Raw genomic sequence first — 57,671 nt, 5'->3', positions numbered from 1 at the left:
CCGTTTATCGCATTGCCACCAATGCTTATATTGCAGCAGGCCGCGATGGTTACAGCATATTCTCCGAACGCGCACAAAGTGCTACGGTAAACAGTGGATTTGTAGACAACGAAGTAATGATTGAATACATCCAATACCTCACCACAGAAGGCAAAGCCTTAGTGGAGCTTGCTACCGGCTTAACTTATATTCCAGTGGCAGGTGACTCTATCGATGATCCTTTGCTAAAGACTCAAGACAACCTAAACCTTTAATCCCAAAAAAGTACACAAATAGGCGAATATTCTTCGCCTATTTCTAAGTCCCTTCCACTAACGTTCTTGTTACGTTTTTCCCACGAACGCTGCAGCCAGATTAACGATGGCTTTTTTGTTTAAGTGGAATCACACAACACCGCTGACCTCGCCACTTTTCAGGCTTTAGTTTTCAGCTTAATTAGCTCGACAAGTGCTGCTGTTTCCTCTTAGTGCTAACCAGTTATCCTCAACTTGCTTGCTGGTGTATACACGCCCAACAACGGCACCGTGTAACGCGCTAAATCGACCCGTTTGCCCACTATTCGGAGAAATATTGTTAGCAATACACTGCTTAGGGTTTTGTGGATCAGGTCCCCAAGTCACGGTGTAGTAGTCACAACCAGATTGCCCCAACCAACCTGCGGGATCTGAGCCACGAGCATTATACGGTTTACACCCTGCGCCTTCTCTAGGATCTGGCGGAGCACATGAATCTGGCGAAGTATGAACCCCAACAGAATCAATTCGGTCAACAAACTCAATAAGTGGATCGTAATTAATAATGTCTGACAGTGCTGGCATTACACACATTGCCGCCACCATGCCGCGTTGCACACCTAATGTTATGCCCATATATGAATAACCAGGTAACGAAGCAGAACCATCGATATATCCATAGGGGTCACGCTGAGCTTTGCTACCAAAACGTGAAGAACAGGTTCCCGCCGCACCGTTATAGCATTGGCCGTCAAATACATTTTGCCAATACTCTCTAGCACCACGCGATTTTTGGTCTCCCCACACAGGAACCTCGCCAATAGTGTTTACTTGGTCTAGTTCATGAGGACCTAAGTTAGCTGAGTCAGATATCTTGCGCGATGTGCCGCTAAGCACCGTTGCTTTGCTTGAATCAATCAACAAGGAAGAGGCAAACACAGCAGGTAAAAAGTGCCCTAAATGCTGACCCGCACCAGAGCCATAATAGCGTGTCGGCTCGCCTTCACCATGCATAGCCGCGTAATAATCTAAGCCGTAAGTCAGCATAGCAGCCAAGGCACTGCGCTTTTCGCTAAAGAGATTGTCGTCTGAAAACATCGTCATCAGCGCGCTGTTATAAGTTTGAGCAACCCCCGCAGAATAGTCATCAACAAGAATATGGGCGCGAAAAGCTCGGCCACCTTCGGAGTAGAAACGCTGATTCTCATCCAACAAACCAAATATACCGATGTGATGACTCCAGCGCCTACGCACGGACTCAAAATCAGCACTTGTTGCGCCAACTAATTCTGAGCGGGCTGGTAAACGAGAAAAATCAAAGGCACTCATCGATGTAATGGCTTTATCTGTTCCACTAATCGGTGGACGTAAAGAGTCTTTACCAAAATCTGCAGGCGGAGCATCGAGTATCGTTAGCACTTGATAAGCATCAGCACACTCTCCTTCTATGGCACCCGTTCCACAAGGTGAAGACTCGCTTTCGTTACGTTGAATAACAGCAACAATAGAAGTAATACGGTTATAAGAAACAGGTAATGATAGAGCAATGTTTTCGCTGGCAGAATAATTACCGTAATCACGAGAGCCGTTTAATAAGCCAAGAGATTCCAATACAGGATCAGCATCAGCACTAATATTGCCACTTCCTGCCATACTGGTAATCGTAACGCTCGATTCGCCATTAGCCGGGGCTACCCAGTAATCACCATTAACAAATCTCCCCATTTTTACAGCAGCACCATTTGACGATAGCCCCCAGTTAAATTCCGCCGTTTTATTACCATCATTCAGGTTAACAGGTGCCACACTGACCGAAAGCTGCTTATCCTCGCAATAATCATAAACCGCAAGATTACACGCGTAACCTTGGCCCACGTTTATATTTGAATCCGTGACGGTAACCGAACGAATAACAGTTGCAGCCTTTAGGCCTTGAGAATCCTGAAGATCATAGCGAACAATATAAGTGCCAATCTCATCGGTATTGAGGGCTGTACTATCGATAACAATATCTGAGGAAATATCACCATCTTCTTGATCAAGCCCGGTAGCACCTAGTTCTTGGTAAGCCGTATTTTGGCTAAGTGAAATTGCACTTAAGCCCACTAACGAGATGACTGGTGTTTGATTAGCTTGTTCCGCAACAACATTGATTGTTCGAATAACTTCGCTAGCAGCTAAGCCCATAGAATCAAAAAGGTTATAGCGAACTTGGTAAACACCCACTGTACTTAAGTTAAGGTTGTCGGCATTAATCATAACCTCGTTAGAAATGTCGCCGTCTTCTCTGTCTGCTCCTATAGCGCCTTGCTCAATATAATTATCACCAAGCAATAACGTCATATTGGCTGGCCCAGTTAAAGCAATCGTTGGACGACTATTTTGCGGGGTAGCGTTAATCACATTAACTGTTCTAAGTACTTCTGCTGCGGGTAAGTCTGAGGAGTCTTTAAGGTTATAATAGACCTTATAGCTGCCTACTTTACCCTCGATAACTTGACGACTGTCGATCACTATATCTGCCGAAATATCGCCGTCTTCAGGGTCTAAGCCAAAAGCGCCTTGCTCTGAGTAAGATTCCGCGAGTGAAATGGATGTAGACGATGGTCCGATAAGCGTAATACTGGGAGCTTGGTTTGCATTTTTTTCTCTTGCCTGCTGCCCGTCACTACCTCCACAACCAGTAATGGTTATACACATCACAAGCACCGGAGTTAATATCCCTTTAACTATTTGCATATCACTATTTCCATATTCTTTTAAATGTTACGGCAAAACGTATAAACTATTAAAGCGTTGCCAATAAGCGACAGATCACAAAAGCCACGACTAAAGAAATCGAGTTATAAAATATAGAATTAAGTTTTAAAAATAAAGCCAAAAACAAAAGAATTAAAATCAAATAACAACAATATAATTAATCACCCTTTAAAAATAACAGTAATTAACGAAATGATAACTCGACACTAAGTGAATAAAATCATGAGTAATTAATCAGCGTTAAACAAGTAACTATGATGGTCAAGCTTTCCAGTAGAACAACCTCCATCCATATTTATCTCTCTTGACCACATAGGCTGAGTGAGCATCTCCTTGTCATTGACTAGCGCTTCTACCCTGCTCTGTGCTGGTCTCCTCAAACCTTCAAACACAAACTAGAGCATGCGCATACGGCAAAATTTGCCCCCTTCTAACTGCTTAAGCTAGCGGCGAAGTACTTAACGCCACCATCAGCTATCAACGTCATTTAGATTAAGCGGAATGTTCTGGCTAAATGTGTCACTAAGTAATTAAATTCACTTTCAGCTAGGTAATAAAAATAGTTATTCCCTAGCGCGCCAAATATACCAACTAAAAAATCATTCTTGCTGCAAATAGATGTTTTCAAGATCTACCATTAATAACCATACAATATAATAACTAGTTTGTTATTTACGATCACACTTTTAAATATTAAATGTACGATATTTTATACAAGGCAATGATAAACATTATTATTACTTGGCCTTTGTTTACGAGATGCTATGGTGCTGCCCGCATAAAATCTAATAACAGCAAACCACTTTTACTTTGAGTAGGCATTTGGAGGGGCGTGGCTAACGTCTTAGCAAGCAATTACCGCTCACTATTAACAGCTATTCAGGGACATAATGAAATGACCTTTAGAAAAACGTTGCTGGCGTTAATAAGCATTGGAGTATTGTCTCCAGTTTGTTCAGCGGAAGGACTTCAACAATTTGAGCTAAACGATGGCAGTTCACTCGCAGCGGACTTAGGGGTATCGGCAAAAATAGAAGCCGAAGACTACACCGCAATGTCTGGGATAAAAACCGAACCTTCAAGTGAAGGCGGATTAAATGTAGGTTGGGTGGAAGTTGGCGACTGGCTTGAGTACAACGTTAACGTCGTTAAAGCCGGTACTTATAATGTGCAATACCGCGTGGCGAATAAAAAAGCCGGAGGGAAGTTTGATGTAGCGTTGAATGGAACCAAGGTACATAGCGTAACGGTTCCACAAACAGGTGGCTGGCAAAAATATGTCACAGTAACAAAATCAATCTACCTCTCGGCTGGAAACCATACATTAAAGTTGTCAGCAACAGGGGCCGCTTGGAATCTTAACTACAGCGAATTCAAATTAGTTAATGCTGCTGAGGACATTGGCGAGATCAATCCCATTCCAGGCAAAGTAGAGGCCGAAGAATACAGCCAGATGTCTGGTGTTAAAACTGAGTCTTCAAGCGAAGGGGGATTGAATGTTGGCTGGATAGATGCTGGAGACTGGCTGGAGTACAACGTTAAGGTAGCCCAAACAGGCACTTATGACGTCGGGTACCGAGTAGCCAGTATCGCTAATAGTGGTAAGTTCGATGTCTCTGTAAATGGCGTCAACATGCACTCGGTAAGTGTTCCACAAACCGGTGACTGGCAACGCTATGTTACGGTGAATAAACCAATGCTCCTTTCTGCGGGGAGCAACAAAATAAGGCTTACAGCCACTGGCTCGGCGTGGAACATTAACCATAGTGAATTTACACTAAACAATGCCGATTCCACCCCTGAATCATCACTGCCGTGGAGTGATCCTGGTTTTAGTATTTCCCAAGAAACTAAAAATTGGTCATCTGGCGTGATAGACATCTCCGGTGTTGCATCAGCAGATATCTCGATGAGTATTGAAGGTAGTGATGCTGCTAAGATGGAAGCGTCAGATTATCTTAATGTATTCTACAAAGTAGATGGTGGCGAACAAATCCCTCTCTCTAAGAATACTGACGGATTTACCAAAAAGCAGATCACTGCAAAAGGAATTATAGGCTCAAGCATAGAAATAATCGTTGTTGGTGCCACCAGTTATCAAGATGAAACCTATTATGTTTCTGAGGTGGAGGTAACGAATGGTGACGAGGATACGGGCCCTGGTAATCCTGACCAAGGCAATCCCGATGAAGGTAACCCTGACCAAGGTAATCCCGACCAAGGCAATCCCGATGAAGGTAACCCTGATGAAGGTAATCCTGACCAAGGTAATCCCGATGAAGGTAACCCTGATGAAGGTAATCCCGACCAAGGCGCACCTGATTTAGAAGCCCCAGAAGTCAATCAGCCTAACATGGTATTTGATGGCAGCATGCCAATCTTTTTTGATTTTTCCGATGCTAGCGACCTCGCATTACTGTCGGTAAAAACGGGATCTTCTTCGCTGGTCAATAAAAACGTTGCTCAAGGAAAATTTACCCTTCAACCAGAATGGTCTAACTCAGAAAACACCATCACTTTAAGTGCTCTTTCCAATCAAGAGGATTTAAGATCTGCAAGCCTGTCTGTAGATATACAGCTAGCAACAAGCTATATCAACAACGGACAAATGACCGTTACTATGGCCTTAACCGATAATCAAAACAGAACACGCCGAGTGAACAAAACTCTCAGCGCTTCTCTCTTTACTGCAGATAAACTAAATCGTTTCGAAGTAGATGCTCAGCGAGACATTCTTAATGACGAAGAGTTTGATTTAAGCCAAGTATCTTCAGTTCAAATCCATTTAAACGCCAATGGTAAGCCACCATCCATTAACGGCGATATTGTATTCGACAACTTTGTTGTGAACACCAGTGATACTTCGCACGCCTGTGAAAAAGGTGTAAATATTGACCCAGGCGTTAGCATTCAATCGGTGATCAATGCCAACCCAGCCGGAACAACCTATTGTTTAGCCGCAGGTCGATTTACTCAACAGTCAATCAAACCTAAAACAGGAGATACCTTAATTGGCGCAGGTGCGCATTCTGGAGGAACCGTGTTAGATGGTGAGCATATAACTGAAAAAGCCATCACTATTGGCAGAGGAAATGAAGTATCAAATGTCACCGTTAAGAACTTAAGGGTTAAAAATTATCGCCCTGGTGCTTACAACGGTGCCATCAATTTATCTACCCATGGCTGGTTAGAAATATTTGGTTCACCAACCAATACCCATCTAACTAACGTTCACGTGCACCACAATTTTGGCGACGGTATTTACGCTGGATCTGGCACCTACTTAAACGATGTTAAATCTACAGATAACGCTGCACTAGGTTTAGGTGGCTCAGGTAAAACCATTCATATGATTGGCGGAGAACTGTCACGTAACAATACTAACCTCTCTGCGGTAAATGAGAGCTACAAGTTAAACTGGCACAGCGGTGGGGCAAAAATTGTTACTGCAGACGATGTGATCATTCGTGGCGTTAACGTTGTAGACAATCTAGGGCTTGGGTTGTGGTGCGACATTACCTGTACCAACGCCCTTATTGAAGATAACTACGTTGCTAACAATGTAGGCATCGGCATTTTCTATGAAATTAGCTACGACGCAGTTATTCGCAACAATACCGTTATCGGGAATGGATTTGGTGATACCCGAGGCTGGATATGGGGAGGCGGCATTAGTGTAGGCACCGCTCGAGACATTGTGATTGAAGGAAACTGCTTACAAGGAAACAATCGCGGTATTGCGTTAATCGATCAATCAAACGAACGCGATCCAGAACGCATACATAGTGTAAACGCGGCCTACCGTGATAGCAGAGCCTATAAAACGGTTGATGTAATAGTAAGAAATAACCAGTTAATCTCTAACGGCTTAAGCGGTAGTGCCCAGTCAAATGGTGAAGACGGGGCTGTATTTACCACTACATGGACTAATAATACCTATAGCGCTGATTCTCGCTTTCAGTGGCAAAACTTAAGCAACGGTAGCCTTAATGCGTGGCAAAATAAGGGGAATGATCTAGGCTCGGCTGAAATCACCAAGTCATCCTGTCAATAACACAAGCTAACTCAGCAATTTAGCGAGTCCTTAAACAGCAACAATGAGCCTCTTCTGCTCATTGTTGCTGACTTTGTTGATTCGCAAAGCTCTTTTCGCCAATAAGCGTTACCACTAGCGCTGCACAGCAAGGCCATTACTTCGACTACATAAAATCGAAATCTGCTGAATTCGACACTGTAGTAAATATCACCTAAGTACCGAATATCGCCTAGTGACTTAAATCGCACCACTCTCTATTCGCAAAAAATCAATTTTTGCTTGAGAGCCTTGTAAAATTATCGCCTATCTTAATCACCTGTTGCTCGCATGAACCGTAAACGCATTGCGCTTATCATTACTTTTTTTGCCAGTGTGCTCGCCTTAGATGTTGAGCTTATGGCTGAAGAAATACTCTATAAAGAGGCGGAGCCAACTCAAAGCAACACACATCACTTTCATTTGAGGGGAACACACCTTGAGTAAACGACAAACCACCAATGACAGAGCGACCATTGTAAATACCCTGACTAAATTTCGTCCGGGTACCATGGTAGACATACAGCTATCTGCAGGCGACAGTCAACGAATAAAAGCTAAACTGGTGGGTTACCAAGAGGGTGGCTATTTTGCCTTTTCTATCCCCCAGCAAGTGTATGCAGAAAATATGCAGCGTGTTTTTGAAGGTAAAAGCTGTGTGGTAAGAATGATGGCTGAAGGCGACGTAGGGGTATGTGTAGCGTTCAAAACCCAGGTAATTACTTTAAATAAAAAGCCTCAGATTTTGCTGTTTGTTCAATATCCACAGCAAATCGAGTTTTTTAGCTTACGCAGCAATAGCCGCATTAGCACTCACCTACCGGTACTTGTGAGCGAGCAACAAGACACCAATACCTTGCCCGAAGATATTACACAGCAGCTTGAAGGCGTGGTCTTAGATTTATCTGAAGGAGGCTGTCGAATTGAGGTGGCCGCACCTGCAAACCAACATCGCTTAAGTATGGTGTTTGTACAACTCATTTTGCGCTTTCCACTAACCCCAGAAAAGCCAATTGTGTTAAATGGTCAAATCAAGAGCCAACAGCATAGCGCCTCTAATACCTTGCGAGTGGGTATTCAGTTTGAAACAAATAAGCATTTAACCGCAATGTTCAACAAACTAAATCTATTTACTCACCCAGGTTTTGCTGCCTAGCCTTTTGCTGCGCAGAATAGCGCCACATGCTGTTTTACTGGGGGAGTCGTTTGTATCCACCAAACACAAACAGCTGCTGAGCCTCAGCTTTTTTTAGCATGTAACAATTTGTCTATTTGATAAATCACTTCCAGTTCTTCGGCGCTGCGCGAAAGCAATACATCCCACATTTTCAACATAGACGCTTTTGCTGGCGGTTTGCCACCCGCCAAGCGCTCGGCGGCAGTTAGGGGTAAAAGCTGTATCACACTGATATCCATCGCTTTTGCTATTGCACACATATCTAAAAACGTTAGCTGGCCAGTGCTTTCTCTGTCTAGCTTGGTATATACAGAGCTCGTGGGTAAACCGGCCTTATCGGCCAAGGTTTTTTTCGACCATGACAAATTGGCCATTAAAAACTCGATTCGCTCAATCAACATACCTCTTATTTCAGCGTCTTTTAAACCAAAAAACTCGTAGCCTTCACTGTCTAAATTTGGCATTCCATAATCCGTAATATTGCCTTGTCACTCTTCCAATATATAGAAAAAGGCTTTGTTAAGCTAAGCCTAAGTTAACAAATCAGACCGAACTAACTGAGGCAAACACAATGAAATATCTACCTTCATATACACTAAAAGCAAGCGCAGCAATATTGCTCATGTCGGCTGCTAACCTTGCTTTAGCGGCTAACAAACCGGGCGACGATTTACCTTACTTTAATGCTCAGCGAACAACTGCACAGCCTACTGTTGAGGTGGCAGACTTCACCGGGAAATCGAACCAACAACTGGCGGTTTACTTAGCGACACAACCGCGAGAGCAAGCGCCTCAACATATCGTAAATAGCTTTAAAGTTGCGGTAGAAAACAACCGAAAAATAGCCCCTGAGTACACCGCAATGATGGAGCAACAAGCCGTTATCCGAGGCGTACCAGTAGAACAACTATTTGCTGAAGCCAGCATGACCGATTGGGCGGTGAACCAAAAAATCATTAAATCGATGCAACAACAGCAAGCGGTCAAAGACATGAATGGCTGCACCACAGTAGCGTTTAACAATGGTATCGTTGGCCAAACTAACGATTTAGCTATAGCGGCGTTAAGCGCGAATACCACCATAGTAAAAACGGATGACGTGATGTTTTTACCTACCGATGGTGCTCACTTTCAAGGCATGGGCAAACATGTAGGCATTGTGATTAATTTCTTAGGGGTAACCGCAGGCGAAGATGGTTTAGGTCGCAGTAACTTAGTCTCTACCGATGCAATATTTGCCGCTGCTACTGGCGCTAAATCTATTCAAGATTTTATTACAACCATTGAAGGGTACACTAGCATTACGCCGCTTAATTTCACTCTAGCTGATGACCAAGGTAACCACGCCGCTATTCGTATCCATGCCGACGGTATGGAACTGCTTAGCGGTAATGAACGTGGTATCGGCCATGCTAATCATACCGAGCAGTTTAAACAAACCATGCTAGACAACATGGGTAGCTTTCAAGCGAATCAAGCTTTCTTTAATACCTTCGCTCGTGAGCAAGCCGTCTTCTCTTTCTTAGATTACTCTCCTGAGCTCAGTGTTGAATCTATGCAGTGGTTGTTTAACAAAAAGCCGATTAACCTCTCTAAATATCAGGGTAAAGACTTTGTTACCGTAGAGGCGATGGTATTCGATGTTAAAAATGGCTGCGCCTATGTAAGCGGTGATAACCCTCGCTTTACCTCTTACAGTAAAACCTGTTTCTAATCGCTCTTTTATGGCGCTGTCAACAAGCAGCGCTATTCCCCTGTTTGAGTAAGCGCTTGCCAGTTTTTCACCCGCTTTTGTGCAACTCCCGATTGCTCTAGGGCTTTTTGTACCAAACCCATACTAAACAAAATGTCTAAGCCTTGATCAATGGCTTCGGCAATCTTTTTGCCGCTAGGATGTTGCTTCGACACCATAAAATGACGGCTTTGAGTAAAACTAACCTTGTAGTTGGGGATAGGTAAAAACACGCCATATTGATCATAAATGGCTAACTCAGAATTATTAGGAAACTCTAGAAAGGCAATGCTAATTCGCTCTTTACTCAACAAACCAAACAATGACTGATTCCGATTAAGCTTCTTAATTTTAGTAAAACCAATTTGCTCAAGTTGCGCAATATCCTGATACCAGGTTTTACCAAGTGCCACCTGCGAGTCCAGAAGCTGCTCAATCTTTAGATCTTGCTCAAGTAAGGCCGAACCTTGTTTTACATAAAAGCCTTTCTCAAAGGTATTTTTAGCAATAACTGCCCGCGACTTATAAGTGCTTGTATCAAACTCACTCTCCCAAATATCAGATTGATAAACGGCCACACTTCCCTTTTTTACTTCGCGAAGACTACGGCCTGTGTTAGGGGAATAGGTAAATACTAATGAATGGTCTAACGAACTTAAACTCAGCGCTTGCACCATCAACAATAAGCTCACTGTTGCTCGATCAGAAACAGCAGAACGGTAATCGGTGATGTTTGCAGGATCACCACCTTTCAGTTCCAACAGCTGTTGGTAGTTGCTGATAGTACCTATATCACCAATAATGCTTACTTCTGTTTCAGCCATAGAGTGTAGGCTAAGACAAACTAAAACACTCGCTATCCACGCTCTCACTTACTCCCCTTCATGCTATTTGCATGCTTAAAGCCTGTAACTCACTCGCCACGGTAAACGACCTAAAACCTTTTAAGTGTAGTCAGCCTCACCGTCGGCATTGCGAAAGCAATAGCAGACTAGCGCTTTGATTGGTTTTTAGTTGCTCTAACACGTTGAATAATAGTCAAAATAAGCACCCAAGAAGCCAGAATGAAAGTAATAACATTAGCTACAAACACAGCCAAATCTTGAATCAAGAAACCGTATAACATCCATAAACCCACACCTGTAGTTAGAATGCTATACATCGACAAGGAAATACCTGAAACATTTTTGGTTTTAATAATCTGCAATACTTGTGGCACGAAAGAAAAAGTAGTGCAAGCGGCAGCAATCAGGCCTAAAACAGTCAGTGCGGTCATAATAAGTACACACAATAAAATTGGTAAACCAATATATCAAAATACTGTTAAATCAGCCGAGTATAAATGCCTATACACGTCACACTCTTAAAACTCTTTAGCTTTTGCATACTGATAAATTAGCGTGCGAGCATTAACCGAAGCCTCATTTATTGCACCACGATAAAACAAAGGCACCAAAACAGTTCGAAGTGTATATTAAAAGTATCACATGAAAATCTATCAACCCCACTATCACCACTAACGAGCCCCAAATGGATGCAAAGGCATATTTTTTGCTTAACCATGCAAAAATAATATAAATGGACTTAGGCTCAATGCATTTAACATCACAAGAAAAACACTGGTTGCCCATATTTGGACAGACCGGAAAACTGGCCATGCGTAAAGCATGTTGGCTAAATAGAGAACGTAAAGAACAGCTAAAGCAAACCTTTGAGAGCATTTCTAGCACGCGGGTAAAACTGCTGCATAGTTGGGCAAATACTCAATGGGACTTCTTACAAGACGCCATGTTTTATTTGGCCACCAAACCGCTAGCACAACAGCCCGAAGTATTGTCTCAGCTGCTAAGCCGAAACAACGATTTTTCGGAGCTATTTATCGTAGACCTACAGGGTAAAGTTACCGCTAGCAGCTTCCAACCTCACACTGGACAAATAGCCGCCAGTAAACAAGCCCTAGAGCAAGGTATAGCAAAACAATTTCTGCACGGACCTTATCAAGATCCACGCACACTTGCTCCTGGCGCATCTAGCTCAAAATTTCATGACCAAGTCACCTTAATGTTTTACCAACCCCTAGAGGTGAATGGCCAAATTGCCGGTTGCTTATGCGGACGGGTACCTAATGATGTGTTAGGTGACTTGATTCAACGTGAAGCCGGACATATTTATAGCGAATCTGGCGATAACTACATCTTTATGGTTGATGCAAACTTCGACCGCTCTATAAAGCCAGGCATCGCTTTATCGCGCTCCCGATTTGAAGACAACACCTTTTCTCACGGCGAAAACCTTAAATCGGGCGTAAGTACCGATTGGGGGACAGTAAAAGTGGCTAAGCATACTGAGTTTGAGATCCGTTTTACCGATCCCGCCACTAAAGACCTACATCCCGGTGTGCGTGAAACCATCAAGAATGGCAGCAATTTATTCATTGATTACCCCGGTTATTCTGATTACCGCCACATCCCCGTGGTAGGTAAAGGCATAACCTTCCAACTACGCGGTTCACCCGATGTGTGGGGCATGATGTGTGAAGCCGATTTGGAAGAAGTCTATCGTCATCGCTCACTCAGCCACAAGTTAAGTAATAAATACTTGCTTAGCTCTCTGTTTAGCATTGTGCCGCCGCTAGTTATCGCCAATCAATTCAGCTTAAGCGTGAATCAACTGGCCGGTTTACTGTTGCTGTTTTCAGCCCTTAGCTGGCTAGCGTTTAAGCAAATTGTTGCAGCACCTTTAGCCAAGCGTTTAGAGAAAATGAGTGGTGTCATTCAAACCATTGCCGAAGGTGATGGCGATTTAAAACGCCGCTTAGATGCCAGCAGGTTTCGACCCGATGAAACCGGCGACCTAGGCCGCTGGATCAATAGCTTTATTGATAATCTAGAAGGCGTAGTAGGTGGTATTATCTATGCTTCAAATGAAGTAAAACAAGTAAGTAGCTCAATGCTCCGCCGCTGTGGAGCGGTAGATAACTGCACCCAGCAAACATCAAACTCTATCGATTCATTGCTTAATCTCGCTCAACACCAACAAGGCGAAATTATCAAAGCCACTCAATCAGCAGAAAACCTTCAACAAGTAATGAGCAATATGGTTGAAAGCGCCGAAACTGAATACCAACATGCAGTAGAAAATACCCAAGAGATCAAACGAATAGTTGAGGCGTCAGCCAAAAGTGTTAACCACGTAAACAACGAAATGAAGCAGATTGAAGACATTGTTAAACTGATTACGGGTATTACAGAACAAACCAATCTACTGGCCTTAAACGCCGCCATTGAAGCAGCCCGCGCAGGTGAACACGGCAGAGGTTTTTCGGTGGTCGCCGATGAAGTAAGGCACCTTGCCACAAGAACATCGGAAGCGGCCAACCACATTGGTAACACCATGGGTAAGCTGCGTTCACAAACCGAGACCGCAGTGGACTACATGGAGCAAGGCGTTAAAAATGTTGACCAAAGCTCTGCCCTACTCGATTCCGGCCAACGTAGCGAAGAACTGCAACACGCAGTGGAAAGCATGTTTAACACCATTAACCTGATTGCCGGAAACAGCGAGCGGCATAGCGAAACTGCCGAGCAGGCTCAAGTGACGACCTCTTCCTTAGAGCTATCATCACAGCAACTAACTCGCCGAACGACCTTGGTTAAAAACTCGATTATTCGCCTACATCAACTGGTAGAGCGCTTTGAAGTGACCAAAGCCGCATAAGCAACCATCATCCTTAAACTAAAAAACCAGCGCTTGGCGCTGGTTTTTTATTTAGCTAAATATTTTAAGCTAAGCCCAAGCCTAGAACTTGTATTTAGCGCCAAAGTAAAAGCTAGAGTAATCAACTGATAGACTATCTATATCTGCAGCAACATTTTTATAGCCTAGCGCCAAACCGAATCTGTTTGCATCGTAACCCGCTTCAAGACCGTAGGTAAAACCGAATCCATCATCTTCAGCTTTATTAGAGCCTTGATAGTCTCTAACTTCAAGTTCTACGCTATATGAGCCTACACCGACCAATCCAGCTAGGTACAAGCCACTATCTGAAAACTTGTAAGTAGGTTTTACATTTAACGACAAGCCTGAACCAGTTGTTTCCATGCTAAGACCATTATTACTCATCGTGTTGCTTCCCATATATAGGTATTCGATTTCGCCGTCGATAAGCCAACCGCCATCTAAATCGAAGCGCTTACCGAAAGCGAACGACGCCCCTAAATCAAGATCTTGACTCAGTGCGTCAATGTCAATTGTACCGGTAGGAAGTAAGTTTAGACCTACGTAAAAATCTCGAGGAGCATCAGATGCATTGGCGCCAAATGCCAACAAACTTAGGCCAATTAATGCTGCTTTTTTCATTGCATATCCTTATACATAAATTGCAGAAATCGTTTTGCGAAGTCTTAGGCCTTTAATACTTTAAAAGTAAAATAAGGCAAAAGAACAATGGCGGATTAAACAGCAAATTGGTGAACCAATCAAGAGTGAAATTTATCTTTTTGTAGACAAATCTCTCATCTTTGACAAAAGATTCAATAAAGCATAAAAACCTTATAAAACAAACAAAAAGAATGAAAAAATTAAGCAACACAATAGTAAAGAAACAACTATTGGTATACCAATTTACAAATCTAGCACTAACCACAGCACCTGATAAGGTTTGAGCTTATGCTCAGCCAGTATCACTTTTTCATCACTGAGTAAGTCTTCACACTCAGCTTGATAAGCCTGTGGTAGCTGCGCGTAGTGCTCTATTTGTTGTGGGTATTTGGTCAAGTTAAACACGGCCAACAAGCCATTGCGCTTGGCGCCGTCGTCTGCAGTTCTTGGGGCATCGCCTCGCTGTAATACAAACAGGGCATCGCCACAGTCATAAACCCGCTGAGCCGATTCAGGATGAAAAGCCCCAATGGTTTTACGTAAGGCCAATAAGTCTCGATAGCGTTGAAACACTTGGGCTTGCGAGCTGTGCTCTTGAGCAAGCAATGCTTCAAACTCTTCACGCTGCCAGCGATGGCGGTTAATCGAGCGAGTGCGGCCAGTTTGCTCAACCAAGGTATGGTCATTAGCCGTAGCGGTTAAACTATGAATATACACTCCCGGTATGCCTTGCAAACTCAACAGCAGTTTTTGGCTGCATAAAAAGCGCTCTACTTGCCATTGGTCTGAACCAGTACGGGTACCTTGCAGGGCATCAAATAATGAAATATTCAATTCATAAGGGTTTTGAGTGCCGTCGCCGTTCGACTTCATGCTCACAAAACCACCGAAGTTGTGCACCGATTCCGCTAAATCTGTAATTTCGTGCTTAGGTATGATTTGCTCTACCGCTCTCACGCCAATGCCGTCGTGCGATGCAACAAAGTTAAAATAGTTACAACCTTTAGGCAGCGCGACTAAATCACGCGCCCAAGCCGTAAGGTAGTGTCCATTACCACGGTTTAAGGCATGTAATAACAGGGGTGGCAGTGCAAACTGGTAAACCATATGCGCTTCGTCACCTTGGCCAAAATAACTGATATTTTCCTGATGAGGCACGTTAGTTTCGGTAATCAATACCAAGTTGGGATCCAACTGCTGCATAACCCAGCGCAGCAACTTCACTACTGAATGAGTTTGCGGTAAATGAATACAGTTGGTACCCAGTATCTTCCATACAAAGGCCACCGCATCTAAGCGTACAAATCGCGCACCTTGTTCTAAGTAGTAAATAAAAATATCGAGAAAGGCTAACATCACTTTTGGATTAGAGAAGTCTAGGTCGATTTGGTCGTCACTAAAGGTTGCCCAAACGTGTTTCAAACCTTCACGCGTATACACATCCACAATTAGAGGGCTAGTTCTAGGGCGGGTTACCGCGCTGTAATCTAGCTTCGGATCAGACTCTACAAAGTAGTCTTTGCCCTCGCCCGACCCATTCACAAAATCGTTAAACCACAAGCTTTGGCGCGAGCAATGATTCATAACCAAATCAAACATAAGCTCAAAATCTTGGTTAAGTGTGGCAATATCACTCCAATCGCCAAGGTTGTAATTCACTTGTTTGTAGTCGATGACAGAAAAGCCATCGTCTGAGCTAAATGGGAAAAACGGCAATATATGTACTGAGCTGATTAAGCCAGTTAGATATTCCCGCAAAAATTGATGCAAACTTTGCAAAGGCATTAAACCCTTGCTGAGCACACTATCGCCATAAGTAATGAGAATGAGGTCTTGCTCAGACCATGCTTGATAACGAGGAAAGCTTGATTTAACCCGCTCCACTTTACTCAAGATTTGTTGGGCTAAGTTTGTGTCTAGTTCTGTTCCGTAGATTTTAGTAAGCAGCTGCTCGAGTTCATCCATGTAGGGTCCTCAATAATGGCTTTTGATTCTCATCTAAGAACGTTTCCAATTACTGTGCCAATCACTCAATAATCAAACTCGATTCGCTGCACAATCATAAGTGACTGTATAAAAAGACCTTTAATCAAATTGATTGCACTTAAAGCAACACCTATCTCTAAACCGCAAGGCGGGTCATCCGGCATCAATGCTCGCTTTTAACGCAAGCTAATGATGCATTCATCTATTTCGCACCAACAAGGTGCAAACACAACCTGAGTAACCCTTAAGTGATATCAAAGGAAAATCTATCATTTATCATTAAAACAAACACTTAGCACTATAGTGGCCGCTTGCTGGCATCGCTCTTGCTGGGTAACAGTAGATGTTAATAAACCCGCACTCATTAAGAATGTAAGGTTACAAGGAGTTCCAATGACCATGATAAAGAAATGTTTATTTCCCGTAGCTGGCTATGGTACCCGCTTTTTACCGGCCACTAAATCTATGCCGAAAGAAATGCTTCCTATTGTAAACAAGCCACTCGTGCAATACGGCGTAGAAGAAGCGGTTGCCGCAGATATGAGCGACATGGCTTTTATTACCGGTCGAGGTAAACGCGCGATTGCCGACCACTTCGACATTAGTTATGAGTTAGAGAACGAAATTGCAGGCACCAGCAAGGAAGAGTATTTAAAAGAAATCCGCCATCTGGTCGACAATGTTAACTGTACCTACACTCGCCAAAAGAAAATGATGGGATTAGGCCATGCGGTTCTTTGTGGCGAAACACTGATTGGCCAAGAACCTTTTGGCGTAGTGTTAGCCGACGATTTATGTTTTGGTGATGACGGTGGCGTATTGGCCCAAATGACCAAACTCTACGAACAATTCCGTTGCTCAATTATTGCGGTAATGGAGGTGCCCCTTGAAGAGGCTCATAAATACGGGGTCATTGAAGGTGAAGCCTTACGAGATGACTTATTTCGTGTTACTTCAATGGTAGAAAAACCCGCCAAAGGCGAAGAGCCCTCTAACCTTGCGGTAATAGGCCGCTATATTCTTACTCCCGATATTTTTAGCTTAATTCGCGATACCAAACCAGGGAAAAATGGCGAAATTCAATTAACCGATGCGCTGTTAACCCAGGCACAAAATGGTTGTGTAATGGCGTATAAATTTAAAGGGAAACGTTTTGATTGCGGCAGTGTTGAGGGCTTTGTTGAAGCCACCAATTACTGCTTCGAGAACTTATACGGTAAGTAAGTGCTAACATCAGTGCCAGCGTTAAGGCGTTGGCACTGGTTCTACCAAAGCCGGTTGTAAATTAAAACCCATGTGAACCAGAGTATATCCGGTATAACGCTCTGGCCTTTTCCACACTACCTCGAAACGATGGCGCAAGTAAAAGCAAAAAGCTTCTGAATTATCGGCAAATAAATGCAATACCAAGCGCGAACGCAAACTCTTGGCTAGTTCTAATAGCTGTGAGCCAATGCCTTTACGTTGCCAACTTGGCGACACAAATAATGCGATGAGCTTTTCGTCCATCAGTGCTAAAAAGCCGCAAACCTGTCCTGCCACTTCGGCAACCCAAACCTCAGATTTAAATTGGTACAAACGCTGCAGCGCATCTTGTCGCTCCCACCAGTATTTACCGGGCAAAAAATCATGTGCGCGCAAACTGGCAGCAAGCCAAATATCGCCAATTTCTTCGTAATCGTTTTGCTCGGCTTTGCGGAGTGTTAATCCCGCAGCGTTAGTAAAAGAGTTCAAAGCACTTGCTTCACTTTCTGTTCATAGATTAATCATTATGGGTAATTAGGAAAAATCGCAGTGTGAATTAGATCGTGTTCTACTTGCTCATGCCCGACATAGATCACAAGGTGTTAACAAAATCGCAAATGATTCGCTTAACACCTATCTACGCGTACTGGTTTTCAGGTTTTCAGAAGCCATAACCAGATGACAGTTTGACTCTGTGATGCTGCTTCAGTTAAGGCTTACGGTACTGGGGTAATAGTGGAGATGTCACAAAAGCTATTATATTGACGGGTTTGGGCTTCCAGTTTTACTTTCTTACCTGAACCAGCCAATTGAGTGAGCAATAAAGAGTATTCTTCAAACTGCGGATGCTCACTGAGCAAATACAAACCTCCTTGGCTTGCGGGACAACTATTGATGCTAGGTGCAGGTAACACTGCAACCAAAAGGCCTTGTTTAACTTCTTTCACGTTTTCGATACTTAACTGCGAAGGCAAATTAGCTAATTCAGCATGTGACGTTGATATAAACAGCAAGGAGGCAAACGCCAAAACAATTTTTCTCATAAATATCTCCAACAACAACGAGGTTAATAATGCACTTAACCAACTTAGTTTACGCCAAACCAGCAAGCCGCCCTAGGTATTCACTGCATTTTTGCAAAACCTGCCACAGCAAAAATAGCCCTAAGAAATAATTCATTAAAGTGAATAACAAAACATAAGAGAAATAATCGCCGCCAGCTACAATTATTTACCGAGCTCGCTACTTTACAAGGTAGCTAGCGCGATACGCTTCAATATTTCCTAAAAGCCGATTTAAAATGCATAAATACAAAACATCAGCAGATGCTATATTTTTTGTAAAAGTCTCTGGAAAATAGGCTTAATATTATTTACTATTCGCTCAATTAACTCATAACCAACTGTAAAAATAGAATTGTGGTTAAGATGTAGAGTTTTTGCTCTTTTGATGATGTAGCCATCACGGTGGTTTACATTTGACAAAAACGAGAAACCAACATGATTTTTTATTCTAGATTTACGCATATAAGTGACTAACCGACACGTCACCTTCTGAGCGTTTTTCAGCAAAATATATAATCGCAATCATCTATCGATTCACCCAAATTAAAGTAGCACAAGGAGTGTTTTTATGGGCCTTAACAAATTATCATATTATATTGTTTTATCAGTGGTTTGTGGCAGCGTTTATTACATTAGCTCTAACGCCCGCCAATCAGGACAAGTCCATCACCTACACCCAGACAATTCCTTAGTAGAAACCGTTACTCAACCCAAACCAACCCCACCCAGCGCAAATGAGGCATCGCATTCTCAAACAAGGCTACAACAGCCTAAATTACCGGAAAACATCGCCGAGCCTAGCCTCGTCCCACCGTCTGCCATTACCGAGACCGCAGACCTAACACTATGGCGCGGTTCAGAACAAGGTGTTCCCAGTGATTATCAGGACATTGAGGATCCTCGAGTAAATCGAGCGTACTTTGAGCTCAACTCATTAGCATTCACATCTATTACCGATGGCAAACAATTTGACCTGCATATTCCACAAATAGATCAACACTTTGAAGTATTAGGTACCCAAGTAGAATTTCACCAAAACGGTGACCGAACAATTACTGGCAAGATACTTGACCTTGATGGACATAGTTATTCAGTGGTATTCACCCACGGCGAACATGGCACCTTTGGCAATGTCACCACACCGCAAGGGTCATACGTAATAGAGAGCAATAACGCCGACGGGTGGATAGCCTCGGCGACTGACTTACACAATCTACAAGACTTTTCTAAACCTGATTACATCGTGCCAAATCCAAACAACCATCTGCAACCAACACCAGAAATCTAAATAACAACAATAAAACCTACTTACACAGCAAGGATGCCGCGAGCTTAGTGGCCAATCAAAGGAAATGAGATGAAGAAAACAATTAAGTCATCGTGGTTAAAATCACTCTCAGGTGCAGCATTAACTTGCACTATTGCGCTTAGCGCTAACCAAGCGCTGGCACTAGATACCATTGATGTAATGGTGCTTTACGATGATGCAGCAGAAGTTGACCGCCGCGGTGCGATAGAAACCTACATCAACCAAATAGTCGCGTATAGCAACTCAGCATACGAAGCCAGTAACATGAGTGTTCGAATGCGTTTAGTACACCAACAAAAATTTACCGGCGTAAATGCTACCGCGTTAGATGGAACAGCCTTAGACAATTTAGTAAATAACGCCCAAGTAAAAGAGCTGCGCGCCGAATATGGCGCTGATGTAGTGGCCATGCTAACCAAGGCCACGGGAGGCATTTGTGGTTTAGGTTATGTTGGTACTGGTAGTAATGGGAAAATGAACGATTGGTTCAAAAACTACATGTACTCTATCTCAGGCTCTAACTGCGGTGGGGCAACTTTTGCTCACGAGGTTGGCCACAATATGGGCCTAGCCCACGACCGCAAACAAGACACCGCTGGTGGGGTTTTCCCATACGGCATGGGCCACGGCGTAGATTATAGTTTTGCCACTATTATGGCTTACGCTCACTTATATAATGCGCCATCGGTAGATGTATTCTCTAATCCACGCATTGCCAGTTGTAAGAACCAACCTTGCGGGGTAGACGCATCCTTCTCTAACAGCGCAGACTCAGCCTTAGCGGTAAACCAAATTTCTGCACAAATGGCCGCCTTCTATCCTTCTAAGGTTGTCGATCCTGTTGATCCGGTAGACCCCGTTGACCCTGTTGATCCGGTAGAACCGATAGTGCCAGATTCAATTAACCCAGTACCGGTTATCGACGACAACATCATCACTAACGCTAGCTTTGAAGAAGGCTTAACGCCGTGGTTTGGTCAATATGATTCAGCGATAGCCCTTAACGATGTACGTCGTTTTACCGGTGAGAAAAGCTTACGTTCATACGATCGTAAATACAGCTATGCAGGCCCGGCGTTTCAGTTAAGCAACAAATTACAAGCGGGTGAAAAATACAATTACTCAGCAGCGATAAAACTGCTTGGTGAAGGCAGTCAAAAACTAAACGCCACGCTGTCGGTAGAAGACCAAAACGGACATCGTTTTCAATCAATTGGCGCAACAATGATTAACCCAGACGGTTGGGTAACGCTTGAAGGCACTATTGATTTAACCACTAGCACAAACTTAAAAGGCGCTTATATATTGTTCTATGGCCCAGAAGTAGGCCGTGAATTCTACTTAGACCAAGTTAGCTTAGTAAACCAAAATCCTAATGGCGGTGAAGAAGCCGATCCCATCAATCCAGTGCCAGAGATTGAAGGCAACTTGGTAAGTAATGCCAGTTTTGAACAAGGATTAGAACCTTGGCTTGGTCAGTACAATTCACAAGTGAGCGAATCGGCGATGGCCCGCGCAACTGGCGAATACAGTTTACGCTCGCATGGGCGAACGAAAAACTATGCGGGTCCTGCTATTTACTTAAGCAAGGAACTAACACCGGGGCAAAAATATCAAATTAAAGGCTCGGTTAAACTGCTAGGCACAGGCTCTCAACCCGCTCAGGCTACCTTAGCAATTACCGATAACAATGGCTTCCGCTTCATAAGTCTTGGCAAAAGCGCGATGAACGGTGAGCAATGGAGCGAGTTTGTTGCAGAGTTAGATTTGTCTAGCTCCACCAGCATCGAGTCAGCTTATTTGATGTTCTATGGCCCAGAAGCAGGTCGCGAGTTTTATTTAGACCAAGTGTCGGTAGTCAGCTTAGGAGCAGACATTCCGCCTCAAGAGCCTGTCAACCTATTAGGTAATGGTAGCTTTGAATCAGGCAACGCTGCGAGTTGGCAGTCGGGATATTCGGCCACTACTCGCGTTACAGATACTGCCTATTTAGGTAACTATGGGCTATCTAGTAGCAAGCGAACCGAGTGGTATCACGGCCCTAAACAGCTAATCACCACTAAACTTAAAAACGGCGCTACCTACCAATTAGACGCTTGGGTTCGCATGGCATCAGGTTCAGATAAAATTGAAACCCGCCTTTACTACCAAGATAGCAGCGGTTACCACTGGGTACGCCTTGATCAAGTAACTGGCACCACGGCATGGTCGCCACTTAGCAGCCAGTTTACGCTTAATTATACAGGCACCCTAAAAGAAGCCGCCCTGCACTTCTTTGGCCCCGCTAGCGGAAGCTCTTTTATGCTAGATGAAGCGGTATTGATCGAGCAGTAAGAAGCAAAAACTAAGTAACAAAAAAAGGCCTCTGTTTGAGGCCTTTTTTATAAATCAGCGCGTTGCGCAGTCTCGAAGTAAGGCTTTCAATTTTACCTTAGGCAGTGGTTATCTGATAATGCCTTTCAACACCTTTGGTTACCTCACCCCAATAAGAGGCTTTAACCCTAGCTTGATGACAGTCAAATGCAGCTTGGTTAATAAACACTTCATACACATTAAATTGCTTCGGATTAATCTCATCAGGCTCAACCCTAAACACCAAACAGCCTTCTTCGGCTAAGGTGAGTTGTTTGTGATGAATCAGCGCACATTTTACCGTTTCAAGATTGGCGTCGCTAACTATGATAAAGCCTTGCAGAATGACTGTAGACAAGCAGCTACTCCTGAATAACATAGAATGGTTAATCGCTAGTGGCAGCACTATCGCTTAGACAAAGTATAAAGAACCTCACTCACTCTGCCCTATGCCAAACCAAGCGCTAAGAAGAACGGCGACGGTAAAGCTGAGCATCCTCAGCCGAGTACTCGCCCGTTAGTTCTCGTTTAACGTCCTTAGGGTTTACCTGCTCTCTAGGTTTACCATAAGCATATACAACAAACGGGTTATTGCTAACCTTACAACGAACACACATCTCAACCCTGTTATAGCCATCTGGCTCGGTAATACGTTCCAATTTATCCATTACAGCGAGTGCTTTATCAGAGACTTGAAATACCTGCCCTGAAATTCGACTTCCTGAACCTTTTTGCAAAACTAACCAAGGTGAATAGCGCTCTCCCACAAGATACAAAGGGTAACGTTCAATTGTTTCAAACTCACCCCGAAATCGAACGCCGCTATTCGACCGATAGTTAGGGAATCCTTCTTTCAAGGTTCCAAACACAAATACCTTAGGCAAATGACCTCCTTTGTTTACTCAATTAGCACTAAGCAATAGCGGCAAGATTCGACGGCGTAGTTATTCACTAATTCACTCTGCAACCTGGCGCTAATATATTGATAATAGGTAGATTACTCTGCTCTCTCAAGATCAAATACATTTAGAAAATATACATTTACGGCATCTTTAAAGGCGTACAAGAAAGCACAATAAGCCATGCTTTTGATTTACCGCTCTTGTTAAAGCCCCAAGATTAATTTTAAGTCCACATTCAGCGCCTCAAAAAAACCAACATTGCCGCCTGACAAGTCAATCAGTTTTGGTAGAATAGCGCCCCTAATTTATCAAAGAGCTATTCCGTTATGTGGTTTAAAAATCTAATGCTGTTCCGAATTACCAACGAACTGGAACTTGAACCAGAAAAGCTAGACGCTACGCTAGACGAGCTAAGCTTTAGCCCTTGCGGAAGCCAAGACATCAGCAAATTTGGTTGGGTAACGCCAATGGGTAAATTTGGCCAAAGCTTTACTCACGTTATCGGTAACGAATACCTGGTATGTGCCAAGAAAGAAGAAAAGATGCTACCGGCATCGGTGATTCGCGATACCTTAGCCGACAAAGTTGAGTTAATTGAGCAAGAGCAGCAGCGCCCGCTTAAAAAAGCTGAGAAAGACGCACTAAAAGAAGAAATTGTGATGACGCTATTACCGCGCGCATTTTCTCGCACTAGCCTAACTTACGCTTGGGTAAGCCCAGATAACAACTTAATCGCTGTTGACGCAGGTAGCGCCAAAAAGGCCGAAGAAGTGATTTCTTTATTGCGTAAGTCTTTAGGCAGTTTACCGGTTACCCCGATTAAATTAGCCAACCAAGCAGATGTGACCATGACTGATTGGCTAAACGAGAAAGCCATTCCAGCTAACTTTGAACTAGGTGAAGAAGCCGAACTGCGCAGCGCGCTAGAAGGCGGCGGTATTATTCGTTGTAAAGAGCAAGACCTATTCAGCGATGAAATCAAAGTACACCTAGATGCCGACAAGTTCGTGACTAAACTAGAGCTGACCTGGGCTGATTCTATTCGCTTTTTAATTAGCGAAGACATGAGCATTAAAGGCGTTAAGTTTACCGATACCATCACTGAGCAAAACGAAGACATTGATAAAAGTGATGTTGCCGCTCGATTTGATGCCGATTTCGCCCTAACCAGTGGCGAACTGACTAAAATGATCCCTGATCTTATCGCAGCCTTAGGCGGCGAATTAACCAGCTAAGTCCTCACAATTACTTACCTCATTCACCAACCATTAACATAGTTTCAAGTACTTATTAATTGGTTGGTGATTTTTTAGCCAAAAGCATTGCAAGCCCTGTTCTCTCCGCGTAAAATGCGCGCCCTTATTGTGCTGCTCGCAGCCTTCCTCAATGATTCGACTCAGACCCGGAGCTTTGATGTTTACACCAGAATTACTGTCACCTGCTGGCAGCTTAAAAAACATGCGTTACGCTTTTGCCTACGGTGCAGACGCAGTTTACGCAGGTCAGCCTCGCTACTCTTTGCGTGTTCGTAATAACGAATTTAATGCCGAGAATTTACAGCTAGCGATCAACGAAGCTCACGCGCAAAACAAAAAGCTCTACATGGTAAGTAACATTGCCCCGCACAACGCTAAGTTAAAAACTTACCTGCGCGACATTGAGCCCATTATTGCCATGAAGCCTGATGCCTTAATTATGTCTGATCCAGGCATGATTATGATGGTGCGAGAAGCCTTTCCAGACCAAACTATTCACTTGTCGGTTCAAGCCAACGCGATTAACTGGGCAACCGTTAAGTTTTGGCACCAGCAAGGGGTTGAACGGGTTATTTTGTCGCGCGAGTTATCGCTAGACGAAATCGAAGAAATTCGTATGCAAGTGCCAGAAATGGAACTTGAAGTGTTTGTGCATGGCGCCTTATGTATGGCCTACTCTGGCCGCTGTTTGTTGTCTGGCTACATTAACAAACGCGATCCTAACCAAGGCACCTGTACTAACTCATGCCGCTGGAAATACAACGCACACGAAGCCAAAGAAAACGAAGTGGGCGACATTATTGCCGCCCAACCACAAATAGTAGAGCCAACTTTAGGCGCTGGCGCCCCTAGCGACCAAGTATTCTTGCTTCAAGAACAAGGCCGCCCTAACGAATACATGCCCGCTTTTGAAGACGAGCACGGCACCTACATTATGAATTCAAAAGATTTGCGTGCGATACAACACGTAGAACGTTTGACTAAAATGGGTGTTCATTCACTTAAAATTGAAGGCCGTACTAAGTCTTTCTATTACTGCGCCCGTACCGCTCAGGTTTATCGCCAAGCGATTAACGATGCAGTTGCAGGCAAGCCTTTCGACCCAAGCCTAATGGGTACCTTAGAAAACCTTGCCCACCGCGGCTACACCGAAGGGTTCTTGCGTCGTCATACTCATGATGAGTACCAAAACTACGACTATGGCTATTCGATTAGCGATACCCAGCAGTTTGTGGGCGAAGTGGCGGGTCGTAACGCTGCTGGCCTTGCTGAAGTCACCGTTAAGAACAAGTTCTTATTAGGTGACACCCTTGAGTTAATGACGCCACAAGGCAACCTTAACTTTAAATTAGACCACCTAGAAAACAAAAAAGGTGAGCTAATTGACGACGCCAAAGGCAGTGGCCACACGGTATTTTTACCAGTGCCAGAGAATGTAGATTTAGAGCACGCGCTAATTATGCGTAACTTACAATCTGGACAAGATACCCGTAACCCGCATCAAGCTGGCGAAGTGAAGGCTTAAGCAATGGCCCTGCTAATTAGCAAAAAGTGCATCAACTGCGACATGTGCGAGCCAGAATGTCCTAACCAAGCTATTTCTTACGATGGCATTATTACGGTTATCGACCCAGAGCGCTGCACCGAATGTAAAGGCCACTACGAGCGCCCTACTTGCATTGATGTATGCCCAATCGATTGCATCGCAGTAGACCCTGCACACAAAGAGACCGAAGACCAACTTTACGATAAGTTTGTCGCTCTGCACGGTGATTTATTGATTGCTAAAGGCTCTGCTTAAAGCTTAATTGCTCACCACGAACTAACAAGCCGCAGCGAATCGCTGCGGCTTTTCTTTTTCTTCCTCAAAGTCTGTGAGGTACTATAATAAAACGTTAATACGCTGATATTTAGCGGAAACTTATAGGGTCTAAATGAATCGAGATAATTTTCCTACTGAGCTAAAAAGGCTTCGTGAAGAGCGCAATTTATCGCAAGAAGACATGGCCACCTTACTGGCTAATTCGCATAGAGTTTTCGATGGTGTTAATCAAGTTACGATAAGTAAATGGGAACGAGGAGATACAAAAACCAGTTTGCTTAGGCGTTTAGGTATTTCCAGCTATTTATCCATTCAGTATGAATATGATGCCAAAGAATTGGATACGCTTTCACCTTCAATCAAGCTTAGTGACATTCCAGTAAATCAAGATATATCCTATAGTTATTCAATAGATAGTGTTGATTGTTATACAACAAAATCCATCCCGAGCGAGTCGTGGAATGACATATTGGCTATCCATTCAAAATTATACTCTTTAGACTTTATGACGTTTTATAACGCTGACCACTTATCGGTTGACGATATTGTTATTCTGGTTTTTTACTGTAAAGGGTTAATGGTTGGTCATATTCTTTATGATGACAGAACAAATATGCTGTTAAGTATTGGCTCTATTAGCTTGTCGATTAGGAAACAAGTGCTTCAATACATGGCTGAAAGCATCACTAAAAAATCTTTTATTATTCCCGTTCACGATCCTGCAATGGCACAGTTTTTATACGATTTATATTTGGAACCTAAGCGGTCTATGTTTGGTCTGTTCCTCTTTACCGTTGAGCCCCAATTGCTGGCAACCAATCCGTTTTATCAAAATCTGTCGGAGAATGGTGACCAATCATTCAAGTACTTTCGGTATTACAGTCAAAAAAGCAAAAAGAAAAGTATCGAATTCCTACTGTAATTTTTACGTTCTTATTACCAATATATCATTCGTATTTAATTAACTATAAAACAATATAGTCCCTGATATTTTTTACCTGTAAATTTCATTTCTTTATTCTCTAACTAAGTTTACAGCAGGCTATTTCATGTTTAATCCTGACATCAAGATATTGTTATTTATACCTTTGTTACTCCTACCTCTCACCGTATCTGCTTCTGATTGCTCAGAGCAAATTGGCTGTAAAAGAAAGGCTTGTGAAATTCAGAGTAAAATAACTATCGCTAAAGCAAACGGGCACAGTGATAAACTTGATGGCTTGAATGACGCCTTAGCGCAAGTGAGTACGCACTGCACCAACGATGGTTTAAGAGATGAGTTATTGGAAAAAATTGAAGAGTCGCAAAGTGATGTCGATGAGTATCGCTCAGAACTCGATGAAGCCTATACTTATAATGAAGAAGATAAAATTCTTAAGTACCAGAGAAAGATCGAAGAAGAGCAACATAAAATCAACCAAAATGAAAAAGCCTTGTCTCTGCTCCCATAAAGCCTATAGACAAGCAGCCAGTTTTACCAAAGGGACTCAAATACCGTTTGAGCCCCTTTTGGCTTTGTTAGTTTACATTTGCTCGCCAAAAGCAAAACATTAACCGAGCCACTAGAGACACTTAAGCAAACAGCGGCACAATTAACGGACAAAGTAAGGCGCTAAATGTTGCGCTTAATGTTGCGCTTAATACCAAGACTAACGCGCTGACACGAACAGTGGTAAGCAGTTCTAGGTGAGGGGATATCTCTAACTTACCGAGATATCCCCTTCTAGAATGCGAAGCACTTTTAATCTCGGGCTAGTAGAGGTTGCTCGACTTCTGAATATAGGCCTTTCACTAAACTGATACAGCCTATTACCAAGATAACCGCAAACGGTAGCGCGGCGATGATGGTGATTGACTGCAGCGCCTGAACGGAGTCGGTACCACCGATCCACAACATCAACATAGCAATAAGAGCAGAGATAACCGCCCAAAAAACCTTCTGTATAATTGGCAATTCTAGCTTGCCTCCAGCTGTCATGCTATCAACGACGATAGAGCCAGAATCTAGAGTAGTAACAAAGAATACGATGATCAGTGCGATAGCAATGATTGATAACATATTGCCCATTGGGTAAGCATCGAGCATGTAGAACAAACTTAATGAAACATCGGCAATGCCTTGATCAGCACCTAGCAGCCCAACTTTATCTATGATTTGTTGAATAGCGATACCGCCAAAAAAGGACATCCAAGCAGTTGTAACTGCGGTAGGAATACACAATACACACACTAAGAATTCGCGAACTGTTCGCCCTTTTGAAATTCGCGCAACAAACATACCGAACAATGGCGCATAAGCTATCCACCAAGCCCAGTAAAATACGGTCCAGCCATGTAGCCAGGTAGTATCGTCACGACCAGAGTTTTGACTTAGGGGAATGATGTTTTTCACATACCCGACAAGGCCTGTCATTAATGAGTCGAAGGCAGTGGTGAAGTTTAGAAGGCCAAGAACACCAAGGAATACAAAAGCTATAATCATGTTGATGTTGCTCAACAGTTTTACGCCGCCGTCCATGCCTCTAATGATGGAAACAATGGCTAGCCCCATAATTGTTAGAATAATGGCTATTTGAAGGAAAAGGCTGTTATCAACACCAAATACATGGCTGATTCCACTTGCTGCTTGCGAGCCACCTAGACCAAGTGAGGTAGCAAGGCCAAATAAAACAACCAATACCGCCATAACATCAATAAGGTCACCAATTCTTCCCCATACTTTGTCACCAAGCAGAGGGTAAAAAATGGAGCGAATTGAAAGTGGCAGCCCCTTGTTATACACAAAATACGCTAGACACAAGGCTGTCATTCCGTATATTGCCCAAGCATGAAACCCCCAGTGGAAAAGGGATGCGCCGAGCGCTAGTTCACGACCTTCTGGTGTAAAAGGCGCGACATCTAAGGGTGTACCAAACCAGTTGGTGTAGAATGCCGTAGGTTCGGCTACCCCCCAAAATATAAGTCCAATCCCCATGCCTGCAGCAAACAACATGGCGATCCACGAAACCGTGGAATAATCAGTTTTGGCATTATCACCACCTAATCGAATTTTCCCTAAAGGGGAAAAAGCGATACCAATAGCAAAAATCAATATGATGTTTGCGCTCCACATGAAAACAAAATCGAATTTGGATAAAGCTGCAGCTTTAACGGTATCAATAGCGGCCTTTGCTTCGGCGGGCGAAAGGATAAGAAGAGCGACAATAAATAGAATTGATAAACCCGCTGAAGCAATGAAAACGGAGTTATGTACATCCATACCCCACTTGCTTATGTTGTCTTGACCAACTTCATAGTCAGTTGAGTTTATACTGTATTTTTGAGATTTAAATTGCATAACGAAAAGTTTACTTATTCTGGTAAAGGAATAAGAAGACCGCCCCCTGTTGATTGGTAATAATTAGGTTTCTAACCCTCATAAATAGGGTTAAAAACAACAACCTTACGGCGTGATTCGTGTTCAGAACTTAAACTCTAAACGCAAGCCGACAACCCTAGCATAAACGCGAAACCTAAGAGGTGACCTAGAACAGTGTTCATGGCAAGTATTGTCTTACTTAAATTGACGATGTTAGGCAGTAAATCTCTGAGATTTTAGATGGACTCATTGATGTCCAAAGGCCTGTTGCACCAATCGCTTGGGCCAACAGGCTTTTGTCCAAAAAACCTAAAGGCATCGGGGTGTTATTAAGGTTAATTTAAGCAAACAGCGGCACAATTAACGGACAAAGTAAGGCGCTAAATGTTGCGCTTAATACTAAGGCTAACGCGCTGTATGCGCCGTGTTGGTGGCCTTCTTCAGCAATACGTGCGGTGCCTAAAGCATGGCAGGCAGTACCCATAGCAATGCCCTGCGCTTTACTTGAATGTACCCCACATAGTTTTAATACTGGAATACCAACCACCGCCCCCACCAAGCCGGTAATCAGAACAGCAATGGCGGTTAATGCTGGCTCACCCGCCACTTGCTCACTAATGAGCACCGCAATTGGTGTGGTAACCGACTTGGGTGCTAGTGAGGCGGCTATTTCCGGCGAAGCACCTACCATTAACGCCATTGCTACCGTTGAGCTAATAGCGACAGCAGCCGCTACCAGTATGGTTATCGCAATACGTGGTAACTCTGACTTTATCTCATAAAGCTGCTTGTAAAGCGGCACACCTAAGGCCACCACTGCTGGCTCTAATAGCTTACTTAGCCAACCACTGTATTGGTTGTAGTCGGCAAAAGGGATACCTAAGGCCAGTAAGGCTATAACCAAAATAGTTAGGGTAATAAGAACCGGATTAAGCCAGGTAACAGAAAAGCGCTGCTGAAAATGCTTAGCGGCAATAAATAAGGCAATAGTGAGCGGAAGATAGAGGAAGTTAATCATTATTTAGCATCCTCATTTACCGCTGATTGCTGGGTATTATTTGAGTCGCTTTTTAGCTCCCAATGCTGGTAAAGCTTACCAATTACCACTAACAATATTAAGGTAGCGAAGGCACAGGTGACCAACATTGCCGGCAGCGCCTGTAATAAAGTTTCAATGTGCTCCACTAAGCCGATGCTAATAGGCACAAACAACAGGGACATCCAGCGCACAAACTGATTAGCGGTACGCTCTACCCAGGCCAGCTTTACCCAACGGAGTTGCAAAGCTGTAGTAAGCAGCAACATACCCATAATGCTTGCAGGGAGAAGGTTTCCGCTAAGTTCGCCCAGCCAACGACCAAGCCATAAAGCGGCATAAATAACCAATAGGCCGGAGGCAATTTCTAGAACAGCTGATTTCTGAAACTTTCTCATAACTTCTGTCGACTTTTGTTATTCAATGACGCTATTATGTAATAAAATTACAAAACAAGCTATCGTTAGCTACTATTGTTTTAGGAGCCGCTATGAAGATCAGTTTTTTCAGCGCTAAGCGCTACGACCGTGACCATTTTGATGCCCAAAATACTTCTTCAGCCATTAGCATAGAATATTTCGACATCGCCTTATCTGCTAAAACGGCGCGTTTAGCGCATGGCGCAGATGCAGTATGTGCCTTTGTAAACGATGACCTGTCGGCAGCAACCTTAGAAGAGCTGCACAATCACGGCATTAAACTGGTATTGCTACGTTGTGCCGGTTTTAATAATGTTGATTTGGACAAAGCAGAACAGCTAGGCATTACCGTTTCTCGAGTACCAGCCTACTCGCCAGAAGCGGTGGCCGAACACGCCATAGCATTAATGATGACGCTAAACCGCCGTATTCACAAAGCCTACCAACGAACCCGCGATGCCAACTTCTCGTTAGAAGGGTTAACCGGCATGAACATCTTTGGTAAAACCGCTGGGGTAATAGGTACCGGCAAAATTGGCTTGGCAACTGCGCGTATTTTAAAAGGCTTTGGCTGTAAAGTTATCGCCTTTGACCCTTACCCAAACCAAGCAGCAATTGATTTGGGTATTGAATACGTGACCATGGCAGAGCTTTTGGCACAGTCACAAATCATTAGCTTGCACTGCCCGCTTACTGCCGAAAATACTTATTTAATTGGTAAGTCTGCCTTTAGCCAAATGCAAAAAGGCACCCTGCTTATTAACACGAGTCGCGGCAAGTTGGTGGATTCTACCGCCTGTATTGAAGCGCTAAAAGATGGCACCTTGGGCGGCTTAGCTTTAGATGTATACGAGCATGAAAAAGAACTGTTCTTTGAAGATTTGTCTGCTGAAGTGATCCTTGATGACGTATTCCGCCGTTTGTCGGCTTGTCATAACGTTATCTTTACTGGCCACCAAGCCTTCTTAACCCAAGAAGCCTTGCAGAGCATTGCCGACACAACTTTGCTTAACGTAAAAGCATTTAGCGAAGGCCAACGTAGCGGAAATGAAGTCACCGCTGAAGTGATAGATAACAGCTAACGCGCCAAACGCGACGACACAAACCGAAAAACAAAAGGCAGCACAATAAGTGCTGCCTTTTTAGTTATTAGAAAAGCATGTAACGGCTAACCTGCTGTGCGTTCATCTTTGCGCTTGCCGCTATAAATACACATGGCCGAATTATAGTCGTTGTAGGCAATCGCATAATTAAAATCACAATAATAAGTTGGCTCTTTAGTGGCAATGGCATCGCCGGCTTTACACTGATTTTCTAAGCCCTCTACCAATGAGCCGCCTCGTGACCCCATACAAGCTTTGCCAGTGGGAGTCGCTTGAGAATTGCATCCGCTTAGTGCCAATACACCGATGATTAATAGTACTGCTTGTTTCATTAAAATCCCTATTTATCAAATAAAAGCCGCACTACTTTAGCAACAAACTTTCTTTGTAAATAGAAACTAAATCAATAAGTTAAGCGAATGATTAAAGCGTACTCAATCGGCTCATGTCTGACCCGACAACAAGCATTGATCTCTTAACCAGCGATGCGCAGGGTCATTAGTACGTGAAGGATGCCAATACATGCTCACCACTATTTGTGCAGGCAAAAAGTTTGCATGTAAGGGCTTTAAGCCAAAGTGCTGGCAATGCTGAGAGGCTAATCGCTCAGGTAATATGCCCATGCAATCACTTTGGGCAATAAGCGGTAACATGTCCATAATGCCGCTCGCCTGCCAGGCAACCCGCCTCTCTGTTAGGCCCGCTATTCCCATGTCACCAAGGTAACCGAATTTTTGCTCCGGCTGGGAGTGAATGACATGTTGCTCACTCAAATATTGCTCTAGATTAATTTCACTACCACTTATTCTTGGGTGCTGCGCTCTGCACACCACCGCTAACTTATCTTGCATGACCACTTGCGAGCGTAAATTGGGGTAGCGGTTTGATTCAGCTTCAATCAGCAAATCACATTGATGGGTGCGCAATAAGCTGATCATATCCTGCCCAAACAAAGGTTCGGTTTTTACCGAGGCCAACGGAGCTTGTTCAAATAAGCGCTTTGATAACTGCGGAAATAAAGTGAAGCTGAATACGCTTAAAGCCGCAATAGTAAACTGGCGTTGGCATTTAGCCGGATTAAAGTGGCGTTGCTCTGGCAACATATGAGCAATACTTTCTACCGAGTTGGCCAAGGCAGGGTAAATATCAATGGCATACGGAGTGGGCTCTACACCGTGGCTACCGCGAGTAAACAAGTTGTCTTTAAAAATGTCGCGTAGGCGAGTCACACTCTGGCTCACAGCCGATTGGCTAATGCCCAAGCGTTTAGCTGCCTTACTGTAATTTCGTTCTTCCACTATCGCCACAAAAGTAGGAATGAGACTGTAGTCTGAATGTTTCATAAGTTAAGAATTCTGCTTTTTGCTCATCAACTATTAGATATCTTATATCACATATCAGCAAAGCGATAATGCTTTGGCGTAGCGTAGTGCCAACTTAAACGTAAACAAGGCCTAGCTTCGATATGAAAAAAACAAGCATTGCTTTATCTGTACTTATTGCCTCTGGCTTAGCAAACCTAGCGGTTGCGGGCGACAACCATAGTCACCGTTTTGATGGCGTAGAAATTACCATTCCTACTCTTTCACACGATTACTACTTAGGTGAAGACTCTGGTGCAACTCACTACTGGCATGGTGAAAACCAAGACATGAAGTGGATCCCTACCGGTGGCAACGATGCCTTTGATGCTAAATCAGACAAAGTTCACCCACAGTTAACTGCACACTCGCAGAAAATGGATAAGGGTTTATTTGCATACCAAGATAAGTACTTTCAAGTTTACGGTTACGGCTTAACCTCTCCAATGATCGTTGACGGTACCGACGGCCTAATCATTCTTGATCCGGTTGAGTCAGTAGACAAAATGCAAGACGTAATGGCTGATTTCCGTAAAGTAACTGGCAACAAAAAGCCTGTTGCAGCTGTTATGTACTCGCACTGGCACCCAGATCACTACGCTGGCGTACGTGGTATTGAAGGCGCAGAAGACGCCTTAATTATTGCTCACGATACCTTTATGACTAACGTTGTTAAAGGCTCTATGGGCGGTACTGGTCCAGCACTTGGTTTCCGCGTTGACTACTCATTAGGAACTCTACTTAGCGTAGAAGAAGGTGGCCGAATTAACGGTGGCCTAGGTCCAGATTTTGAAATTCGCGAGCACAGCCTTATTGCCCCTAATACTCTAGTTGAAGGTTTTAACGGCGTATTAGAGATGGACATTGCTGGTGTTAAGGTTGAGTTCAAACACGTTCCTTCTGAAGCATCTGACGAAATCACTGCCTACTTCCCAGAAGCTAACTTACTGTTTGGTTCTGAAGTAATCCAAGGCGAAAGCTTCCCTAACTTGCACACCATTCGTGGCACTAAATACCGTGACCCAAGCATTTGGTTCCCTGGTATCGACGTACTTCGCGAGTACCAAGCAGAAACAATGATGTTATCTCATGGTCGCCCAGTGGTGGGTGCTAAGCACGTAGACAACACGCTAACGGCTTACCGAGATGCGATTCAGTTTACTTACGACCAATCAATTAAAGCGATTAACAACGGCTCTACTCAAGAAGATTTGATCCGTGAAATTAAGTTGCCTAAGCACCTAGAAAACCACCCATGGTTAGGTGACTTCTACGGTTCTATTCGCCATGCAGCTAAGCAAATCTTTGTAGGTGAAATGGGCTGGTTTGATGGTGACCCAACAACACTAAACGCGACCTACTCGGTAGATGCGTCTCAACGCTATGTTGAGATGGTGGGCGGCAAAGCCAAAATGATGAAGTTCGCTATCGACGCATTTGACAATGGCGATTACCAATGGAGCGCAGAGCTTACTACTCACGTCATTCGTGTAGATCTTGATGACATGCAACCTCGCCTACTTAAAGCTAAAGCTTTACGTGAACTAGGTTACCGTGAAACCAATAACAACTGGCGTAACTGGTACCTAACCTCTGCTCAAGAGTTAGACGGTACCATTGATTACTCGAAGAAAATCAACCTTCAAGCCCCTGATTTAATGGCTGAGTTTGAACCTTCGCAACTTGTTAACGCACTTCGCTTTAGCTTAAACGCCGAGCGCAGCGCCGACCAACACTTCACCATTGCGTTTAACTTCTCAGACACTAAAGAAGTTCACGCACTAGAAGTTCGTCGCTCTGTGGCGCAATTCCACAAGGGCTATAACGGCGAAGCGAAAGCAACAGTTAACCTTACTAAACCAGTATTCCTAGGGTTATTAGTAGGTAAAGTAGATTTTGCTGAAGCAGTGAAAGCGGGCTACATCACCTTAGATGGCGACGCAGCAACCGTTCCTGCATTCTTTGGCTTGTTAGACAAACCAGCAGAAAACCCAAAAATCACTTTGCGTTAATCGCTTAAACAGTGACTTAAAGAGCGCCTTTGGCGCTCTTATTTATTTCAATCACATCCCCAGAGGCTAATATGAGAAAATATCTGCTCGTTGCATTTATCGCACTAAGCCCGATAGCCAGTTACGCCTGCAGCCACGACATGTTGTTTTCGGCACCACACATGCACAATCACGAGGCCTTGGTAGACGCGTTAAATCAATCTCAAGGTAAGCAGCCTAAACCTTTTGATTTAAATGCATTGCCCGCTAAGCCCTCTAAAAACCAATTTCAGGCGAAAGGTTTTCGAAAACTACCGGGTTACAAAATGCCCAATGCGAAAGCAAAAGCGTAAATACCGATTATTCAACAGCTTAGTAAAGCTTAAAGTAAGCCAATGAAAAATTGCTTACAACCTCCAGTTTTGGTAAAAAGCTCTGCTATATCCACAAACTACCGACACAAATACACTAAAACATGTTTCAGCATCGTATTTTATCTATAGCGCTTATTATTTGGACAGTGGGTTTAGGCCAAACCACTAGTCTATTGGCGCTTGCCGAGTTAATGCATGAAGCAGGTCACCATTCCCATGTAAACAGTGGCAGTGTAGAGCAGCATAAAAATGGCCAATGTCACTCGCAATCACTATTACACTGCTGTGCTATAAGCATACTCGTCAGCCCACCCGCTCAACGAGTAGAGGCCAACCATTTAGACATTAGCACTGCCCAAACAACCTTCTACTCCCCATTATTTAGCCAAGGGAAAAGCATTCGCGCGCCCCCGGCTCTTTTTGTTTAAGCATTTACGACTACGCTTAGTGCTTTAATGAAGATTTAAGCAAGCTTACTTATTCGGTAGCTAGCGCTTGGCTAGGGCGAAGTATTCGCCCAGTAACAATGGCTGAAGCCGAACACAAAACGAAAAGAATGAATGAACACACACACAGTGACTCCCCAAAACAACACAGTTAAAGGGCCAAGACTCGCCTCCATCGACATAATGCGCGGTTTGGTCATGGTATTTATGCTGCTCGATCACGTACGCGAGCGCTTTTATTATCAGCATAAAATCACCGACCCTATCACCCTAGAAGATACCGAAGCAGAGCTATTTTTCACCCGTATCTTGGCTCACTTATGTGCGCCAATATTTGTGTTTCTTACCGGTGTTTCTGCCTGGCTCTATGCAAACCCCGCTAACAAACCACCGCGCTCTGCCCAGCAGTTTTTGTTAAAGCGCGGGCTATTTTTAGTCCTGTTAGAAGTAACCTTAATTAACTTCTCTTGGTTTGGTGCCTATAACGCCCTTTACCTGCAAGTTATTTGGGCGATTGGCGTAAGCATGATTACCCTAGGTTTGCTAAGTAAACTGCCACACAAGTGGATTGCCGCCTTAGGTCTAGCCATTGTATTTGGTCATAATAGCTTGGAGTTTATTCAATTTTCTCCCGGTGAGTGGGGTTACAGCTTATGGACTATTTTGCACGACCGTGGGCCACTTTATAGCAGCGACTCATTTACTGTGTTTGCCTCTTACCCTGTGCTGCCGTGGATTGGTGTAATACTGTTGGGTTATGCCATTGGCCCTATATTTAGCCGTCGCTTTAACAGTGAGCAACGCCAAAGTAAGTTAGTAAAACTGTCAATACTGGCATTGAGCTTAATGCTAGTGTTGCGTGGATTTAATATTTACGGTGAAGACTTGCCGTGGCAAACAGGTGCAACTTGCTTAGATAGCGTGATGTCATTTCTAAACTTCACCAAATACCCGCCGTCTTTAATGTTTATATTGCTCACGCTAGGCATCGCCTTAAGTTTGTTAGCGTTATTTGAAAAGACCCAAAATAAACTCACAGACGCGCTAAAAACCTATGGTTCAGCGCCGATGTTCTTCTACATATTTCATTTATACATATTATTGATTGGCTACAAGCTAGCCATGTGGGGGATTGGTCCGAACGCTGGAGATATATTTGGATTTGCTGCGCTTTGGCAAGTGTGGTTGCTCACTGCCATACTGGCTGTGTTGCTGTACTTCCCTACTCGCGCCTTTGCTCGCTATAAACATGCCAGTAAACAAGCTTGGGTAAAATATCTGTAAAATCGCAGCCGTTAATTCGGCTCGCTTGCGCTAAATGACCAATAAGAAAGCCGACTCACAAGTCGGCTTCTCTTTAGTTGCAGCAGTGCCCTAAAACATACTATTGCCATTGGCAGAGCCTTCTGGCACTTGTTGAATACTGTCCCAGTGTTCCACTATTTTACCGTTTTCATCAAAGCGGAAAAAATCCATAGTCACATATTGATCGTTACCCGGCCAAGTTTGATGAGTGTGCAACGCAACCATGTCGCCCTCGGCAATAGTGCGCAAAAATCGAATCTGTTTGTCGGGGTAGTCACGTTGCATTTCATCAAAATAATCAATGAAACCCTGCTTACCATTAGCCACTGCCGGATTGTGTTGAATGTACTCATCACCCACATACCGCTCAACAGCTTTTGCTGGCTCACCTAAATAAGCCATTTGGTAAAATGTTACTGCGTTCGCTTTGTTTTGCTTTAAAAGGTTACTCATGGTTTTCCTTATCCTGCTAAAGGATCTTCACTAAATATAGTCGTTCAGCCAAAAGTTCTTAGCTGGCTTGGCTGGGGAAAGACACTTCTAATACTAAACACTCTTGCTCACACTTAAAGGGACCGTGACGCTCACCCGGTGGACGGCTTGCATAATGACCAGCCTCAAGCCACATATCAAAGGCCTCATCAAATAAACGCCCAGAGATAATATAAATCTCTTCTGGGTAAGTATGCGACTTTCCACCAAAGACTTTGGTATCAGCCCCAGCCTTAAAGCGAGTTAAACGTGTGTAATCACCAGTTTCATTATCCATCGCTAAGGTAAGCTGTTCTAGCTGGCCTTCACTTCCGTCAATCTCTTCCCATTGGCCGGCATTGCTCTTCGCCAGTACATTCCAATATTGAATAGTGCTTTTCATCTATGCTCCTGAATTCTTAGATGGTGACCTTAGTTACTCTTAAAGATAGCGGGCTTGCTTAGTCACGCAACAACGCGAACGCGCAGAGAAAAACAAACCATCAATGTAGTGTTTCCGAGAATTAATCTCTTGGGCTTACAAACGATATAAGCCGTTTAAAGATGCCTTGACAAAGGCTTACACCAATACAATATGCTTAAGTCATTTATGCGCTAAGATATTTGCTTAGCAAAGCGCGATTCCTTATTCAGAGGTTGAAATGACATGGCAAGATTAATTTTAGTTTGTGGCCCTACAGGCGTGGGTAAAACCACCTATGCACTTTCTCTCGCGAAAGAAATAGCGGCCATCAGGTTTTCTATTGATCCGTGGATGCAAACGCTGTTTGCTAAAGACATGGCCAGTCTTGATTTCGAATGGATGATGGAAAGAGTAAACAGGTGCTCAGAGCAAATTTGGCAGGTAAGTGAACAAATATTAGCTATAAATGGAAACGTTATTTTAGATCTTGGGTTCACCACCAAGGATCAGAGAGATGTTTTTGCTAATCGCGCTAAAGAGCTTGGTCTAGCTGCTGAGATTCACTATTTGCACGCACCTACAGATACGCGTAAACAACGTGTCGATAAACGAAATATAGAGAAAGATCCGGCGGTTTATGCTTTCGAAGTAACTGACATGATGTTTAACTTTATGGAACCTAGATTTGAGGTGCCAGATGAAGAAGAACTCAAAAATGGGCGCAAGATTAGTACTTAGCAAATTGCTTAAACGAACGAATGGCAGTTGACCTCCGCTTTGCGACTATAGCCAAGCGCGGTGTTCTACTTAGGCAATGCGTAACTCGCATTCCGTTACGCCACCAACACCCCTTATTTTTGGGACTCATTTAATGGGTAAAGATGCGAATACGGTGTCCATCTGGGTCAACAGCCACAAAGTTAAATCCAAATACCGATGCTTCTATTTCTTGAGCGAATTCAATACCTTTACTTTTCCATGTTGAGAACAGCTTATCGAACGTCTCTTTATCAGCAATGGGCATTGAAAGCTCTGTACCACCACCTTTTACTTCGCTTTTAGGTGTTAGATCAGTCGTTTGCTTCAAAGTGATTTTTACATTGTCAGCAAAATCCAAGGCTGCAAATGTTGGTGACAGTAAGCTTGGTTCACAGTCAAAGGCTTTCGCGTAAAAATCCATGCTGTCTTGAACATCACTCACATAAAGTACAAACGAATCAATCGTAAACATATTTAGCCCGATAAATGCTTGGTGTAGTGTGAAGTATATAGGCTTACGGTTTTGTAGCAAATGTATATATGAAAGGTCAGTTAGATGAACCGTCTGGGGGAAAGAGCAAACTAAGAAACAACAACGTCTATACTCGCACTCAATGCCATTGCAACGTACCATAGCGTTTTATTCACATTCAGAACTTATAATAGATGTCATTTCCACCTTGCCCTAATTGCCACTCCGAATATGTTTACCAAGATCAAAGCCAGCTTGTTTGCCCTGAGTGCGCCTATGAATGGAATCCCAAAGAAGTAGCCGAAGCGGAAACAATTATTGTAAAGGATGCAAACGGAACCCTGTTGTCTGAGGGTGACAAAGTGACTTTGGCCAAAGACTTAAAAGTAAAAAGCAGTTCATTGGTCCTCAAAATTGGCACCAAAGCGCTGGTTAGACGCATTGTCGACGGCAAAGACCATCAATTGGACTGTAAAGTTGATGGCGCAGGAGAAATGATGATTACCGCGCAGTTTGTGAAGAAAGCCTAGCAATCTAATAAACCTTTGCGCTACTACCCGCGTGGCTCGGATTGATTCAATCTTTAATACCTGCGTACATTAGAAACAATAAAGGCCTCAATCGAGGCCTTTGCTATTTAAGAGTTCAAATTACTTATAGCTAATTTCACCCTTATCGTTGTAGTCAGCTGCATTCACAGGACTTTGCTGCTCTAAATAGGCTTTAAGCACTTCCGCGTCTACAAAGCCAGTATCAACAAAACCACTGTGGCCGGTAATTTTCGGGTAGCCGTCGCCACCAGAAGCGTTGAAGTTAGGAATAGTAAAACGGTAACTGGCTGCTTCGTCTAAAGGTTTACCACCAATCACTACTTCGCTTACCTTGCCAGCAACTACTTCCATACCAATCCCTGAGAATTGCGCATAAGCACCAGTATCAACCGGCATGGCAGCCACTACCGACAAATAGTCCATCACCTCACTGCCGCTCATGTCTACATAGGTAATAGTGTTTGAGAAAGGTTGTACCGTGAGTACGTCTTTATAACTTACTTCGCCTTCTTCAATTGAGGCGCGCACACCACCGGAGTTCATCACAGCGAAGTCGGCATTCACTCGCTCTTTGTGCGCGGTGGCAATAAGACGGCCTAAATTAGTTTGGCCAAAACGAACTTTATTCCGGTCCCCCACTAGGCGGCCGCTTAGCTCGGCAATGTTAACCCCCAGCTGTTCTTGGCCTTGCTCTTGGTAGGGAGTAAGTAGCGCCAGTACTTCTGGGTTTTGGGGTATTTCATCCTGCACAAATACCCGCTGTTTTTTGCCTTCTACTGTTATTTTTTTCTTTAAGTTAACCGGCACTAACTGATAACTATCGAGGGTGAATTCACCGTTCTTAAAGCTATAATCGGCGCGGCCTACGTACTTGCCCCATTCATAGGCTTGTACTATCCAGGTGCCGTTTTGTTTATCGGGTTTACATTCGTCACCCGGCTTAAAGGTTTGGGTGTACATGTTGGGGCCTTCCATGCACACAGGCTCTTGTGAATGACCACCAACAATTAAATCTAATTCACCTTCCTTAAGTGAGCGCGCCAAGCTCACGTCGCCCGGCGCATTCACCCCATGTTTAGCATTGGCGTAATGCCCCATATGAGTCACCGCAAACACCAAATCAGGTTGCTCTGTTTGATTTAGCTCTGCAATAACGTGTTTTGCTTCAAGCTTCGGATCGCGAAACTCTAAATCGGCGACATTATCTGGATGTACAAGCTTGTAAGTATCTTCGGTAGTAAATCCAATAACCGCTACTTTTACCCCTTGTAGATCAAACATGTGGTAAGGCTTAAATTTACGTTCGCCGTTAGATTTTTGGTAAATGTTAGCGGATAGAAAAGGAAAGCCTGCCCATTGTTGCTGCTTTGCTAATACTTCTAGGCTGTTATCAAATTCGTGATTTCCCAAAGCCATAGCATCGTAACCCAACATGTTCATGCCTTTAAAGTCTGGCTCTGCATCTAACAAGTCGGATTCTGGTACACCGGTATTAATATCGCCGCCCGACAGTAACAGTACGCTGCCACCTTCAGCGGCGACTTCTTCACGAATACTATCAATTAAGGTTTTACGTGCGGCTAAGCCATATTCACCGTATTTATTTTGCCAAAAACGACCATGGTGATCGTTAGTATGCAACACGGTAATCTTGTAACTTTGGTCAACCTTCCAAGTTTGTTGTGGGGCTGAGCTACAGGCTGCTAACAAGCTAGCAGCTAATAAAGTAGGGACGAGGGCAATGCCTGAATGCAAGTTCATCTTTCTTCCTTGATGATGAAGTGAATAAGCTAATCATAGTTCAACAACAATCGCTTACAACCAGTCTACGCGAACAAATAGCTAAAGCCTAAAGCCGCTAAACCATCCTTGCCAAAAGTGTTGATAGTCAAAAATTATCTAACAAAAGCGACGCAAAAAGAAGAATACTTGGTTTAGATCAAACAAACACAAATGATAATGATTTACATTTAGATTAAATAACTTTTTGAGCACACCATGTCTACTGCCATTCCTGTAAATTCTGCGCACCTGTCGGAAGCGTTAACGGGGCAAGCTAGCCCCTCCCCGTTACAATTTGCCTTCACTAAAAAAACAGGCGCTCATGCCAACCATGGCAAACGTGAAGCCTTAAGTGGTGAGCAAGCTCGTGAGCAGCTCACTACACAATTAGCCAATAAAGATGCTAGCTCTCGCCCGCGCGCTATCTATATTCATATTCCATTTTGCCGCGTTCGCTGCACCTTCTGTAGTTTTTTCCAGTACGCCAGCAACCAGCAAATGATGGATGACTACTTTACTCTGCTAGAGCAAGAGCTAATTGCTAAATCACGCTACCCATGGAGCCAAGCTAAACCGTTTGATGCGGTGTACGTAGGCGGAGGCACCCCAACCGATTTAAACCCCGAGCAGCTAAATAGACTAGGCCAGCTAATTTTCACGTACTTTCCGCTCAGCGCTAATTGCGAAATCACCTTAGAGGGCAGACTCAATAAGTTTAGCGAAGACAAGTTTCAAGCGGCGTTAGCTGGCGGCTTCACCCGTTTCTCCTTTGGTGTGCAAAGTTTTAACTCAAAAGTACGCAGAGCAGCCAAAAGATTGGATGACCGAGAATACATTCTAGAACGCTTGCAGCAACTCACCGCCTCAAATAGCGCGACCATCGCTATAGATTTGATTTATGGACTGCCACATCAAACTCCAGAGAACTGGCAGCAAGACTTACAAGATGTAATTGATAGCGGCGTACATGGTGTGGATTTATACCAATTACTCACCTTTGGCGGCAGTGGCTTACAACGCAATATTGATGCAGGCCGCGAAGCGGTGCCCTTAAGCTCTAGCGATAAAGCGTTAATGTACCAACAAGGCCACCAGTTTTTTAACCAACGAGATTTTAAGCAACTGAGTTACTGCCACTGGGCGAGTCATTCTCGCGAGCAAAGCCGTTACAACTCTTTAGTCAAACAAGGCGCAGAAATACTGCCTATTGGCGCGGGTGCTGGCGGCAATATAAACGGATATGCCCTAATGCAAACCCGCGATATTGAGGCTTGGAAAGCAGGTATCCTACAACATAACTGGGCCTTTGAGCAGTTGAGCTTACCAGCAGAAAACGCCGAGTTAAAAGCAGCGATAACCAGTGCCTGCGACAAAGGCATAATAAGCGCTAAGGTATTACCTAATGGACATGAACTCTTTACACATTGCTTACCCTTGTTTGAAGCATGGCAAAAAAATGGGCTAGTAAACAAAGAGATTAACAGTGTGAAGCTAAGCCTAGCGGGACAGTTTTGGTCGGTAAATTTAGCCAATGCAATGACCAGCTACTTACAGCAGTATCCTTTAAGAGAGTTAGCGCTTGCTGAGTAAAACATTGATGAAACTATAAACTACTGCCATGATGTTTATTCACTTTTAGAATAAACAGATAGGCAATAGATGTTTGGCACGGTAAGGACACTGTGGGCATTAATGGTGGTATTTGGTCACTTATTTTGGCTTAGCGACTTCGGTCGCTTTGCTGTATTTGGCTTTTACATTCTAAGCGGTTATTTAATGACCTACGTTATGCATAATAGCTATGGTTACAATGCCAGCGGCAGAAAACGTTTCGCACTTAATCGCTTTTTAAGGCTCTTCCCACCCTATTGGTTTGCTTGTTTAATCAGTATTGTGTTGTTGCTAGTATTTGCAACTCAAATGCCTAGTGGTGGCTTTTCTACCATTGCATTGCCGAACAATATGTTAAGTGTGTTTGGCAATATCACCATGGTATTCGCTCATTGGATCCCCCACTCCATTACACCAAGATTATCACCCGCAGCGTGGGCGCTTACCGTTGAATTGTTCTTTTATGTTGCTATCTGTTTAGGTATTTCTAAAACATTTAAACGCACCATCATATGGTTAAGCTTATCGCTGCTGTTTATCGGTTTTAGTTATGCAGCCAACTTGTATTGGCATGCTCGTTACTTCTCTATTCCAGCAGGTTCTTTGCCCTTCTCCATTGGTGCGCTTATCTATTTCATCGTTAAACTTGAAAAGGTACCGCAGGGCTTACAATGCCTATTAACACGCCCAGCCCTTATCCTGATTAGCATGGTGAGCATTTCAGCCATTGTGGCTTGGTTAATCCCTCAGGGCATTAATCCAACGCTTGTAGAGTTGATGTTTTACCTAAACATGTTGGTGAGTGCGCTGTTGGTATTGAGCTTAGCCATGGGTAACAGCATTAGTAACAAAATAAGCAAAGGCTTTGATAAGTTTGTTGGTGACTTCTCCTACCCTGTTTATTTACTTCACTACCAAGTAAGCATGGTAGCCAGTGTATTGCTGCTGGGAGAAGTCTCTAAATTTAAAGCTGCCTTTAGCCTAGAGGCTCTGCTCCTCGTTTGCTTAGGCCTAGTTGTCGTTTCACTGTTCGTAATTAAGTGCATAGACGTGCCTGTAGAAAAAATTCGCAATGCCGTTCGCCAAAATACCAGCAAGGCTTCTCCCTCTACTAAGGCTACGTTGAGCTAGGCTTTTTGGTATCGTAACCTTGTTTTGGCATATGGCTGGCAATTAACGCTAAGCTAAGTATCACAACAAAGGTTGCGGCATTGGCTGGCGCCTGCAGATTAAAATCAACACTTATGTGAATAAGCATCGCCGTTATCGCCATAAAGCACCCTAGCGCGGTGCCTTTCATTAAGGGATCGTTGCGTTTATTCAAGGTAGTTAAACAGCGATAAGCAACCCATAACACAGCCGCGCCTAACAGCAGAGTGATAGGCAGCCCTGATTCAATAGCAAATTGTAGATAGTCATTATGGGTATGATCGAAAAACGCGCTAATTGGCTGAGGTAAATAGGCCTGAAATACTGAGTAAAAACTCCCCGCTCCGCTGCCAAACACTGGGAAATCTTTAAACATATTTAACGCCCAATCAAATATGTATATTCGCCCCTCGTCTACCAGTACGGTAGAACTCAAACGCTCTCGTACCTTGCTTAAACCAAACATAGAACTCACGATTAATACGTCAATCAACAACATACTGACAATTAATACCGTAAGTGTTTTGGGTCGCTGTCGGTAAAGCAGCAAAGCCAGTACACCACCAATAAGCGTTGTGGCAAAAAACGCGCTGTTGCCCATGCGCGAGCGAGACATCACTAGGCCGATAACCATAATGATCATGCACATACGCACTAACATTTTGGGACTTAAGGCGGCGTCTAGCAGGCCAGATAACTGCACTCGCCAAGAGTTGGCAGTATTCACTTTTAAATCAGCCACAATCAACGCTAGCCCCATCATTAAGCTAAGCAATAGATAATTAGCAAAGTGATTTTTATACACATAAGAGCCCGTTGCAACGGGACCGATGTCCATGCCAAATACAGGGCTTTGTGCAGTATTGCTTAACAGCAACATCGCACCGTAGAAGGCCTGAAAAGTACCACTCACCACAATAGCAACCAGCACGGTGCGGATCCGTTTTGGCCGATTAACTAGCAATAGCGTATTTAATGCCAACAGCAAATAGCTTACTCCCTTGAGCAAACTGATTTTGGTTTGCTCAGGGTCGAGAGATAAGGGCTGTGCAGCAGCGTTAGCCGACGCATCTAGCAATACTCGGTGACGTAGCTCTGCATTATTAGGTGCTAGCCACTCTAATAAGCCAGCGGGCAGCGGTACCAACTGTAATACGGTAAACAGCTGGAACAGCGCTAAAGCCACCAGCAAGAACACACCAGGTCGTAAGTAATGCCAAGGAATGTTATGACGAAAGCAATACACTAAACCCAGGCTTTGCATGGCAATCAATAATTCCATTATTGACCAAGCCCATGGTCGATTACTGCCTAACGGTATTGGCAGCCATACCAACAAAAATATGAAACTAGCAAAAATTATCGCTTCTAATTTCGCCGACGCTACTCGCATTTCAACTACTTCCTGTATTTTGCTTGATCATAAATGTAATACGCCACTCGGTTTGGTGAGTATTCAGGTAAACGGCCAAGAGATACTTAGCTAATACCCAATATTTGAGCCGGGTTATCCCATAACAAACGCTTTGCATGCTCTTCATTGCTTAAGTGTTTTATACGTTCGAATGCTGGATTTAAGTTTGTGGTGCGCTTTTCTAAATCGTGTGCGTCGCTGGCCAAAATATGAATAGAACCTGCTTTTAATAAATTCTCGGCAATAGATTGCGCTTGTTGGCGAAACTTACCTAAGAACGAATCTGCAGTAACTTGGAACAAACAGCCGAGCTTAATCAATTGAGACAACTGATACGGATTTTTCCAGATCCCATGGTTACGTTCAGGGTGAGCGATCATCACTTGAATACTGTTCTTTTGTAACCAACGAATAAGCGTGCTGGTACCTTGTGGCACACTGCCGTGAGGAAGCTCCAGCAACAACAAAGGCTTTTGCTGATACTCTCCAATAAAGGGCAGCTTTTCTTGCATTGCCCATTGCATCACCTCTGGGCACAAATGAACCTCGGCCGCGCTGCGCAACTCTACATCAATGCCTCGTTGCGATAGCGCAATTTGTAAGGTGTTAAAGGCGGCTTCTATGGTTGCGGGGGTATTGTTATAAGTACCTGGGTGCATGTGTGGTGTGGCCACCATTACCTTAGTACCATTGGCTTGCGCCATGCTTACCATTTCAATGGCTTGCTGAAGGTTTTGCGCACCATCATCAATGCCTGGAAGAATATGGCAATGTAAATCAATGAACATTTTCACCTCCTGCAGAGCCCCGCGTAGAAGGTCGTCTTAAGAACATAACCAACACGCTGGCAGACAATAAGCCTGCGTAATTAAAGCCAAGATCACCCCAAGAAAACTGGCGATACACCGAGAATGCCTGCAAGCCTTCATCAACAGTAAATGCTAAGCACAACAGCAACACAATTGCCCGAACACCCGCAAATTTAACCGCGTAAATACGCTCACTCACCGCCATCATTAACAACGTGCTACAGGTTGAGGCCGACACAAAATGAACCACCGTATCGCCACCTAAGTAGATTTCTAAGCGTGCAAAAAAAACGCTGTAGTTACCGGAGCTTTTTAAGCCTGTAGCCACCAGCAATGCTATGCAAACGCAGCCGCAAGCAATTTGCCAAAGTCGCTGATTAAGCCTTTGCGCAAGCGGCATAATCTACTCCAGCTAATAAATATAAGGCACAAGCGCGTTGCTTAAACTGCGGTTTTAACATTGCTTGGCTAAGACCACGATGCATAAAATCATGTTGCTCAACTTTTAGTAGCGCTTCGGCCACTTGAGTACGCTGGGCGACCGTTAATTCAGGCCACAGGCTTAAACCAATTTCTAGGTAGGCAAACAAGGTAACAGGCGCGTTTTCTCCCACTTCGCGAGCCATGCCTAAGTAATGCATTGCTTCTCGGCTACCGGCTTTTCGATACAAGGCATTTTTTGCTAAATCAACATAGGTATTTGGCCAAGTTGGTCTGAGTTCAACCGAGCGCAAATAGTACTTTTGCGCTTTTAACAAGTTGTGCTTTTTAAGTATGGATTTATTGGCTGTTTCAGAGGCTAAAACTAGTTTGAAAAAATTGTTCCATTCTACTTGTTTAGCCGCCAGTACTTGGTAGTGAGGATGAGTATTTTGCCACGCTAACATGTCGTGGGTAACTTGTTCTGCAACGTCTAGATTATTCGCGGTAAGTTGTGAGCTTAGATTTTGTTGCCAGCGTTTATGCCAAGCATCAACGGCATAACTATTGGCATTGGCTAAACCATATTGCACCGACACCACCGCTACCCACAGTGACACCAGCAGCACACCTAACAAACACAATTTGTCTCTAACTTGCGCCATTGCTACCTTCTCTTTGGTTTACCGCTTTCGGCTATTACATGCATCACGGCTTTACTCTGCTGCGTACAAATCACTCAGTTGGGTGTTTAAGCGCTTCGCTTCAAAGCGACTAACAAATACCTCTCGGCATTGTTGAGACATCGCCTCAAGCGTTTCACGATTAAGCTTGCAAATCACTTTGGCTAAGGCATCGCTGTTACTGTTTTCAAATACATAACCGGTACTACCTTCGGTGACTAAACTAGGTAAAGCTCCTGCATCACTCACCACTACCGGCAAGCCTTGGCGAAAGGCTTCAATCACAACTAAACCAAACCCTTCCCAGCGCGACGGCACTACTAAGGCATCCACCGAGGCGTATAAATCGCGAAGCTGTTCTTGGCTACACCAACCATGCTGCACCACTCGGCCATCAGACAGGTTAAGCTGCTGATTAGACACCACACTCGCTCCCGCAATATGCAATTCAACCTCACTATCTACATCAGCGATTGCGTCAATTAGCAGATCAACGCCTTTTTGTTTATCTAGTCGCCCCACAAACAACAGCTTTAACATGCCTTGCTTAGTGGTGCTTTTCTTGGCAAGTTCTAAGTCATTGAGGGCGTTTTCAAACACCACCATTTTGTGCTCAGGAATACTTTGTTGCAGTGCGCTTTGATAGTCATGATGAGAAATATTGATGACAGAGCTGACTCGGTAAGCCAGTACTTTTTCAATCAAAGAAAAAACTTTAGCTTTAACGCCGGTATAACCGTCGAAGCACCAACCATGGGGGCAATACACTACCTTGCGCTGATTGCGCTTTGAGATTAAGCCCGGTATACGGCACACCACACCCGCAAACGTACTGTGAATATGAATCACATCGGGGTTAAAATCGATAACGGCTTGTTTGAACAATTTAGCCAAATTAGCACACGAACCTAGGCTGCGGCTTGGTCGTTCAAAGCTTTGATAGTAAGCCTTTAACGGCGCATCTTCGGCAATGTGCTGTTTAGGCGCAATAACTTGAATATTCTCCGAACCATAACGCTCGACTTGGTAGGGAATAATAGTATTGAGGTAGGTTTCCACTCCGCCAACCAGAGTCTCGGTAACATGTAGTATCTTCATGATAACTGGCTCTCTGCTTGGTATTTGTCTAGGCGTTGCAACATATCTCGAAATTCAACATCCCACGCACTTACTATTTTATGGCGAGCTTGAACAACCTGTTCCTTAAGTTCACTCATATCCGCTAGCTGTATTTGCTCGGCATGTTGCTTCATCCCTTCTGTGGAAAAATCAAACAACATACTAGTGGGCAGCTTAGCAGCAGCAACAAACGAGCTCACTTTACTGTCCCAGCTCATCACCGTAAAAGGCACCGAAAACGAGAATGCGCTAATGGCAGAATGTAAACGGGTGGCAAATACACATTGCGCTTGGCTAACCACAGAGACTAAATCTTCTACCTTCTCGGTATTCACCACTTTGGCATCAGCAAGCTGCGCAGCAATGTGGATCATGTATTGCTCGTCTTCCTGCGCGCCGTTGGTATATAACACCGGTACTAATCCCGCCGCTTTAACCTTATCTACAGTCGTCTTCAACCACTGCAAATAGCTCTGTTCGCTAAAATTTACATCGTGATCAGAGTTCACCATTAACACCGTGGGATTCACAATATTAATGGCCGCATACGGTGTTGAAGAGAGTTCAGAGCGCGCTAAATCACTATAAGTGAGGTTTAAGTTGACTGCGGGGTCTATGCTCACTACCACTTTGCTTGCCAGTTCAGCACCAAATAGCTGCTCTATGTTGGCTTTGCTAGCGGCGTCTCTCACCGAGATATAACGGCATTTTTTGGCGCTAAACAGCTTTTGAAACAACCAACGCCCTAAACTCGACATGCGCTTAGCCACGCCGACATAGACCACGGCGTAATCAGTATTTGAGAAGTAGCAAAACAGCGATAAAAAATACAACTTTAACGGAAAGTTTAAATACACATCGCTAATCAAATTACCGCCACCAATCAATACTACATCGGCCGCTTTAATTTTTGCCATCCATACGCGGTAGTTTTTTAGTGCCACCAGCATGCCATTCAAAGGAATAAATACTTGTCTTACCCATTCAAAACGACTTTTTAAAATCTTATCTTTAATCGCATTTTGCGATGCGCTGCGCGCGAAGTCGTGTCGCCCAGCAATATCTAGGGCGTCACTTGAAATGTCATAATTGCCTAGCTTCCATGCTAAAGAATGATGAATGAGCGCATCACCATAATTGTCACTGTAAGGCACAGCCGCAATCAGGTAATGGTTATCCTTATTGGTCATCTAAGACTCCTTGTCGTGAACTTCCAAACAATAATGAATAGCTAGGAAGCAGATAAATTGCTGCTGATAAGATATGCCTGAAATAACTTCCTTGGTCTGGTTCAAACAACAACAGCACAAACATATGAGAACAAAATAAGGTCAGTAGTAAATCGCCCTGTTTGCGTTTAAGCATTTGGCCGCAAATGACTATCACGCCAACACTGAACAACAATAACAACAGTTGGTTTAAGCCTTGGGCAAATAGCAGAGGTAAGCTAAGTTGCAATAAAGCCCAGCCAAAATTGATAATAAAAGGGATCCCGCGGGCAACGTCAACCAAGTTATCAAAAGCGGTCACATTGAAACTGCCTTCCAACTTTGCGTAGTTATTGGAAATGTCTCGTTGCCCTTGAGACATTTGATAAAAGGCATCGGGAAGCAAAAACGCTAAACACACAAAAAATGCTAAAAAGTACCAAACGGGTTTAAAACTGGCTAATTGGAAGGCGGTACGGTTAAGGCTATTGCGTATTGGAAATCCCTTATCACTAAAATATTGAATCACATAACCCGCAGCAAACACGCCTAAGATTAAAAAGTAGTAAGAACGCACTTGCACTGCATAAGCAATGTAAAACACGACTACGCTAACCAGAAAAGCTTTTCGACTAAAATAGGTGGAGTAGAAAACCACTAAACATAGCGCCATAACTATGGTTTCTTTAGCTGGCCAGATAACATTAAGCAGCATACTTGGTAGGGTAAATAAGCTAACAATAAAAAAGTCTTTCAGTGTGACAACAAACTTTGAAATCACCAATATCCATAAAAAGCCGATTATCGCTGTAGAGGCCACTGCACTTTCTCTACCAAGAAAATAAAGCAGTTCACGAGTAGCCTGAAAGGAGCCGTCCAATTCAAAGAAAACAAAACGACCTTCGATTTTCATCGCGTCGTAGCCCCACTTCCAGGGCAAAAAGTCTTTACCAACAGTCATCAAAAACAGCAGCATTAGCGACCAAAACAGTAAGTAGCAAACACCCAGCTTGGTGCGTCTAAATTCGAGCATAAGACCCGCCCGAAGACTGCTTATCGGCATACGTTAACGAGACTAACCAAGTGGCTAAATAACAAACCGCTAAGCCCAGCACTCCAGCAGAGAAATTAAGTGAAACAGCCGAACACACCAAGCACACCAACAGAGTAAGCAAACAGTTTGTGTAAACCTGCTTATCAGCGGAGAACTTGACGAAAATATGATAAACCGGGCCGAAATAAAGTCGCACGCAAGCGGCTAGTGCAAATAGCCCCCATACCAAAATTGTTGACCCAGCCAACTCTGAAAACTGAAAAAGTATCAGTACAGCAAGCGCCGATACAGCCAATCCTGCAACGCTTAAAAACACCCCGTCTTTACGTACTTTTAAATAGCTTTTCTTAATGTCTTTAGAGGCGAGAATTTCAGGAACCTGCACACTGTTGCGTATTGCTAAGATAAAAACGAACAGCTGAAAAATTCGCCCTCCCCATGCAATCACCCCAGTGTCGTATTCGCTTAAGGTGTAACCACTGATTAAAATGATGCCCCAAAACAATACGTATTCACTTAAAGTGAACGCTAGAAACTTGGAGTCTTGTTTAAGTTGCTGACCCAAAGTGCCCTTTGGCTGCGGGTCGTGTTGCTTAAAACCTTGTAGCAATTTGCTTAGCCCAAAAATAGCGAACAAAACAAAATACGCCATTAAGCACACGCTAAGAACAACAAACACATTGCTTTGTTTAAACCACAGTGCCGCAAGTAAGAAGATGAGCGAGCTAAACACAAAAAACACGCCAGCTTCAAACAGGTAAGAACGGTAGAACTCTTTAATCACTCGATGTGATAAAGACACCATTTGAACAATAGAAAAGCCTGCTATATATAAAAAGCAGAACAACATCACTTCGGGTTGCTCAAAGCTCAAGGGAACAATAATCACCGACAGAATTAAACTTAGTACCAATGACAAACGGCACTTTTCAAATAAGACTCTTGACGCTTTTAACGTTTCCCCTTGGGTCGAGAGGTCAAAATACTGACCAAAGAAAGAATACTCAGAGCCATAACGTCCAATAACTAAAATCAGGTTAGCGATAGAAATAGCAAAAGATACCTTGCCAAAACTGTCCATGCCGTAGAGCCAAGTAATCACCGACGAAAACAAGATTAAGCCTGTTGCACTAAAGGCGCGCAGCAAGGTAATACTGCCAAAGCGTTTCACTAAGGACTCTATTCGCTTAAAGCCATTCATGCAGTAGTACCGTATTCGCGGTAATAGCCGTAGCGGGTTTCATGTTTTGGATTAACCCGATTAAGGATAACGCCATCAACCACCACGTTGTGGCTAATCAGCTGCGACAATGTATGCTCAATTTGGCTTACTTTGGTACGGCCAGCATTCACCACAACAATGCTAGATTTGGTAATTTGCCCCACAATTAAGGCGTCACTCACCGCGGCAATGGGCGGGGTATCGATAATGATTTTGTCGTAATGTTGGCTGAGATCATCAATCAGAGCTTTAAACTTGGCCCCGGCTAACAACTCCTGCGGATTAGCGGTTTGCATGCCGGCCGGTAATAAATCTAAGCCAGATCGCTCGTGATGCACAATACAATCATCCAGCTCAGCTTCCATCACCAACAAGTTACTTAAACCAGGATGGGCACGGTTTAAATTAAAGCGCTCACCTAACGAAGGCTTACGTAAATCACAATCAATGAGCAGGGTTTTTTCCATACCCGCCATTGCTACGGCCAAGTTTAATGCGGTGGTTGTTTTACCTTCATTAGGTACCGATGAGGTAATCGACAACAACTTACGTTGCTGACTCATCATGCTAAGCATGACTGAAGTTCGAATGCTTCTCACTGCCTCACTAAAGTTGATTTGCTTCTCGTCGAAGAACTGCTCTAAAGGCAAGGTGTCTTTATTAAAACGAGAACCTTTAACTAAAGGAATGACGCCTAATGGGGTTAAGCGTAATTTATCTTCGATACCTGAGGCACTTTCAATAGTGTTGTTTAAAGACTGGCCTAACAAGGCCAAAACGATGGCCAACATCATCCCCATCACCGAGGCCAACAAAATAATAATGCCTTTTTTAGGTTTTGCTGGAAATAATGGGGTAACGGCACGGTCAGCAAAGCGGGCAACCGCGGCTTGAAAGTCACTGGTCGCGCTGGTTTCTTTTTGTCGAGTAACAAACAAATCATAAAGATTTTGGTTACTATCCACTTCGCGCTTTAAGGCATTGTAGGTTGCACGCTTTAAAGCAATGTCTTGAAATTCTGCTTTCTTGTTTTCCATTTCGCTGCGAATCGCATTTTCTTGGCTTCGCGCACTACGGAGTTCTTTTTCTACGCCAGATGCTAATACCCTTAATAATACTTCAGAGCGATTTTTAACAGAGGCTAACTGGGCTTGAGCGCGGATCATTTTATCGTGCTTGGGTCCGTAACGCTTACTCAGTTCAGACACTAAACGTTCGGCTTCAATTTGCGCTAAACGTATATCACGTAACTGCGGATGATTAGAAATAGCGGTAACCGACGACAACTCAGAAATAGCAGTATTTTTGTTATCTTGTAATAGGTAATAGATTGATTCAGAAGCGGTACGACGGTCTTGAGCGTCAGCTAGTCGACGACTTAAATTACCCAACTCAGAGCTGGCTAAACTGTCGATTCCGCTAACATCAACTAATTGCTCTCTTTGTAAAAACTCACTTAAGCGCCCTTGTGATTGAATAACCGCCGCTTGCAATACGCCAATCCTATCAGCCAGCCAGTTCGTCGCCTCTTGGTTAGCGATAATACGGCTTTCGCGATTGCTGTTAATGTAAGTTTCGCCCACTGCATTGGCTATTTTGGCCGCTAACTTAGGGTCTTGAGAGTCAAAACTAATATTAACCAGTTGGGTTTTTTTAACCGGGTTAATATGGAGGTTATCGCGAAATGTTTTCATTACCTTTTGGCGAGCAATTTCTTGCTGTTGCTCTAAATTTGGAAGTTCATCCACTGGCATAAAACTTTGGATTAATGGCACAGATTGTAAGATGGCTTTTACACCACCAAGGCTTAAACCTTTTCCGTCGTTTTCACCATTAAACTCCGGATTATCATAGAGTTTAAACTCATCAATAACTCGCTGAGCAATACTGCGCGATTTAAGGAGCTCAAACTGCGTTAAATAGTATTCTTGTTTTGACGTATCAATACCAATCACATCATCGATAGATACTGCTTTTCGTTGCTCTGCCTCAATCAGCAGTACAGCAGTTGCTTGATAGGTAGGTTTAATGGCAAATACCACTAATATCGCCAGCAAAACGCTAATGAAAGTAAACCCAATAATCATTAACCAACGCGACTTTAATATCACAAGGTATTGCATCACATTGATAAACTCATCATCGTTTCGATTGTTGCCACGAAATGTCGATGCACCATTCACTGCTGTTGTCATTAACTACCTACTTCCCTGTTGGTAAAACCGTCTAAAATATTTAACTGACCGAGCTTAGAAAAAGCTCGCCTTCACCACGATAATATCGCCGGGTGTGATTTTGTGTTTCAACGCGGCTTTAACCAAATCATTATCACCATCACCCGGTGTAATATTGATGTTGGTTTTAGATGCTCGCTCGGTAAAGCCTCCCGCTAAAGCGATCGCTTTTTCTACCGTTAGCCCTGGTTGGTAAGCGTAACCACCAGGGTGCTCCACCTCACCATTAATAAAAATCTGACGATAACCAATAATGTTAACGGCCACCTTGGGATTAATAAGGTAATCCCCAAGCAAACCGCGCTCGATACTCTCTTTAAGCTGCTGAGCAGTAAGATTATTTACCGGAATACGGCCTAAATAGGGGTAATCGATTTTGCCACTGTTGGTCACCAGTAACTCCATCGACAAGTCGCTCTCGCCGTAAACCACAATCTGTATGCGATCGCCAGCGCCCAAGCGGTAGCTCAGATCTAAGTCATCGGCACTAACAGGAGAGCTAAGCACCAGTAAACCTAACACTATGCTTAACCAGCTTTGCCACTTATGAGTGGCCAGCTTAACCGACGCCAACAAACGTTCCCTATTCATCAAAACTCCTTGTACAAGCTTGTTTCTAGTAAGCTGTTTTGCCTACAAAACCTTTAAAAATGGTGAGAAAAACAATTTTAATATCCATCCACAATGTCCAAACACGAATGTACTCCAAATCGTATTGAACCCGTTTTTCCATTTTTTCTAAGGTATCTGTTTCACCACGATAACCGTTTATTTGCGCCCAACCGGTAATACCAGGCTTCACTTTATGACGTAGCATGTAACGATTTACAATTTGGCGATATTCTTCGTTATGCGATACCGCATGTGGACGAGGCCCAACAATAGACATGCTCCCCATCAGTACGTTGAAGAACTGAGGCAATTCATCTAAAGAAGTACGGCGAATAAACGCACCAAATTTAGTAACTCTGGGGTCGTTTTTAGTGGCTTGTTTAACCACCGCGCCGTTATCTTGGGTGCTCATAGAACGAAACTTCCAAACTCGAATTCTTTTGCCATCTAAGCCATAGCGGTCTTGCTTAAACAAAATGGGGCCAGGAGATGAACGCTTAACCCCAATGGCTACCGCTAACAGTAATGGGCTAATTAACATGATAATAATGGAAGCAAGCACGATATCTTGGATCCGCTTAACTAACATACTGCCGCCTCTAAACGGGCTATCAAAAACACTAATGGTTTGAATATCGCCCAGAGAACTCCAACGCGAATGCAGTAAGTTGTAAGTAAAGAAATCAGGAACAATGAAAGTGGTGGTAGTAGTATCTGAGAGCTGCTGTAAATACTTAGTAATCCGCTCTTTTGCATGCATAGGCAGAGCGATATAGACATGATCAACTTCGCCACGCTTAGCCATATCTAATACGGTGTCGACTTTAGCAATAGGGCCAATAAAGCCAGAGTCTTCTAGTCTAGATTTATCACGGTCATCAAAGAAACCAACAAACTGAATACCCAGTTCATCGCTGTTTTCAAAGGTTTCTTTAAGTTGAATACCGTTAGGGGAAACACCAATAATGGCAGCGCGCCTTGTGTTGTAACCAAAACGGCGTAACACCGCTAAGCTTTCTCGAAACACTAGACGCGACAAAATCAGCAACATAGGTGTAATCAACACCCAGGAACCAACCACAACACGAGAATAAGTAGCAGATACTTTGAGGAAATAATTAACTGCAAACAATAACGCTATGCTTACAATCCAAACCCACAAGCTAACCATCGCTTGCTCTTTGAGTGAAGCAACTCGCCATGAGCGATAAAGATTAAACGACTCAGCAACCACCAGATAGATGGCTGAAAGTCCAACCCCCATCAGTTGAAAGGCAAATTCGTAACTGCCATTTTTGAGCCAAGATAAACCTGCCAGAGCGGCAATAATAAGAAAAACATCTGAGATTCGATAAACGACAGCGAGTTCAAATTCATTAGATCGAACGACACCATTTTGGTTCTGCATATCCATTTGCATACCTCTAAATCAAGCTGAAAATCCATGTTGTGCTTGTATATCTGTGTCTCAAATGGGTCGTTACTAAATTCAAGCTTGGCATTTTCTGCTCTTTAGCTGAACTCTTCATACAGGTCAAAACGAAGCAGACCTAAATCACAAAACTTAAAAACAACACAGACTTTAAGGTGATCGAGATCTCAAAAAAAATAACTAAGAAATCCATTTATAGGTATCTGTATTGTATTTGTCAACAAAAAATATAAAGCACAACAACATTTTTTTAGCCATTATTTGACTAATAGTTTATGTGCCACACACCTTATAATTGATAAATTTAATTTTTATGACCATAACATGTCAAGAATATGAATGTCACCAATATGGCGTAAAAAAATATGTTTGAAACTGTAAAGATAGGCGGAAGAAATAGCTTTAATTTCAGGAGGTTAAAATCGGGAAATGTTTTTATACTGTTTTAAACGAAAAAAGCCACGCAATAGCGTGGCTTTTTAAAAATGGCGGAGGAGGAGAGATTTGAACTCTCGAAGGGCTATTAACCCTTGCCGGTTTTCAAGACCGGTGCATTCGACCA

Annotated in this window: 53 protein-coding genes (1 of these 53 running past the window's edge); 23 read left to right on the top strand and 30 right to left on the bottom strand. The window is 43.6% G+C overall.

Annotated elements, in window-relative coordinates; translation table 11 throughout:
- Positions 1–254: the 3' portion of a bifunctional UDP-sugar hydrolase/5'-nucleotidase gene (locus Q4592_RS14070; protein WP_303514165.1), read on the top strand. The gene continues 1,675 nt to the left of window position 1, outside the view; the window shows 254 of its 1,929 coding nt (coding positions 1,676–1,929); the start codon falls outside the window, past its left edge; the stop codon is at positions 252–254.
- A gap of 177 nt (positions 255–431) precedes the next feature.
- Here Q4592_RS14070 and Q4592_RS14065 read toward each other — a convergent pair whose 3' ends face one another.
- On the bottom strand, positions 432–2,972 hold the full coding sequence (locus Q4592_RS14065; RefSeq protein ID WP_303514160.1) for an immunoglobulin-like domain-containing protein: 2,541 nt from the start codon (positions 2,970–2,972) through the stop codon (positions 432–434).
- Positions 2,973–3,888: 916 nt separating this feature from the next.
- Here Q4592_RS14065 and Q4592_RS14060 point away from each other — a divergent pair.
- Together Q4592_RS14060 and Q4592_RS14055 are read left to right on the top strand one after the other, a co-directional pair.
- Complete coding sequence (locus tag Q4592_RS14060; RefSeq protein ID WP_303514157.1) at positions 3,889–7,047, top strand: carbohydrate-binding protein; 3,159 nt, start codon at positions 3,889–3,891, stop codon at positions 7,045–7,047.
- A 457-nt stretch (positions 7,048–7,504) separates the two neighbouring features.
- Complete coding sequence (locus Q4592_RS14055) at positions 7,505–8,221, top strand: flagellar brake protein (protein WP_303514155.1); 717 nt, start codon at positions 7,505–7,507, stop codon at positions 8,219–8,221.
- Positions 8,222–8,304: 83 nt separating this feature from the next.
- Here the strand turns inward: Q4592_RS14055 and Q4592_RS14050 are convergent, their stop codons facing one another.
- A complete protein-coding gene (locus Q4592_RS14050; RefSeq protein WP_303514153.1) occupies positions 8,305–8,706 on the bottom strand; it encodes an XRE family transcriptional regulator in 402 nt (133 codons plus the stop codon).
- Between the two features lie 107 nt (positions 8,707–8,813).
- On the opposite strand from Q4592_RS14050, the gene Q4592_RS14045 reads away from it, so the two are divergent.
- Complete coding sequence (locus tag Q4592_RS14045; protein ID WP_303514150.1) at positions 8,814–9,956, top strand: hypothetical protein; 1,143 nt, start codon at positions 8,814–8,816, stop codon at positions 9,954–9,956.
- A 32-nt stretch (positions 9,957–9,988) separates the two neighbouring features.
- Here Q4592_RS14045 and Q4592_RS14040 read toward each other — a convergent pair whose 3' ends face one another.
- The gene (locus Q4592_RS14040; protein ID WP_303514147.1) at positions 9,989–10,846 is read right to left on the bottom strand and encodes a hypothetical protein; all 858 of its coding nucleotides are present in this window, start codon (positions 10,844–10,846) and stop codon (positions 9,989–9,991) included.
- A gap of 119 nt (positions 10,847–10,965) precedes the next feature.
- Positions 10,966–11,250, bottom strand: coding sequence for a SemiSWEET transporter (locus tag Q4592_RS14035; protein WP_303514144.1), 285 nt, complete (start codon positions 11,248–11,250; stop codon positions 10,966–10,968).
- Between the two features lie 317 nt (positions 11,251–11,567).
- On the opposite strand from Q4592_RS14035, the gene Q4592_RS14030 reads away from it, so the two are divergent.
- A complete protein-coding gene (locus Q4592_RS14030) occupies positions 11,568–13,691 on the top strand; it encodes a methyl-accepting chemotaxis protein (protein ID WP_303514141.1) in 2,124 nt (707 codons plus the stop codon).
- An 81-nt stretch (positions 13,692–13,772) separates the two neighbouring features.
- Here the strand turns inward: Q4592_RS14030 and Q4592_RS14025 are convergent, their stop codons facing one another.
- Both Q4592_RS14025 and Q4592_RS14020 read right to left on the bottom strand, forming a co-directional pair.
- On the bottom strand, positions 13,773–14,333 hold the full coding sequence (locus tag Q4592_RS14025) for an outer membrane beta-barrel protein (RefSeq protein WP_303514138.1): 561 nt from the start codon (positions 14,331–14,333) through the stop codon (positions 13,773–13,775).
- A gap of 264 nt (positions 14,334–14,597) precedes the next feature.
- On the bottom strand, positions 14,598–16,319 hold the full coding sequence (locus tag Q4592_RS14020; protein ID WP_303514135.1) for a sugar phosphorylase: 1,722 nt from the start codon (positions 16,317–16,319) through the stop codon (positions 14,598–14,600).
- A 420-nt stretch (positions 16,320–16,739) separates the two neighbouring features.
- On the opposite strand from Q4592_RS14020, the gene galU reads away from it, so the two are divergent.
- A complete protein-coding gene (galU, locus tag Q4592_RS14015) occupies positions 16,740–17,564 on the top strand; it encodes a UTP--glucose-1-phosphate uridylyltransferase GalU (RefSeq protein WP_137671928.1) in 825 nt (274 codons plus the stop codon).
- Between the two features lie 21 nt (positions 17,565–17,585).
- On the opposite strand, the gene Q4592_RS14010 is transcribed toward galU, so the two are convergent.
- Positions 17,586–18,074: a GNAT family N-acetyltransferase gene (locus Q4592_RS14010; RefSeq protein ID WP_303514133.1), complete on the bottom strand. Its 489-nt coding sequence runs from the start codon at positions 18,072–18,074 to the stop codon at positions 17,586–17,588.
- 227 nt (positions 18,075–18,301) lie between these two features.
- Positions 18,302–18,628, bottom strand: a complete 327-nt coding sequence (locus Q4592_RS14005; RefSeq protein ID WP_137671471.1) for a hypothetical protein — start codon at positions 18,626–18,628, stop codon at positions 18,302–18,304.
- Positions 18,629–19,217: 589 nt separating this feature from the next.
- On the opposite strand from Q4592_RS14005, the gene Q4592_RS14000 reads away from it, so the two are divergent.
- Both Q4592_RS14000 and Q4592_RS13995 read left to right on the top strand, forming a co-directional pair.
- Positions 19,218–19,937: a hypothetical protein gene (locus Q4592_RS14000; RefSeq protein ID WP_303514130.1), complete on the top strand. Its 720-nt coding sequence runs from the start codon at positions 19,218–19,220 to the stop codon at positions 19,935–19,937.
- Between the two features lie 69 nt (positions 19,938–20,006).
- A complete protein-coding gene (locus Q4592_RS13995; RefSeq protein WP_303514127.1) occupies positions 20,007–22,292 on the top strand; it encodes a carbohydrate binding domain-containing protein in 2,286 nt (761 codons plus the stop codon).
- 97 nt (positions 22,293–22,389) lie between these two features.
- Here Q4592_RS13995 and Q4592_RS13990 read toward each other — a convergent pair whose 3' ends face one another.
- Both Q4592_RS13990 and Q4592_RS13985 read right to left on the bottom strand, forming a co-directional pair.
- Positions 22,390–22,668, bottom strand: coding sequence for a putative quinol monooxygenase (locus Q4592_RS13990; RefSeq protein WP_303514124.1), 279 nt, complete (start codon positions 22,666–22,668; stop codon positions 22,390–22,392).
- Between the two features lie 106 nt (positions 22,669–22,774).
- Positions 22,775–23,194, bottom strand: coding sequence for a gamma-glutamylcyclotransferase (locus Q4592_RS13985; RefSeq protein ID WP_303514122.1), 420 nt, complete (start codon positions 23,192–23,194; stop codon positions 22,775–22,777).
- Positions 23,195–23,538: 344 nt separating this feature from the next.
- On the opposite strand from Q4592_RS13985, the gene rdgC reads away from it, so the two are divergent.
- From rdgC to Q4592_RS13960, 5 genes are all read left to right on the top strand, one after another.
- Positions 23,539–24,447: a recombination-associated protein RdgC gene (gene rdgC / locus Q4592_RS13980; RefSeq protein WP_303514119.1), complete on the top strand. Its 909-nt coding sequence runs from the start codon at positions 23,539–23,541 to the stop codon at positions 24,445–24,447.
- Between the two features lie 178 nt (positions 24,448–24,625).
- Positions 24,626–25,993 (top strand): tRNA 5-hydroxyuridine modification protein YegQ, encoded by a 1,368-nt coding sequence (yegQ, locus tag Q4592_RS13975; RefSeq protein ID WP_303514116.1) that lies wholly within the window; start codon positions 24,626–24,628, stop codon positions 25,991–25,993.
- 3 nt (positions 25,994–25,996) lie between these two features.
- Entirely contained in the window at positions 25,997–26,269 is a 273-nt protein-coding gene (locus tag Q4592_RS13970; protein ID WP_303514113.1) for a YfhL family 4Fe-4S dicluster ferredoxin, read from the top strand.
- Positions 26,270–26,402: 133 nt separating this feature from the next.
- Positions 26,403–27,212 (top strand): helix-turn-helix domain-containing protein, encoded by an 810-nt coding sequence (locus Q4592_RS13965; protein WP_303514111.1) that lies wholly within the window; start codon positions 26,403–26,405, stop codon positions 27,210–27,212.
- 127 nt (positions 27,213–27,339) lie between these two features.
- On the top strand, positions 27,340–27,741 hold the full coding sequence (locus tag Q4592_RS13960) for a DUF1090 domain-containing protein (protein WP_303514109.1): 402 nt from the start codon (positions 27,340–27,342) through the stop codon (positions 27,739–27,741).
- 290 nt (positions 27,742–28,031) lie between these two features.
- On the opposite strand, the gene Q4592_RS13955 is transcribed toward Q4592_RS13960, so the two are convergent.
- From Q4592_RS13955 to Q4592_RS13945, 3 genes are all read right to left on the bottom strand, one after another.
- Positions 28,032–29,627 (bottom strand): BCCT family transporter, encoded by a 1,596-nt coding sequence (locus Q4592_RS13955; protein WP_303514107.1) that lies wholly within the window; start codon positions 29,625–29,627, stop codon positions 28,032–28,034.
- Positions 29,628–29,988: 361 nt separating this feature from the next.
- Positions 29,989–30,666 carry an LrgB family protein gene (locus tag Q4592_RS13950; protein WP_303514104.1) on the bottom strand — a complete coding sequence of 226 codons (678 nt, stop codon included), beginning with the start codon at positions 30,664–30,666 and terminating at the stop codon, positions 29,989–29,991.
- A complete protein-coding gene (locus tag Q4592_RS13945; protein WP_137671486.1) occupies positions 30,666–31,082 on the bottom strand; it encodes a CidA/LrgA family protein in 417 nt (138 codons plus the stop codon). Before Q4592_RS13945 ends, Q4592_RS13950 begins: the two co-directional genes overlap by 1 nt.
- A 92-nt stretch (positions 31,083–31,174) precedes the next feature.
- On the opposite strand from Q4592_RS13945, the gene Q4592_RS13940 reads away from it, so the two are divergent.
- Positions 31,175–32,185 carry a 2-hydroxyacid dehydrogenase gene (locus tag Q4592_RS13940; RefSeq protein WP_303514099.1) on the top strand — a complete coding sequence of 337 codons (1,011 nt, stop codon included), beginning with the start codon at positions 31,175–31,177 and terminating at the stop codon, positions 32,183–32,185.
- An 86-nt stretch (positions 32,186–32,271) separates the two neighbouring features.
- Here Q4592_RS13940 and Q4592_RS13935 read toward each other — a convergent pair whose 3' ends face one another.
- Entirely contained in the window at positions 32,272–32,538 is a 267-nt protein-coding gene (locus Q4592_RS13935; RefSeq protein WP_303514096.1) for a hypothetical protein, read from the bottom strand.
- Positions 32,539–32,649: 111 nt separating this feature from the next.
- On the bottom strand, positions 32,650–33,549 hold the full coding sequence (locus tag Q4592_RS13930) for a LysR family transcriptional regulator (protein WP_303514093.1): 900 nt from the start codon (positions 33,547–33,549) through the stop codon (positions 32,650–32,652).
- A 122-nt stretch (positions 33,550–33,671) separates the two neighbouring features.
- On the opposite strand from Q4592_RS13930, the gene Q4592_RS13925 reads away from it, so the two are divergent.
- The 4 genes from Q4592_RS13925 to Q4592_RS13910 all read left to right on the top strand — a co-directional run bounded on the left by Q4592_RS13925 (position 33,672) and on the right by Q4592_RS13910 (position 37,662).
- A complete protein-coding gene (locus Q4592_RS13925; RefSeq protein ID WP_303514091.1) occupies positions 33,672–35,579 on the top strand; it encodes an alkyl/aryl-sulfatase in 1,908 nt (635 codons plus the stop codon).
- A gap of 71 nt (positions 35,580–35,650) precedes the next feature.
- Positions 35,651–35,911: a hypothetical protein gene (locus tag Q4592_RS13920; protein ID WP_303514089.1), complete on the top strand. Its 261-nt coding sequence runs from the start codon at positions 35,651–35,653 to the stop codon at positions 35,909–35,911.
- A gap of 122 nt (positions 35,912–36,033) precedes the next feature.
- A complete protein-coding gene (locus Q4592_RS13915; RefSeq protein WP_303514088.1) occupies positions 36,034–36,360 on the top strand; it encodes a hypothetical protein in 327 nt (108 codons plus the stop codon).
- A 132-nt stretch (positions 36,361–36,492) separates the two neighbouring features.
- Positions 36,493–37,662 carry a DUF1624 domain-containing protein gene (locus Q4592_RS13910; protein WP_303514085.1) on the top strand — a complete coding sequence of 390 codons (1,170 nt, stop codon included), beginning with the start codon at positions 36,493–36,495 and terminating at the stop codon, positions 37,660–37,662.
- A gap of 90 nt (positions 37,663–37,752) precedes the next feature.
- Here the strand turns inward: Q4592_RS13910 and Q4592_RS13905 are convergent, their stop codons facing one another.
- Both Q4592_RS13905 and Q4592_RS13900 read right to left on the bottom strand, forming a co-directional pair.
- Entirely contained in the window at positions 37,753–38,136 is a 384-nt protein-coding gene (locus tag Q4592_RS13905) for an ester cyclase (RefSeq protein ID WP_303514082.1), read from the bottom strand.
- Between the two features lie 58 nt (positions 38,137–38,194).
- A complete protein-coding gene (locus tag Q4592_RS13900) occupies positions 38,195–38,557 on the bottom strand; it encodes a cupin domain-containing protein (protein WP_303514079.1) in 363 nt (120 codons plus the stop codon).
- 264 nt (positions 38,558–38,821) lie between these two features.
- On the opposite strand from Q4592_RS13900, the gene Q4592_RS13895 reads away from it, so the two are divergent.
- Positions 38,822–39,316 carry an ATP-binding protein gene (locus Q4592_RS13895; protein WP_303514076.1) on the top strand — a complete coding sequence of 165 codons (495 nt, stop codon included), beginning with the start codon at positions 38,822–38,824 and terminating at the stop codon, positions 39,314–39,316.
- Positions 39,317–39,446: 130 nt separating this feature from the next.
- Here the strand turns inward: Q4592_RS13895 and Q4592_RS13890 are convergent, their stop codons facing one another.
- The gene (locus Q4592_RS13890) at positions 39,447–39,809 is read right to left on the bottom strand and encodes a VOC family protein (RefSeq protein ID WP_303514074.1); all 363 of its coding nucleotides are present in this window, start codon (positions 39,807–39,809) and stop codon (positions 39,447–39,449) included.
- 194 nt (positions 39,810–40,003) lie between these two features.
- Between Q4592_RS13890 and Q4592_RS13885 the strand changes: the two genes are divergently transcribed.
- The gene (locus Q4592_RS13885) at positions 40,004–40,339 is read left to right on the top strand and encodes a zinc ribbon domain-containing protein YjdM (RefSeq protein ID WP_303514070.1); all 336 of its coding nucleotides are present in this window, start codon (positions 40,004–40,006) and stop codon (positions 40,337–40,339) included.
- Between the two features lie 120 nt (positions 40,340–40,459).
- On the opposite strand, the gene ushA is transcribed toward Q4592_RS13885, so the two are convergent.
- On the bottom strand, positions 40,460–42,121 hold the full coding sequence (gene ushA, locus Q4592_RS13880; protein ID WP_303514068.1) for a bifunctional UDP-sugar hydrolase/5'-nucleotidase UshA: 1,662 nt from the start codon (positions 42,119–42,121) through the stop codon (positions 40,460–40,462).
- Between the two features lie 237 nt (positions 42,122–42,358).
- Between ushA and hutW the strand changes: the two genes are divergently transcribed.
- Positions 42,359–43,732: a heme anaerobic degradation radical SAM methyltransferase ChuW/HutW gene (hutW, locus tag Q4592_RS13875; RefSeq protein ID WP_303514065.1), complete on the top strand. Its 1,374-nt coding sequence runs from the start codon at positions 42,359–42,361 to the stop codon at positions 43,730–43,732.
- 69 nt (positions 43,733–43,801) lie between these two features.
- Positions 43,802–44,884, top strand: a complete 1,083-nt coding sequence (locus Q4592_RS13870; RefSeq protein WP_303514062.1) for an acyltransferase — start codon at positions 43,802–43,804, stop codon at positions 44,882–44,884.
- On the opposite strand, the gene Q4592_RS13865 is transcribed toward Q4592_RS13870, so the two are convergent.
- On the bottom strand, positions 44,871–46,184 hold the full coding sequence (locus Q4592_RS13865; RefSeq protein ID WP_303514060.1) for an O-antigen ligase: 1,314 nt from the start codon (positions 46,182–46,184) through the stop codon (positions 44,871–44,873). The genes Q4592_RS13870 and Q4592_RS13865 overlap by 14 nt on opposite strands.
- On the opposite strand from Q4592_RS13865, the gene Q4592_RS13860 reads away from it, so the two are divergent.
- The gene (locus tag Q4592_RS13860; RefSeq protein WP_303514057.1) at positions 46,165–46,389 is read left to right on the top strand and encodes a hypothetical protein; all 225 of its coding nucleotides are present in this window, start codon (positions 46,165–46,167) and stop codon (positions 46,387–46,389) included. The genes Q4592_RS13865 and Q4592_RS13860 overlap by 20 nt on opposite strands.
- On the opposite strand, the gene Q4592_RS13855 is transcribed toward Q4592_RS13860, so the two are convergent.
- The 10 genes from Q4592_RS13855 to Q4592_RS13810 are packed head-to-tail and all read right to left on the bottom strand — an operon-like array spanning position 46,382 to position 57,091.
- A complete protein-coding gene (locus Q4592_RS13855; protein ID WP_303514056.1) occupies positions 46,382–47,104 on the bottom strand; it encodes a tyrosine-protein phosphatase in 723 nt (240 codons plus the stop codon). The genes Q4592_RS13860 and Q4592_RS13855 overlap by 8 nt on opposite strands.
- The gene (locus Q4592_RS13850; protein ID WP_303514055.1) at positions 47,094–47,525 is read right to left on the bottom strand and encodes a hypothetical protein; all 432 of its coding nucleotides are present in this window, start codon (positions 47,523–47,525) and stop codon (positions 47,094–47,096) included. Before Q4592_RS13850 ends, Q4592_RS13855 begins: the two co-directional genes overlap by 11 nt.
- Positions 47,503–48,210 (bottom strand): hypothetical protein, encoded by a 708-nt coding sequence (locus Q4592_RS13845; protein ID WP_303514052.1) that lies wholly within the window; start codon positions 48,208–48,210, stop codon positions 47,503–47,505. The genes Q4592_RS13850 and Q4592_RS13845 overlap by 23 nt, the downstream gene beginning before the upstream one ends.
- 51 nt (positions 48,211–48,261) lie before the next feature.
- Positions 48,262–49,326, bottom strand: coding sequence for a glycosyltransferase family 4 protein (locus Q4592_RS13840; RefSeq protein ID WP_303514049.1), 1,065 nt, complete (start codon positions 49,324–49,326; stop codon positions 48,262–48,264).
- Positions 49,323–50,537, bottom strand: a complete 1,215-nt coding sequence (locus Q4592_RS13835) for a polysaccharide pyruvyl transferase family protein (RefSeq protein WP_303514046.1) — start codon at positions 50,535–50,537, stop codon at positions 49,323–49,325. The genes Q4592_RS13840 and Q4592_RS13835 overlap by 4 nt, the downstream gene beginning before the upstream one ends.
- A complete protein-coding gene (locus Q4592_RS13830; protein WP_303514044.1) occupies positions 50,527–51,588 on the bottom strand; it encodes a hypothetical protein in 1,062 nt (353 codons plus the stop codon). Before Q4592_RS13830 ends, Q4592_RS13835 begins: the two co-directional genes overlap by 11 nt.
- Entirely contained in the window at positions 51,575–52,810 is a 1,236-nt protein-coding gene (locus tag Q4592_RS13825) for a hypothetical protein (protein ID WP_303514043.1), read from the bottom strand. Before Q4592_RS13825 ends, Q4592_RS13830 begins: the two co-directional genes overlap by 14 nt.
- Entirely contained in the window at positions 52,807–55,026 is a 2,220-nt protein-coding gene (locus tag Q4592_RS13820) for a polysaccharide biosynthesis tyrosine autokinase (protein ID WP_303514042.1), read from the bottom strand. The genes Q4592_RS13825 and Q4592_RS13820 overlap by 4 nt, the downstream gene beginning before the upstream one ends.
- Positions 55,027–55,080: 54 nt before the next feature.
- Positions 55,081–55,656 carry a polysaccharide biosynthesis/export family protein gene (locus Q4592_RS13815; protein WP_201798665.1) on the bottom strand — a complete coding sequence of 192 codons (576 nt, stop codon included), beginning with the start codon at positions 55,654–55,656 and terminating at the stop codon, positions 55,081–55,083.
- Between the two features lie 25 nt (positions 55,657–55,681).
- Positions 55,682–57,091, bottom strand: coding sequence for an undecaprenyl-phosphate glucose phosphotransferase (locus Q4592_RS13810; protein ID WP_303514040.1), 1,410 nt, complete (start codon positions 57,089–57,091; stop codon positions 55,682–55,684).
- Positions 57,092–57,671 lie beyond the last annotated feature (580 nt).

Origin of the sequence: Agarivorans sp. 1_MG-2023 (assembly GCF_030548385.1) — a bacterium.
Taxonomy (GTDB): Bacteria; Pseudomonadota; Gammaproteobacteria; order Enterobacterales; family Celerinatantimonadaceae; genus Agarivorans.
This window is presented reverse-complemented; position numbering and strand designations above follow the sequence as displayed.

Coding starts and splice junctions, on each gene's coding strand:
- Q4592_RS14065 (WP_303514160.1), bottom strand. CDS start 2,972: ATGCAAATAGTTAAAGGGATATTAACTCCGGTGCTTGTGATGTGTATA.
- Q4592_RS14060 (WP_303514157.1), top strand. CDS start 3,889: ATGACCTTTAGAAAAACGTTGCTGGCGTTAATAAGCATTGGAGTATTG.
- Q4592_RS14050 (WP_303514153.1), bottom strand. CDS start 8,706: ATGCCAAATTTAGACAGTGAAGGCTACGAGTTTTTTGGTTTAAAAGAC.
- Q4592_RS14045 (WP_303514150.1), top strand. CDS start 8,814: ATGAAATATCTACCTTCATATACACTAAAAGCAAGCGCAGCAATATTG.
- Q4592_RS14035 (WP_303514144.1), bottom strand. CDS start 11,250: ATGACCGCACTGACTGTTTTAGGCCTGATTGCTGCCGCTTGCACTACT.
- Q4592_RS14030 (WP_303514141.1), top strand. CDS start 11,568: ATGCATTTAACATCACAAGAAAAACACTGGTTGCCCATATTTGGACAG.
- Q4592_RS14025 (WP_303514138.1), bottom strand. CDS start 14,333: ATGAAAAAAGCAGCATTAATTGGCCTAAGTTTGTTGGCATTTGGCGCC.
- Q4592_RS14020 (WP_303514135.1), bottom strand. CDS start 16,319: ATGGATGAACTCGAGCAGCTGCTTACTAAAATCTACGGAACAGAACTA.
- galU (WP_137671928.1), top strand. CDS start 16,740: ATGATAAAGAAATGTTTATTTCCCGTAGCTGGCTATGGTACCCGCTTT.
- Q4592_RS14005 (WP_137671471.1), bottom strand. CDS start 18,628: ATGAGAAAAATTGTTTTGGCGTTTGCCTCCTTGCTGTTTATATCAACG.
- Q4592_RS14000 (WP_303514130.1), top strand. CDS start 19,218: ATGGGCCTTAACAAATTATCATATTATATTGTTTTATCAGTGGTTTGT.
- Q4592_RS13995 (WP_303514127.1), top strand. CDS start 20,007: ATGAAGAAAACAATTAAGTCATCGTGGTTAAAATCACTCTCAGGTGCA.
- rdgC (WP_303514119.1), top strand. CDS start 23,539: ATGTGGTTTAAAAATCTAATGCTGTTCCGAATTACCAACGAACTGGAA.
- yegQ (WP_303514116.1), top strand. CDS start 24,626: ATGTTTACACCAGAATTACTGTCACCTGCTGGCAGCTTAAAAAACATG.
- Q4592_RS13970 (WP_303514113.1), top strand. CDS start 25,997: ATGGCCCTGCTAATTAGCAAAAAGTGCATCAACTGCGACATGTGCGAG.
- Q4592_RS13965 (WP_303514111.1), top strand. CDS start 26,403: ATGAATCGAGATAATTTTCCTACTGAGCTAAAAAGGCTTCGTGAAGAG.
- Q4592_RS13960 (WP_303514109.1), top strand. CDS start 27,340: ATGTTTAATCCTGACATCAAGATATTGTTATTTATACCTTTGTTACTC.
- Q4592_RS13955 (WP_303514107.1), bottom strand. CDS start 29,627: ATGCAATTTAAATCTCAAAAATACAGTATAAACTCAACTGACTATGAA.
- Q4592_RS13950 (WP_303514104.1), bottom strand. CDS start 30,666: ATGATTAACTTCCTCTATCTTCCGCTCACTATTGCCTTATTTATTGCC.
- Q4592_RS13945 (WP_137671486.1), bottom strand. CDS start 31,082: ATGAGAAAGTTTCAGAAATCAGCTGTTCTAGAAATTGCCTCCGGCCTA.
- Q4592_RS13940 (WP_303514099.1), top strand. CDS start 31,175: ATGAAGATCAGTTTTTTCAGCGCTAAGCGCTACGACCGTGACCATTTT.
- Q4592_RS13935 (WP_303514096.1), bottom strand. CDS start 32,538: ATGAAACAAGCAGTACTATTAATCATCGGTGTATTGGCACTAAGCGGA.
- Q4592_RS13930 (WP_303514093.1), bottom strand. CDS start 33,549: ATGAAACATTCAGACTACAGTCTCATTCCTACTTTTGTGGCGATAGTG.
- Q4592_RS13925 (WP_303514091.1), top strand. CDS start 33,672: ATGAAAAAAACAAGCATTGCTTTATCTGTACTTATTGCCTCTGGCTTA.
- Q4592_RS13920 (WP_303514089.1), top strand. CDS start 35,651: ATGAGAAAATATCTGCTCGTTGCATTTATCGCACTAAGCCCGATAGCC.
- Q4592_RS13915 (WP_303514088.1), top strand. CDS start 36,034: ATGTTTCAGCATCGTATTTTATCTATAGCGCTTATTATTTGGACAGTG.
- Q4592_RS13910 (WP_303514085.1), top strand. CDS start 36,493: ATGAACACACACACAGTGACTCCCCAAAACAACACAGTTAAAGGGCCA.
- Q4592_RS13905 (WP_303514082.1), bottom strand. CDS start 38,136: ATGAGTAACCTTTTAAAGCAAAACAAAGCGAACGCAGTAACATTTTAC.
- Q4592_RS13900 (WP_303514079.1), bottom strand. CDS start 38,557: ATGAAAAGCACTATTCAATATTGGAATGTACTGGCGAAGAGCAATGCC.
- Q4592_RS13895 (WP_303514076.1), top strand. CDS start 38,822: ATGGCAAGATTAATTTTAGTTTGTGGCCCTACAGGCGTGGGTAAAACC.
- Q4592_RS13890 (WP_303514074.1), bottom strand. CDS start 39,809: ATGTTTACGATTGATTCGTTTGTACTTTATGTGAGTGATGTTCAAGAC.
- Q4592_RS13885 (WP_303514070.1), top strand. CDS start 40,004: ATGTCATTTCCACCTTGCCCTAATTGCCACTCCGAATATGTTTACCAA.
- ushA (WP_303514068.1), bottom strand. CDS start 42,121: ATGAACTTGCATTCAGGCATTGCCCTCGTCCCTACTTTATTAGCTGCT.
- hutW (WP_303514065.1), top strand. CDS start 42,359: ATGTCTACTGCCATTCCTGTAAATTCTGCGCACCTGTCGGAAGCGTTA.
- Q4592_RS13870 (WP_303514062.1), top strand. CDS start 43,802: ATGTTTGGCACGGTAAGGACACTGTGGGCATTAATGGTGGTATTTGGT.
- Q4592_RS13860 (WP_303514057.1), top strand. CDS start 46,165: ATGGCAATCAATAATTCCATTATTGACCAAGCCCATGGTCGATTACTG.
- Q4592_RS13865 (WP_303514060.1), bottom strand. CDS start 46,184: ATGGAATTATTGATTGCCATGCAAAGCCTGGGTTTAGTGTATTGCTTT.
- Q4592_RS13855 (WP_303514056.1), bottom strand. CDS start 47,104: ATGTTCATTGATTTACATTGCCATATTCTTCCAGGCATTGATGATGGT.
- Q4592_RS13850 (WP_303514055.1), bottom strand. CDS start 47,525: ATGCCGCTTGCGCAAAGGCTTAATCAGCGACTTTGGCAAATTGCTTGC.
- Q4592_RS13845 (WP_303514052.1), bottom strand. CDS start 48,210: ATGGCGCAAGTTAGAGACAAATTGTGTTTGTTAGGTGTGCTGCTGGTG.
- Q4592_RS13840 (WP_303514049.1), bottom strand. CDS start 49,326: ATGAAGATACTACATGTTACCGAGACTCTGGTTGGCGGAGTGGAAACC.
- Q4592_RS13835 (WP_303514046.1), bottom strand. CDS start 50,537: ATGACCAATAAGGATAACCATTACCTGATTGCGGCTGTGCCTTACAGT.
- Q4592_RS13830 (WP_303514044.1), bottom strand. CDS start 51,588: ATGCTCGAATTTAGACGCACCAAGCTGGGTGTTTGCTACTTACTGTTT.
- Q4592_RS13825 (WP_303514043.1), bottom strand. CDS start 52,810: ATGAATGGCTTTAAGCGAATAGAGTCCTTAGTGAAACGCTTTGGCAGT.
- Q4592_RS13820 (WP_303514042.1), bottom strand. CDS start 55,026: ATGACAACAGCAGTGAATGGTGCATCGACATTTCGTGGCAACAATCGA.
- Q4592_RS13815 (WP_201798665.1), bottom strand. CDS start 55,656: ATGAATAGGGAACGTTTGTTGGCGTCGGTTAAGCTGGCCACTCATAAG.
- Q4592_RS13810 (WP_303514040.1), bottom strand. CDS start 57,091: ATGGATATGCAGAACCAAAATGGTGTCGTTCGATCTAATGAATTTGAA.